The organism is Dyadobacter sp. 676, assembly GCF_040448675.1.
GTDB lineage: Bacteria > Bacteroidota > Bacteroidia > Cytophagales > Spirosomataceae > Dyadobacter.
The window spans coordinates 3,125,001-3,182,671 of the sequence record NZ_CP159289.1 but is presented as its reverse complement, the minus strand read 5'-3'; the positions used below and the strand labels follow the sequence as shown (position 1 = coordinate 3,182,671).

General features: G+C 50.2%; 49 protein-coding genes, 1 tRNA gene and 1 pseudogene (1 of these 51 only partly in view). 28 read left to right on the top strand and 23 right to left on the bottom strand.

Translation table 11 applies throughout. The annotated features are described in order from the left end of the window. Positions 1–1,162, top strand: partial view of a glycosyltransferase gene (locus ABV298_RS14310; protein WP_353722744.1) — the 3' portion only. Its footprint begins 653 nt before the window's first position; 1,162 of the gene's 1,815 nt are visible here — the last part of the coding sequence; its start codon lies off the left edge, out of view; its stop codon occupies positions 1,160–1,162. Positions 1,163–1,216: 54 nt separating this feature from the next. Here ABV298_RS14310 and ABV298_RS14305 read toward each other — a convergent pair. Further along, positions 1,217–1,555 (bottom strand): annotated as a pseudogene (locus ABV298_RS14305) (type II toxin-antitoxin system VapC family toxin); the annotation flags it as partial. 270 nt (positions 1,556–1,825) lie between these two features. On the opposite strand from ABV298_RS14305, the gene prmA reads away from it, so the two are divergent. The 5 genes from prmA (at position 1,826) to ABV298_RS14280 (ending at position 9,647) form a co-directional block, all read left to right on the top strand. After that, the gene (prmA, locus tag ABV298_RS14300) at positions 1,826–2,662 is read left to right on the top strand and encodes a 50S ribosomal protein L11 methyltransferase (protein WP_353722743.1); all 837 of its coding nucleotides are present in this window, start codon (positions 1,826–1,828) and stop codon (positions 2,660–2,662) included. A gap of 30 nt (positions 2,663–2,692) precedes the next feature. Then, positions 2,693–3,640, top strand: a complete 948-nt coding sequence (locus ABV298_RS14295; RefSeq protein ID WP_353722742.1) for a hypothetical protein — start codon at positions 2,693–2,695, stop codon at positions 3,638–3,640. A gap of 88 nt (positions 3,641–3,728) precedes the next feature. Further along, complete coding sequence (locus tag ABV298_RS14290) at positions 3,729–7,376, top strand: hypothetical protein (RefSeq protein WP_353722741.1); 3,648 nt, start codon at positions 3,729–3,731, stop codon at positions 7,374–7,376. 154 nt (positions 7,377–7,530) lie between these two features. Next, positions 7,531–8,181 (top strand): glycerol-3-phosphate 1-O-acyltransferase PlsY, encoded by a 651-nt coding sequence (gene plsY, locus ABV298_RS14285; protein WP_353722740.1) that lies wholly within the window; start codon positions 7,531–7,533, stop codon positions 8,179–8,181. A gap of 80 nt (positions 8,182–8,261) precedes the next feature. Further along, entirely contained in the window at positions 8,262–9,647 is a 1,386-nt protein-coding gene (locus tag ABV298_RS14280; RefSeq protein ID WP_353722739.1) for a dipeptidase, read from the top strand. 482 nt (positions 9,648–10,129) lie between these two features. Here the strand turns inward: ABV298_RS14280 and ABV298_RS14275 are convergent, their stop codons facing one another. Continuing rightward, positions 10,130–11,356 (bottom strand): tetratricopeptide repeat protein, encoded by a 1,227-nt coding sequence (locus ABV298_RS14275; RefSeq protein WP_353722738.1) that lies wholly within the window; start codon positions 11,354–11,356, stop codon positions 10,130–10,132. A 156-nt stretch (positions 11,357–11,512) separates the two neighbouring features. On the opposite strand from ABV298_RS14275, the gene hpt reads away from it, so the two are divergent. The 6 genes from hpt to ABV298_RS14245 all read left to right on the top strand — a co-directional run bounded on the left by hpt (position 11,513) and on the right by ABV298_RS14245 (position 15,536). Next, a complete protein-coding gene (gene hpt / locus ABV298_RS14270; RefSeq protein WP_353722737.1) occupies positions 11,513–12,040 on the top strand; it encodes a hypoxanthine phosphoribosyltransferase in 528 nt (175 codons plus the stop codon). 38 nt (positions 12,041–12,078) lie between these two features. Next, positions 12,079–13,479 (top strand): MBL fold metallo-hydrolase, encoded by a 1,401-nt coding sequence (locus tag ABV298_RS14265; RefSeq protein WP_353722736.1) that lies wholly within the window; start codon positions 12,079–12,081, stop codon positions 13,477–13,479. 86 nt (positions 13,480–13,565) lie between these two features. Then, a tRNA-Leu gene (locus ABV298_RS14260) sits at positions 13,566–13,649 on the top strand. A gap of 312 nt (positions 13,650–13,961) precedes the next feature. Continuing rightward, entirely contained in the window at positions 13,962–14,117 is a 156-nt protein-coding gene (locus ABV298_RS14255) for a hypothetical protein (RefSeq protein WP_353722735.1), read from the top strand. Between the two features lie 288 nt (positions 14,118–14,405). Then, positions 14,406–15,074, top strand: a complete 669-nt coding sequence (locus ABV298_RS14250; RefSeq protein WP_353722734.1) for a flavodoxin reductase — start codon at positions 14,406–14,408, stop codon at positions 15,072–15,074. A 93-nt stretch (positions 15,075–15,167) separates the two neighbouring features. After that, positions 15,168–15,536, top strand: a complete 369-nt coding sequence (locus ABV298_RS14245) for a BlaI/MecI/CopY family transcriptional regulator (protein WP_353722733.1) — start codon at positions 15,168–15,170, stop codon at positions 15,534–15,536. Positions 15,537–15,569: 33 nt separating this feature from the next. On the opposite strand, the gene ABV298_RS14240 is transcribed toward ABV298_RS14245, so the two are convergent. Beyond that, positions 15,570–16,115, bottom strand: coding sequence for a CopD family protein (locus ABV298_RS14240; RefSeq protein WP_353722732.1), 546 nt, complete (start codon positions 16,113–16,115; stop codon positions 15,570–15,572). 239 nt (positions 16,116–16,354) lie between these two features. Here ABV298_RS14240 and msrA point away from each other — a divergent pair, with 239 nt between their 5' ends. Together msrA and ABV298_RS14230 are read left to right on the top strand one after the other, a co-directional pair. Next, positions 16,355–16,948: a peptide-methionine (S)-S-oxide reductase MsrA gene (gene msrA / locus ABV298_RS14235; protein ID WP_353722731.1), complete on the top strand. Its 594-nt coding sequence runs from the start codon at positions 16,355–16,357 to the stop codon at positions 16,946–16,948. 141 nt (positions 16,949–17,089) lie between these two features. Continuing rightward, a complete protein-coding gene (locus tag ABV298_RS14230) occupies positions 17,090–17,620 on the top strand; it encodes a hypothetical protein (RefSeq protein ID WP_353722730.1) in 531 nt (176 codons plus the stop codon). Between the two features lie 65 nt (positions 17,621–17,685). Here the strand turns inward: ABV298_RS14230 and ABV298_RS14225 are convergent, their stop codons facing one another. The 8 genes from ABV298_RS14225 to ABV298_RS14190 all read right to left on the bottom strand — a co-directional run bounded on the left by ABV298_RS14225 (position 17,686) and on the right by ABV298_RS14190 (position 24,569). Beyond that, the gene (locus tag ABV298_RS14225) at positions 17,686–18,483 is read right to left on the bottom strand and encodes a hypothetical protein (RefSeq protein ID WP_353722729.1); all 798 of its coding nucleotides are present in this window, start codon (positions 18,481–18,483) and stop codon (positions 17,686–17,688) included. A gap of 56 nt (positions 18,484–18,539) precedes the next feature. Further along, positions 18,540–19,235, bottom strand: a complete 696-nt coding sequence (locus tag ABV298_RS14220) for a hypothetical protein (protein ID WP_353722728.1) — start codon at positions 19,233–19,235, stop codon at positions 18,540–18,542. 112 nt (positions 19,236–19,347) lie between these two features. Continuing rightward, positions 19,348–20,070: an RluA family pseudouridine synthase gene (locus ABV298_RS14215; RefSeq protein ID WP_353722727.1), complete on the bottom strand. Its 723-nt coding sequence runs from the start codon at positions 20,068–20,070 to the stop codon at positions 19,348–19,350. A gap of 98 nt (positions 20,071–20,168) precedes the next feature. Continuing rightward, positions 20,169–20,342 (bottom strand): type II toxin-antitoxin system RelE/ParE family toxin, encoded by a 174-nt coding sequence (locus ABV298_RS14210; RefSeq protein WP_353723186.1) that lies wholly within the window; start codon positions 20,340–20,342, stop codon positions 20,169–20,171. 77 nt (positions 20,343–20,419) lie between these two features. Beyond that, positions 20,420–20,617: a hypothetical protein gene (locus ABV298_RS14205; protein ID WP_353722726.1), complete on the bottom strand. Its 198-nt coding sequence runs from the start codon at positions 20,615–20,617 to the stop codon at positions 20,420–20,422. 46 nt (positions 20,618–20,663) lie between these two features. Next, entirely contained in the window at positions 20,664–21,374 is a 711-nt protein-coding gene (locus tag ABV298_RS14200; RefSeq protein ID WP_353722725.1) for an ABC transporter ATP-binding protein, read from the bottom strand. Between the two features lie 37 nt (positions 21,375–21,411). Next, positions 21,412–21,867 (bottom strand): hypothetical protein, encoded by a 456-nt coding sequence (locus ABV298_RS14195; protein WP_353722724.1) that lies wholly within the window; start codon positions 21,865–21,867, stop codon positions 21,412–21,414. Positions 21,868–21,908: 41 nt separating this feature from the next. Further along, positions 21,909–24,569: a hypothetical protein gene (locus ABV298_RS14190; protein ID WP_353722723.1), complete on the bottom strand. Its 2,661-nt coding sequence runs from the start codon at positions 24,567–24,569 to the stop codon at positions 21,909–21,911. 299 nt (positions 24,570–24,868) lie between these two features. On the opposite strand from ABV298_RS14190, the gene atpD reads away from it, so the two are divergent. The 3 genes from atpD to ABV298_RS14175 all read left to right on the top strand — a co-directional run bounded on the left by atpD (position 24,869) and on the right by ABV298_RS14175 (position 27,416). Beyond that, positions 24,869–26,383 carry a F0F1 ATP synthase subunit beta gene (gene atpD / locus ABV298_RS14185; RefSeq protein ID WP_353722722.1) on the top strand — a complete coding sequence of 505 codons (1,515 nt, stop codon included), beginning with the start codon at positions 24,869–24,871 and terminating at the stop codon, positions 26,381–26,383. 88 nt (positions 26,384–26,471) lie between these two features. Continuing rightward, entirely contained in the window at positions 26,472–26,714 is a 243-nt protein-coding gene (gene atpC / locus ABV298_RS14180; protein WP_353722721.1) for an ATP synthase F1 subunit epsilon, read from the top strand. 156 nt (positions 26,715–26,870) lie between these two features. Beyond that, complete coding sequence (locus ABV298_RS14175; protein WP_353722720.1) at positions 26,871–27,416, top strand: type II toxin-antitoxin system VapC family toxin; 546 nt, start codon at positions 26,871–26,873, stop codon at positions 27,414–27,416. Positions 27,417–27,545: 129 nt separating this feature from the next. On the opposite strand, the gene ABV298_RS14170 is transcribed toward ABV298_RS14175, so the two are convergent. The 5 genes from ABV298_RS14170 to ABV298_RS14150 all read right to left on the bottom strand — a co-directional run bounded on the left by ABV298_RS14170 (position 27,546) and on the right by ABV298_RS14150 (position 31,688). Next, positions 27,546–27,815 carry a putative toxin-antitoxin system toxin component, PIN family gene (locus ABV298_RS14170; RefSeq protein WP_353722719.1) on the bottom strand — a complete coding sequence of 90 codons (270 nt, stop codon included), beginning with the start codon at positions 27,813–27,815 and terminating at the stop codon, positions 27,546–27,548. A 279-nt stretch (positions 27,816–28,094) separates the two neighbouring features. After that, the gene (locus ABV298_RS14165) at positions 28,095–28,802 is read right to left on the bottom strand and encodes a hypothetical protein (protein WP_353722718.1); all 708 of its coding nucleotides are present in this window, start codon (positions 28,800–28,802) and stop codon (positions 28,095–28,097) included. Between the two features lie 241 nt (positions 28,803–29,043). After that, positions 29,044–29,763: an intradiol ring-cleavage dioxygenase gene (locus tag ABV298_RS14160; protein WP_353722717.1), complete on the bottom strand. Its 720-nt coding sequence runs from the start codon at positions 29,761–29,763 to the stop codon at positions 29,044–29,046. Between the two features lie 117 nt (positions 29,764–29,880). Beyond that, positions 29,881–30,573, bottom strand: coding sequence for a LytTR family DNA-binding domain-containing protein (locus tag ABV298_RS14155; protein ID WP_353722716.1), 693 nt, complete (start codon positions 30,571–30,573; stop codon positions 29,881–29,883). Then, a complete protein-coding gene (locus ABV298_RS14150; RefSeq protein WP_353722715.1) occupies positions 30,570–31,688 on the bottom strand; it encodes a sensor histidine kinase in 1,119 nt (372 codons plus the stop codon). Before ABV298_RS14150 ends, ABV298_RS14155 begins: the two co-directional genes overlap by 4 nt. 104 nt (positions 31,689–31,792) lie before the next feature. Here ABV298_RS14150 and ABV298_RS14145 point away from each other — a divergent pair, with 104 nt between their 5' ends. The 8 genes from ABV298_RS14145 to ABV298_RS14110 all read left to right on the top strand — a co-directional run bounded on the left by ABV298_RS14145 (position 31,793) and on the right by ABV298_RS14110 (position 41,995). After that, on the top strand, positions 31,793–33,127 hold the full coding sequence (locus tag ABV298_RS14145) for an amino acid permease (protein WP_353722714.1): 1,335 nt from the start codon (positions 31,793–31,795) through the stop codon (positions 33,125–33,127). Positions 33,128–33,184: 57 nt separating this feature from the next. Further along, positions 33,185–35,620, top strand: a complete 2,436-nt coding sequence (locus ABV298_RS14140) for a TonB-dependent receptor plug domain-containing protein (RefSeq protein ID WP_353722713.1) — start codon at positions 33,185–33,187, stop codon at positions 35,618–35,620. Positions 35,621–35,786: 166 nt separating this feature from the next. After that, entirely contained in the window at positions 35,787–37,535 is a 1,749-nt protein-coding gene (locus tag ABV298_RS14135) for a tetratricopeptide repeat protein (protein ID WP_353722712.1), read from the top strand. Beyond that, a complete protein-coding gene (locus ABV298_RS14130; RefSeq protein ID WP_353722711.1) occupies positions 37,525–38,385 on the top strand; it encodes a DUF4292 domain-containing protein in 861 nt (286 codons plus the stop codon). Before ABV298_RS14135 ends, ABV298_RS14130 begins: the two co-directional genes overlap by 11 nt. Before the next feature lie 66 nt (positions 38,386–38,451). Beyond that, the gene (locus ABV298_RS14125) at positions 38,452–39,789 is read left to right on the top strand and encodes a peptidoglycan DD-metalloendopeptidase family protein (protein WP_353722710.1); all 1,338 of its coding nucleotides are present in this window, start codon (positions 38,452–38,454) and stop codon (positions 39,787–39,789) included. A gap of 298 nt (positions 39,790–40,087) precedes the next feature. Then, the gene (gene panB, locus ABV298_RS14120) at positions 40,088–40,906 is read left to right on the top strand and encodes a 3-methyl-2-oxobutanoate hydroxymethyltransferase (protein WP_353722709.1); all 819 of its coding nucleotides are present in this window, start codon (positions 40,088–40,090) and stop codon (positions 40,904–40,906) included. 27 nt (positions 40,907–40,933) lie between these two features. Beyond that, the gene (locus tag ABV298_RS14115) at positions 40,934–41,665 is read left to right on the top strand and encodes an RluA family pseudouridine synthase (RefSeq protein WP_353722708.1); all 732 of its coding nucleotides are present in this window, start codon (positions 40,934–40,936) and stop codon (positions 41,663–41,665) included. Positions 41,666–41,671: 6 nt separating this feature from the next. Further along, positions 41,672–41,995 (top strand): DUF6787 family protein, encoded by a 324-nt coding sequence (locus tag ABV298_RS14110; protein ID WP_353722707.1) that lies wholly within the window; start codon positions 41,672–41,674, stop codon positions 41,993–41,995. Positions 41,996–41,998: 3 nt separating this feature from the next. On the opposite strand, the gene ABV298_RS14105 is transcribed toward ABV298_RS14110, so the two are convergent. From ABV298_RS14105 to ABV298_RS14095, 3 genes are read right to left on the bottom strand one after another with little or no spacing between them, the layout of a single operon-like run. Beyond that, on the bottom strand, positions 41,999–44,329 hold the full coding sequence (locus ABV298_RS14105; protein WP_353722706.1) for a CehA/McbA family metallohydrolase: 2,331 nt from the start codon (positions 44,327–44,329) through the stop codon (positions 41,999–42,001). Position 44,330: 1 nt separating this feature from the next. Next, a complete protein-coding gene (locus ABV298_RS14100; RefSeq protein ID WP_353722705.1) occupies positions 44,331–45,761 on the bottom strand; it encodes a DUF5723 family protein in 1,431 nt (476 codons plus the stop codon). Continuing rightward, entirely contained in the window at positions 45,758–47,677 is a 1,920-nt protein-coding gene (locus tag ABV298_RS14095; RefSeq protein ID WP_353722704.1) for an ATP-dependent DNA helicase RecQ, read from the bottom strand. Before ABV298_RS14095 ends, ABV298_RS14100 begins: the two co-directional genes overlap by 4 nt. A 148-nt stretch (positions 47,678–47,825) precedes the next feature. Between ABV298_RS14095 and ABV298_RS14090 the strand changes: the two genes are divergently transcribed. Continuing rightward, positions 47,826–49,100, top strand: coding sequence for a D-alanyl-D-alanine carboxypeptidase (locus ABV298_RS14090; protein WP_353722703.1), 1,275 nt, complete (start codon positions 47,826–47,828; stop codon positions 49,098–49,100). Here ABV298_RS14090 and ABV298_RS14085 read toward each other — a convergent pair whose 3' ends face one another. Then, complete coding sequence (locus tag ABV298_RS14085) at positions 49,101–50,795, bottom strand: hypothetical protein (RefSeq protein WP_353722702.1); 1,695 nt, start codon at positions 50,793–50,795, stop codon at positions 49,101–49,103. Between the two features lie 46 nt (positions 50,796–50,841). After that, complete coding sequence (locus ABV298_RS14080; RefSeq protein ID WP_353722701.1) at positions 50,842–51,858, bottom strand: hypothetical protein; 1,017 nt, start codon at positions 51,856–51,858, stop codon at positions 50,842–50,844. Between the two features lie 93 nt (positions 51,859–51,951). On the opposite strand from ABV298_RS14080, the gene ABV298_RS14075 reads away from it, so the two are divergent. Both ABV298_RS14075 and ABV298_RS14070 read left to right on the top strand, forming a co-directional pair. After that, positions 51,952–52,893 (top strand): GDP-L-fucose synthase, encoded by a 942-nt coding sequence (locus tag ABV298_RS14075; protein ID WP_353722700.1) that lies wholly within the window; start codon positions 51,952–51,954, stop codon positions 52,891–52,893. 185 nt (positions 52,894–53,078) lie between these two features. Beyond that, complete coding sequence (locus tag ABV298_RS14070) at positions 53,079–53,552, top strand: Lrp/AsnC family transcriptional regulator (protein WP_015813234.1); 474 nt, start codon at positions 53,079–53,081, stop codon at positions 53,550–53,552. 174 nt (positions 53,553–53,726) lie between these two features. Here ABV298_RS14070 and ABV298_RS14065 read toward each other — a convergent pair whose 3' ends face one another. Further along, entirely contained in the window at positions 53,727–55,223 is a 1,497-nt protein-coding gene (locus ABV298_RS14065) for a DUF4301 family protein (RefSeq protein ID WP_353722699.1), read from the bottom strand. 87 nt (positions 55,224–55,310) lie between these two features. Further along, positions 55,311–57,596 carry a UvrD-helicase domain-containing protein gene (locus ABV298_RS14060; protein WP_353722698.1) on the bottom strand — a complete coding sequence of 762 codons (2,286 nt, stop codon included), beginning with the start codon at positions 57,594–57,596 and terminating at the stop codon, positions 55,311–55,313. Between the last annotated feature and the right edge of the window lie 75 nt (positions 57,597–57,671).

Sequence of the window (57,671 nt, the reverse complement as noted above, 5' to 3'; positions counted from 1 at the left end):
CAAAAACTACGGGATCGTAGCCCAATGCTCGATCGAGCGGCAGGCCGCACTGAACGCACATGTGCTCACGACCGTGAGCGACGTAACCGCCCGCGAATGCGAAGTGTTTCTCGGGCGCATGCCGGACCTCGTTACGCCGAACGGCTTGAACGTCGTGCGTTTTCAGGCTGTGCACGAGTTTCAGAACCTGCATTTGAAGCATAAGGAGCGCATTCATGAGTTCGTGATGGGGCATTTCTTTCCCAGCTACTCGTTCGATCTGGACAAAACGCTCTACTTCTTTACGTCGGGCCGCTACGAATACAGCAACAAAGGCTATGATCTCACACTGGAAGCATTGGCCCGCCTGAACTGGAAAATGGTGCAGGCAAATATGGATATGACGGTGGTGATGTTTATCGTGACCAAGCAACCTTACACCTCCGTAAACCCCGACGTGCTGCAATCCCGTGCGGTACTGAACGAGTTGCAGGAGACCTGTACCGCCATTGAAAAAGAAGTGGGTGAAAAACTCTTCCTCGCCACCGCCTCGGGCGCCGATCACAAAATGCCCGATTTGAATGAATTTGTGGACGAATACTGGCGGCTACGTTTGAGAAGAACGATCCAAAGCTGGAAAACCGATAGACTTCCGGCATTTGTGACCCACGATTTGAAACAGGAGGATGGCATTACCGATTTCTGCCGGCGTGCAAACCTGGTCAACAACGAGCGCGACCGCGTCAAAATCGTTTATCACCCGGATTTCATCGCATCGACCAACCCGCTTTTTGGCCTGGATTACGGGCAATTTGTTCGTGGCTGCCATTTGGGCGTCTTCCCGAGCTACTATGAGCCCTGGGGTTACACGCCATTGGAATGCGTCGTGCGCGGCGTGCCTACCGTTACCAGCGACCTCTCCGGTTTCGGCGACTACATTATGCAAATCATGCGGGATTACGAAAACCGGGGCATTTACGTGATCAACCGCAAATCGCAAAACTTCTCGCAGGCGGCAGATCAACTAGCCGACATCCTCTTCAAATTCGTGCGCATGCAACGCCGCGACCGCATTATGCAGCGCAATCGGGTTGAGAATATCTCGGATGTTTTTGACTGGATGAATTTGCGGTCGTATTACGACACGGCGCATGATCTGGCGGCGAAGCGGCGGAAGCCGTAAAATGACGACAAGCCCGGCACCATGAAGTTGCAGGGCTTTTTTTGCGTTTAAATTTTATGCTTCGACGATTGAAATAATCTTTTCATAAATCTTGAAGTTTCTGTCTGCGGAAACGACAGGCATTTTTGGGGAATATGCGGTTGCCAGAATAAGTCTGTCGAATGGATCGCGGTGTTCTTCGTGCAGTGAAATAGTGTCGTAGGCATCGATATGTGTCACAGATACAGGAATCAATCCAAAGCCGTCTGCAAGAATGGTCTTTTCGAGCTCAATGATCGAAATGGGTAATTCGGGCAGTTTACCGATCTTTTGTTTTATAACAATTTCCAGCAGGCTTATATGCGAGACAAATATGGAATTAGTCCAGGAGTAGGTTGATAACGTTTGCCGATAGTTTCGATGGTGAAGTGAGCGTCCAGATCAGGACCTGGGTATCGAGCAAACACCGTTTTCGTAGGTTCCCTTCACTGCGGTGTGCATTCTTTTACTGGTTAGGTTTACCCAAATTTAACAATTTTATAGACAAGTAGCCAGGCTCTGGCCAGTCCTTAACCCAATTAATCCCGGTAATTTTAAATTGAATTTTAAAATACCGGGCTTAATCGTCCTGATTCCTGAAAATTTTCAACACATTCACCCTGCAATTTTTACCAATACTATTACATGAATTACATCGAACTGGATTTGAAAGTGGATTCCGAGTTTTCGGAGATATTAATGGCCGAACTTGGCGAGGCAGGCTTTGAGTCGTTTGTGGAGACCGACGAGGGCCTGCTCGCGTACATTCAGGAGAGCGATTTCAACGAGAATATAATCCATAGCCTGACCGCCAAATACCTGGATTTAACGACAATAGCCGCAACCTGGAAATCGTTAGAGAGAAGAAACTGGAACGAGGAGTGGGAAAAAAGCTACGAGCCGATCGAGGTGGGTGACCAGGTGCGCGTGCGGGCAACGTTTCATGAGCCCGATCCCTCTTTTAAATACGATTTGCTGATCCAGCCCAAAATGTCGTTTGGCACGGGACACCACGAAACCACATGGCTGGTCATGAACGAGCAACTCAACCTGCCGCATGAACGTCTTTCGGTTATGGATGTCGGTTGCGGAACGGGAATCCTCGCGATTCTGGCATTTAAATTAGGGGCTTCACACCTGTTGGGTTTCGATATCGACGAATGGGCCGTGGAAAATACACGTGAAAATTTCGCGATGAACAACCTTCCGGCCGATTCCGAGGTTTTTCAGGGCACGATCCAGGACGTACCGGAAACAAGGGTTTTCGGAGGAATTCTGGCAAACATTAACCGGAATATCCTGCTGGCGGAGATTCCGGACTATGTGAAACACCTCGAACCCGGTGGCTGGCTCGTTACCAGCGGTTTTTACGAAGCGGACCAAACGGATATCGAAAAATGTGCCGCTGAAAACGGCCTGAAAAAGCGCAGATCGAATACCCGTAACCAATGGGCAACCGTTGTTTTTGAAAAGATCAAATAGACCATAGCTGAAAGCTAACAGCTGCAAACCATGAAGATATTTCGCCTTGCCATACTGCTTTACCTGCTGACTTTTATCGTAAAAAACGCCAACGCCCAGAACGGCAAACTGGCGGATGACCCGGCGCAATTCATGACGCAACTCCGGAAAATGATGGAAGGCAGCCGGAATCCGCAATTCATCCGCCCCGCAGTTCAATTGGACAGCATCTGGATGTCGGCCATAAACCCGCAGCAGCAGGCGAAATTCATCGGAATTGTGAAAACCCAGGTGGCAAAAGGACAGAAAGCAGGCGCCCTTATGGCACTGCTGATCCGGAATACACAGGCGCTTGCCAAAAAATCGCCGGAAAAACTGGACGGCTTTCTCGATGTCGCAGCCAACGCAGGTGAAAAATACGATGCCAAAACTTTTCAAAAGGTTCTGCAAACTTCGCTGCCGATCACCGAAAGCAACAAGCTGTACGGCAGCAATTACAATTCGCTCTATTTACTGGGCGGTGATTTCACGTACCGGTTCGATGCAAAGGCCGATTCCACGGTAGTGAAAGAGACGGAGACTGCCAACGACGGCTGGAATACGCCGGTAGACTCCAGCCTTGTAATCGCTCCGACCAAGTCCGCGCCACTGCCCATAGTCGCCGGACCGGTGCTGGACCTTCAAAACGCGACTTTTGCCATGGTAGCGGGCGGCGATTCCGTGGTTTTCGGGCCGGCCAACGGCAGTGTGTCATTGCGCGACGGAATGTTCGTGGGGAAAAACGGCAAATTCACCTGGCAAACCGCCGGGGATTCGACTATTTATGCCGATCTGGACGCCTATTCTTTCAATATCAATCATCCCCGGCTGCTTGCCGAAAACAGCACGCTGCATTCGGACAACTACCTGGCGGCACCGGTGAAAGGCACGCTGGAATACCGGGGGGATCAAACGCATCAAAGGTCAGCCGGCACAATACCCGCGCTTCATTTCGAATGATATCGATGCCAAACTGAAAGAAGTCCGCAAGAATATCGATTACAAAGGCGGCTACTCGCTTATCGGCCTCGACCGTTACAGCTCGGCTTTGAACGACAAATATTCGACCATCAAGGTCAGGTATCAGGAAAAACCCGCATTCACGGTTCGCAGCAAGCGTTTTGCATTGAAAGACTCTGTTTTCACCGCCAACTTCGCCTTGTTTTCGATGCCGCTCGGCTCGGATTCGCTCGTGCACCCTGGGGTTACATTTAAATACAACGACGACGAAGGACTGGTAACACTCAGCCGGATGGACAAAACCGACTATGCACCGCTACCCTACAAAGACACCTATCATAAAATGAATATCTGGTCGCAGGCCATGCGCTGGCGCTTCCCGACCGATAAAGTGGAATTCCTGCGTATCAATGGTAAAACGGAAGTACCGGTACGCCTGGAATCGATGGATTATTTCAAAAAGGAGCGTTTCCGTGAAATTGGCAAGGAATATGGCTTCCAGCCGCTGATTATGGCCGCCAATTATGCCCAAACCACTAAAAAAACGTCGTTCCTGCCGGAGGAACTCGCCGCAAAATTCAATCAGAAGCCGATCATCATCCGCAATGCCCTGCAAAGACTGGCGCTGGAAGACTATTTTATTTACAACAAGGAAACCGACGAATACGCATTAAGCAAAAAGGGCGTCATGTACGTACTTGCGAACATGGACAAGGCCGACTACGACAATTTCCAGGTAAGCGGGCAATTCGCGGCAAACGACGAGGTCGCCAATGCGACGATCTATTTGCCCGATACAACGCTCACCGTGCTCGGCGTGTCGCGTTTCGTGGTCAGCGATTCCCTGAAAATTTATGCGGTCCCGGCCGATAAAAAGCTCGTCATCGGCAAAAACAGGAATTTTACCCTGAATGGCCAGATGGTGGCGTCGAATTACCAGTTCCGCGGTCAGAACATCAAATTCGATTACAACCAGTTCTTCGTCAACGTCGCTCCTTCCGATTCGATTACGTTTACGCCGCGTGAGAAGTTTGCCAAAGGGCAGAAAGGCGAAGTGGGCGGTCATGTGAAGTATGAAAAGGGCGGTACCTTCTACCTCAGCGACCCGAAAAACAAATCCGGTATCCAGAAAGGCATTAAAAAATCACCGCGGCTCGTCGTGCCCGACGGTATGATCGTCTATTTCGATCAACCCGAACGAGGCACGGTACTTTATCCGCGGGAGGTATTTTTCAAGATCCCGAAGATCGATATGGATGGCCTCGACCAGCGCGATGTGATCTTTGAAGGTACCTTCAATTCCAATGGCATTATTCCGCCCATCCAGACAGTCCTGAAAAGCATGCCCGACAACTCTCTCGGTTTCGACTACAAACCGCCGGTTACCGACATGAAATTATATGACGGAAAGGCATTGGCAAAATTCACCGACACGCTCACGATGGACAACAGCGGTTTGCATTCGAAGGCCATATTGAAATACCTTTCGGCATCCATGACGGCCAAAAATGTCCTGCTCACGTCCGATTCGCTCATGGCAACCGGCGATGTGGCAACCATTAAAGAGGCCACGATAGGCAAAGGTTATTTCCCCGCCGTTGCCCTGAAAGACTATGCGTTAAAATGGTATCCCAATGCAGACAGCATGTTTATCAGCACCACCGGCAAGTCCTTCACATTCCATCAGGGTACCACGAATCTGGAAGGAAGCCTGCTGCTGCGTTCGACAGGTTTGTATGGAAATGGCAAGCTGAAACGGGCCGACTCCGAGCTTACCTCTCCCGATATCAAATTCAATAAGGATGGGTTCCTTGCCAATAAATCTTCATTTGCGATCAACAGCGGTGATACGAAGTCGACCAAAAAACTGCTTACGGGCAATAATGTCAATATAGATTTCAACTTCAAAACCGGCATTGCCAGCTTCGTGACCGACGAATCCGGTTTTGGTAATGATTCTTCGGGCATGCAAATCCCGACAGCCTCCTACCAGACGCTCATCGGAAGTGCCAAATGGGATATGACGAAGAAGACGATCCTGATGAAAGGCCTGGGCGAAACATCGTCCTACACTTCCACAGACCCCGATCAGGAAGGATTGACCTTCAACGGTTCCGAAGCGATTTACGATATCGAAAAAGTGACCCTGAATATCAAGGGCGTGCCTTACATTCAGACCGCCGATGTGAAGATCATCCCCGACGGCGGCATGGTGGCTGTGGATAGCAAAGGCAAAATCGTTCCGCTGAAAAAAGCACGTATCGAAATCGATACTTTGAACGTATCGCACCACATGCGCGATGCCGATATCCGCATCGACTCACGCAACCACTTCGAGGGCTCGGCCACTTACCAATACATTACGGCCAGGAAAGATACTTTCAATATCAAAATGCAGAATTTCGAGCTTGTGGAAGTGGGGGCGGGCGAGGAAGGCAAGCGCAAATCCAAAGACAACAAGCCCGCGGCGGGCGTGAAATATTACACGACTGCCCGCGCGGATATCAAGGAAACCGAAAACCTCTTTTTGTCGCCCCGCATTCAATACAAAGGCGCGATCAACCTGGTAGCCTACGAGCCGTCGCTGAAACTGGATGGCTTTGTGAAACCGGTGATCAAGTTCCGGAAGGATTTCCAGAGCTCGTGGATTGTGTACCAGGATTCTCCGGGCGAATCGGTTTCGATTAAAATCAATAAAGACCTTAAAAACGAGCACGAGATCCCGCTCTCGGTCGGCTTACATTATAATGAGGCCAAAGGCATGTACATGAGCTTCCTCTCGCCCAAGGATTCGGATGGCGACGAGGATATTTACCTCGCACAGGGTAACCTCAGCTACGACGAAGACGCGAAAGCGTTCCGCGTAAACCCGCCGCCGGGCGCAGACAGCCTGATCGACGAGGGCAATGCATTGACTTTCGACGACAAAACCGGCCTGGCCACATTTGCCGGTCCATTCAAACTCATGCAGGCCAACTGGCTGCAAACTGTCGGCAGCGCAGAAGTGCAGGTGGATAGCTCGAAATTCCGTTTCAACACCATGCTGCTCTTCAACGCACCGGCGTTGACACCGATCGCGCCGACGCTAGCCGCCAAAATCGTTGAAACCAACCTGGCCGAGTCCAACAGCACCGCCGCGGACGACGATGCGGACCAACTGAACCGCAAACTTTCCGCACTAATCGGCCCGAAAGCGACCGATGCCTATATCAAACTGACAGCCGCAGGTTATAAACCTATTTTCGAGGCCTCCCCATTACTGGACATGCCGATGGTGTTATCCAATGTGAACCTGCATTGGTCGCCGGTGCACAATGCGTACTACTCGCAGGGGCCTATCGGCGTGTCGCATTTTGGACGGAACAATATCAATGCGCAAATGAACGGCGTGCTCGAACTACGCCGGGGCGTGGAGGGCGACGAATTTAGCCTCTACCTCGAAGCGTCGCCCGATGTGTGGTATTATTTTGATTATAAACAGGGCGAGCTTGGTGTCGTTTCTTCCCTGCTGGATTTCAATGACGAGATCGTTGCGAAGTCTAAAAATGTGAAATCCAAGGACATGACACTCGTGAGCATTGGAACTGAAGAGAAGGATATGTTTGTTAACCGGTTCGATGATTTCTATCAGCCTGCCTTGAAAAAAGCAAAGCTCGTGAAAACTGCGAAGAAGAAGGCGGCACCTTCCCAGACCGAAGAAAAGAAGAAAAAAGCGGAACCGACAGAAGGATTCTGATGCGACCGGGGGCATTCACAATAGTTTATGCCAGCTTTTGCAAAATCGTATGCAGAACCACAGTTTTCTGGGATATTTGCTTGTAAAATCCTCCAACTATCGTATTTTTGAGAAAAACTTTTTGTAATTTAAATTTATCTTTGAATAGTACAAAATGAGTGTTGCCTTATTAATAGTTGCGATTGTTGCTGCTTATTTGCTGGGTTCTATCCCAAGTTCAGTCTGGTACGGAATCGGATATTTTGGAATAGATGTCAGAAAACACGGCAGCGGTAACGCGGGCGCCACCAACACATTCCGGGTATTGGGCAAACGCGCAGGAACTGTTGTAATGCTCATCGACGTACTGAAAGGCTGGACGGCCACCTGCCTCGCTTCCATGCTTTTTTACATGAACGAAATCGGTGAAACCGAGCTCCTGATGTATAAGATCATCTTCGGTATCATTGCCATTATCGGTCACATCTTCCCCGTTTTTGTGAATTTCAAAGGAGGTAAAGGCATTGCTACGCTGCTCGGAATGGTACTTGCCATTCACCCGGAGCTTGCGTCTGTCTGCATCACGATATTTATTCTGACACTAATTGCATCGCAGTACGTGTCGCTGAGCTCAATTCTCGCGACGCTCGCGTTCCCCGTGCTTTCATGGACTGGCGCTTTCGGGCACCCCGAGCCGTTGCTCGTCGTTTTTGGCTTCGCAATGTTCATCCTGGTGGTGTTTACGCACCAGAAAAACATTGTCCGCCTGCTCAACGGCAATGAGAACCGCGTAAATATTTTCGCAAAGTCGAAAGCCCGGAGCTGAGATTCCTGATCTAACCCTGTTAATCCTAACCCCTGAGGCGCAACCTTAGGGGTTATTTTTTTAACTTGACCGCCGGTTCAGTGAAGACTAAAAACAAACATTCAATGCAAGAATATATTGATAAGAACCGCGACCGGTTTTTGAACGAGCTGCTCGACCTGCTTCGTATTCCGTCGGTAAGTGCCGATTCGAAATTCAAACCCGACATGCTGAGAGCCGCAGAATACGTCCGCGACCGTATCGCCGAAGCGGGAGCCGACCGTGCGGAAATCTATGAAACCGAAGGACATCCGGTGGTGTACGGCGAAAAGATCATCGATCCCGCATTGCCGACCGTACTCATCTACGGCCACTACGACGTCCAGCCGGCCGATCCGTACGAGCTCTGGCACTCTCCGCCGTTCGAGCCGGTGATCAAGAACGATCGCATATACGCGCGCGGGGCGTGCGACGACAAAGGGCAATTTTATATGCACATCAAAGCCCTTGAAATCATGCTCGCAACGGGCACGCTCGCATGCAATGTGAAGGTAATGATTGAGGGCGAAGAAGAAATAGGGTCGTCGAATTTGGGGACATTTGTCCGAAAATATAAGGAAATGTTACAATGCGATACAATCCTTATTTCCGACACGAGTATCATCGCGAACGATGTCCCGTCCATCGAATCCGGGCTACGTGGGCTTACATACGTCGAGGTGGAAGTGACGGGCGCCAACCGCGATCTGCATTCGGGCGTATACGGGGGTGGCGTGGCTAATCCTATCAACGTTCTCTGCGAAATGATTGCCTCTCTGAAAGATGAAAACGGCCACATAACCATTCCCGGCTTTTACGACAAAGTTCAGGAGCTAAGTGCTTCCGAACGCGCCGCATTGAACGCAGCACCATTCGATCTGGAAGAATATAAGAAGGACCTCGATATCGACGATGTAGCCGGCGAAAGAGGCTATACCACCATTGAAAGAACCTCGGTACGCCCGACTTTGGACGTAAACGGTATCTGGGGCGGCTATATAGGCGAAGGCGCCAAAACCGTGCTACCTTCCCGGGCCCATGCGAAAATCTCCATGCGCCTCGTGCCAAACCAGAACGACGACGAGATCTGTGAGCTGTTTACCAGGCATTTCGAGTCCATCGCGCCTGCTTCGGTAAAGGTGAAAGTAGTACCTCACCACGGCGGATTACCATACGTAACGCCGACAGACTCGGTGGAATACCGTGCAGCGGAACTGGCAATGGAAGAGTCGTTTGGAAAAAAACCGATACCCACGCGCGGCGGCGGCAGCATTCCCATTGTGGCACTTTTCGAGCAGGAATTAGGCTGCAAGAGCATTCTGATGGGCTTTGGCCTAGATATCGACGCCCTGCACTCCCCGAATGAGAGTTACGGGCTATTCAATTACTTCAAAGGGATCGAGACAATCCCGCTGTTTTTCAAGCATTATGCGGAATTAAAAAAATAGGATTCTTCCGGTGCGCTGCACATCTACAAATATTGCGGTGCTACGCACCTCCTACGTCACGGTGCAGTGCACCGCAATATTTGCAGAAATTGGCACCGGCCCCCTCGCAAGGTGCAGTGCACCGCAATATTTGTAGGAATTGGCACCAGAAAATCCAACGCAAGGTGCAGCGCACCGTAATATTTGTAGGAATTGGCACCGAAAATCCAACGCAAGGTGCAGCGCACCGTAATATTTGTAGGAATTGGCACCGGAAAATCCAACGCAAGGTGCAGCGCACCGTAATATTGTAGGAATTGGCACCGAAAATCCAACGCAAGGTGCAGCGCACCGTAATATTTGTAGGAATTGGCACCGAAAATCCAACGCAAGGTGCAGCGCACCGTAATATTGTAGGAATTGGCACCGAAAATCCAACGCAAGGTGCAGCGCACCGAAACATTTGTAAAATGATACCGGGCAAACGCTGATAATAGCCTCAATTACCTCCTTCTCCGCTGCTCGCGCTTCATTTTTTTCAAATTTGCGATCGCCGCCTTCGCTTCTTTGTCCTGGCTCGACTTCCTGTCGGCTCGGTCATCGGCCAGTTTGTAATAACGCAGCGCTTCGTCGTAATCCTTTTTATGTTCCGCTATTTTACCTAAGCCAAGCAGCGACGAAACATAATATCCGGCATTCAGTGAATTGGTTTGGGTCGAATATTCGATAGCCTTCTTATAATATTCACTGGCGGCGTCGTAATTGCGGTAGTAGTTCATATTGTAATACGCCAGCACATAGGCGGCATTCCTTCCGCTCACACCTTCATAGCCAGGCATTCCCTGGTTAATTTTCGCGATGATGTTCTTCGCTGCCTCCTCGGCTTCGGCCATTTTGCCTGTTACAAAGGCCGTCCGACAGAAATAACGCTCGAAATAGGGATTATTCGGGAATGTCTGCCACATGTATTTGGCCATTTCATATGCCTTGCTGTACTCGTTTTCCATGCTGTAAATCTGCAACAGGAAATACCGGGCCTCCACACGGGTGTAAAATGCATTGTTACCAACCTTTTCCAGTTGCTGCTCCCCGAGTTTTTTGTTGCCTTTCGGGAAAAGCGCCAGGATCGGTTTCAGAATCGGATATTCTTTCGGTACCCATTCAGCATAATAGTTGTACAGGCCGTCTCCGAAAAGCAATTCAGGCGAGAGGTCGCCGTTACCCTTGCATTGTTCGAAATATTTCAATGACTTTTTGCCGGCAAATGCCGCCTTCGCCCAGCTCTCGCGCTCGGCATAGAGCCTGCCTTTGAACGCGTAGGCGGCAGCAAGAAAAAATGCGGGTTCGATTTTATTTTCCTGATCGTCATACAATTTCTCGGCCAGAGTAATGGTCGAGTCCATATGCGCAAGAAATGTTTTATCGTAGGCCTCATTATCCGTATTAGGCACAATCTTCCACCATTCGGCCAAACCCATCAGAAAATGCGGCATCGGGTGTTTGGGGTACCGGTATTTCAACCAGCGGAACTCCGCGTCCGCTTCGTAAAACTGATAATTGTACAACTTGTTGATCGCCTCGGTCGATTCGATCTGCACGCCCGGGTTTTGGAGGACCATGGCGTAGTTCTTGTCAAGGTCCGCCGACGAATACAATTGGGCCTTGGTGATATGGCTTGTAATTACACTTAAGCAACAGAATATGATACTGTTAACAACCGATCTTCTCATAGCAGGGGGAAATCTGTCCTATTAACGCCGGATTTATATTTTGCGTTTGTCAGCGACCCGGTTTTTAAAAAAAGAGTTAATATTGATCCTCAGAGTATTTGACACGCTCCGCCGGGCGCCTTGTTGCCTTTGGAACCTGATCCGCACTTCAAAATTATGATTAACATTCTGGATAAAACATTTGTCCCCTTCATTTCGCGCGAAACCATCGAAAAACGCATTGGCGAGTTAGCAGCCGGTATCAACTCCGATTATGCGGGCTCCTGTCCGGTCTTCATCATTGTTCTGAATGGCGCATTTCTGTTCGCGGGCGAGCTGGTTAAAAACATTTCGCTGGCTTGCGAGATCAATTTTATCAGGCTCTCCTCCTATTCGCAAACGACTTCGACAGGCTCTGTTCGCGAAATTATCGGGATGGACGCCGATATTGTGGGGCGTGATGTGATTATTATCGAAGATATCGTCGATACCGGGCTTACAATGTCACAATTGATCACAAAGGTGAAATCGATGTCGCCCAAATCGGTTGAAATCGCTACTTTACTGCACAAACCGGAAGCTATGAAAACGCCGGTCGACATGCGCTATATCGGCTTCGAGATTCAAAACAAGTTCGTGGTCGGCTACGGTCTCGATTATGACGGTATCGGGCGCAACCTCGACGCGATTTACGTACTTGCCTGACCCTCTTTTTTCGACAACGTTCTAAATTCTATACCTTTATGCATATCCAGTTCTTTGGCGCCGCCCGCACCGTTACCGGGAGCAAACACCTGATTACCACCGAAAAAGGAACCAAAATATTACTCGACTGCGGACTCTTCCAGGGCATCCAGACCGACGAATTCAACCAGGAGTTCGGTTTCAAACCGGCCGATATCGATTATGTGATACTCTCGCACGCGCATATCGACCATTCGGGCCTGCTTCCCCGTCTCGTACGCAAGGGTTTCAACGGGCCGATATACTGTACGGCCGCCACTGCCGACCTTTGCCGGGTTATGTTGCTCGATAGCGCCCATATCCAGGAAAAAGACCTTGAACGCATCAACAAGCGCCGCAAAAAACAAGGCCGCCCGCTGCTCGAAGAACTGTACAATGCGGAAGACGCCGCACATGCATTGACGCTTTTCAAGACGGTACGTTATGGACAAACATTCTTTTTGGGCGAAAACAACGAAGTATCGGTAATCCTGACCGACGCCGCGCACTTACTGGGCAGCGCCGCCGTGCATTTGAGCATTCCCGATAGCGGCACGTTCAAGCAGGTAACCTTTACCGGTGACATCGGCCGGCCCGACGACCGTATTCTCCGCAAGCCGGAGGAATTCCCGCAGGCCGATTACATCATCTGCGAATCGACCTACGGCGACCGTCTGCATGAAAAAGAAACCGATATGCACGCGCATTTGCTGCGGATTGTACAGGAAACATGCATTCGCCGCCGCGGCAAGCTCATTATCCCGGCCTTCGCAATCGACCGCACCCAGGAACTTATTTATGCCCTCGACCAGCTTTCGAGCTCGGGCAAGCTCCCGCAAATCCCTGTATACATCGACAGCCCGCTCGCGATCCGCGCTACGGCCATTATGAAGGAGCACGACGAATGTTTCAATCCTGAAATCCTCGATTACATCGAAAGGGACGGCGACGCATTCGCATTTCCGTATCTCAATTACATTTCCGACGTACAGGACTCCATCGCCCTGAACGACCGCCATGAGCCCTGCATCATCATTTCCGCCTCCGGAATGGCCGAGGCCGGGCGCATCAAGCACCATATCAAAAACAACATCGGTGACCCGAATTCTACCATCCTGCTCGTAGGCTACGCTTCCGCGAACACACTCGCGGGCGCATTGAAACGCGGCGACAAGCAGGTAAACATTTTCGGCGAACGTTTCGACGTCAAATGTCGCGTCGAGACCATGGATTCATTCTCCGGGCACGGCGATTACAACGAAATGCTGGAATTTTTATCCTGTCAGAAGCCTGAGCGCGTGAAGGAAGTATTCCTGGTTCATGGCGAATACGAGACGCAGGTCGCCTTCAAATTGAAGCTGGAAAAGGCAGGATACCGGAAAATCCACATCCCGGCACTGTACGAGGGTGTAAAAATTTAAAGTTTTTACACTTTTTCCACGCTTCCCTGCCTGAAACGCTTGCAAAGTCCGAAACAAGATTACTATCTTTGCGCACCGAATTTCAAGCCGAAGTGGTGAAACTGGTAGACACGCACGTTTCAGGGGCGTGTGGGGGTTGCCCCATGCGGGTTCGAGTCCCGCCTTCGGCACAAAACGCTGTTTCTGTTATCAGGAACGGCGTTTTTGCTTTTCGGGACAAATAGCGGGACAAAAAAAGTCACACACGTATGGTAAAATAAACCGCTTGAAAATCCTACCTCACGTTTTAAACGCCAGATTCAGCTTTTTGGGAAGTGTTTCATTCCGTACTTGTATTCTTCTCGAAATCTCAGAATATTCGTATTCCTTTTAAACCGTAGGTTCTATGAAAAATATCGGAGTTATTGCTCTGCTATGGTGCGGATGCGGCGAAAGCCCTCCGGATGCTCCTACGGGCATAAGGACACCTTAGGCAGAGCATTTTGTCCGTCCTTTTAACCGTAGTTTTTATCTACACACCTATCACCGACGAATCCCCGGATTTGTCACGCCTGGTACGTTACGGCCAGTTAGTTCAGGATTTGCTTTCTCAAACCAGCCCCGACGAATGGATCGACGACCCTCTGGTCCATTTATAGCGGATACATAGCCTTTGAGAAGGAAGCACGGTATAACCCGAGATGTACGGAGATTTTTATTGAACTTGTCGCGATCTCATGTCAAATCCGCCGCTCCGGACCCTTTTGGTTCGTTGCCCTTGGGTTAACTTTGTGCTCGCAATTCCCCCTCTACACGTTCGCCTGCGCCGATAACTATACCCTTTATTTTAGTCCCGGCCGAAACAATGTAATTCGACAAAACCCATCCTTGACAGCCGTCTTGCGAGTGCGTATTTTGCATATAGTTTAACTTTCCAACCAACCGCCATGGCCGATCACATCGTCAAACTGCTCGCGAAGAAGCCAGTTACGCATAATGTAAATTCCTACACTGTTGAAAAACCGGCGGGTTTCACCTACACACCGGGCCAGGCAACGGATTTCTCGATCCTGAAAGACCGTTGGGCGACAGAAAAACGGCCGTTTACATTCACTTCGCTACCCACTGCCGACACGCTCGAGTTTACGATCAAGTCGTATACCGATCACGACGGCGTCACCAATGCGCTGACGAAGGTACAACCGGGCGACAGTTTCGAGATCAGCGACGCCTGGGGCGCAATCGAATACAAAGGAGAAGGGGTATTTCTGGCCGGAGGTGCGGGCATCACGCCTTTTCTGGCGATTTTCAGGGATTTGTATTCCAAAGGGCAGGTCGGAAACAACCGGCTTTTCTTCTCCAACCGCACTACTGCTGACATTATCCTGAAAGAAGAACTCCAGCAAATGCTCGGCGACCGCTTCTTCAATCTTATTTCCGGGGAAAATGCCGAAGGTTACTATCACGGCCGCATAGACAAGGTTTTCCTGCAAAAGCACATTTCGAATTTCGACCAGCCATTCTACGTCTGCGGCCCCGACGCATTTATGGAATCGATTCTGAAAGCACTCGAAGAACTCGGCGTAAAGGCCGACGCACTGGTGTTCGAGAAATAAGGGTGAAAATGCCGGGCATGCATCAGGCTTAAAGAACTTTCCCTGAAACGAAAAATAAGTCTGATAACTAAATTTTAGTTATACCTTTGGCGTATGGAACCACTCAATCGTTCAGAAGAAAATATCATGCGCATTCTGTGGGAGCTCTGCGAAGGTGTGGTGCATGACATTATCGAAAAACTCCCTGAACCGAAACCTCCTTACACGACCGTTTCGTCCATCGTGCGCCTTCTGGAAAAGAAGGGTTTTATCGATCACAAGGCGTACGGAAAAACGTATGTCTATTTCCCGGCTATCTCCCGCGAACAGTACGCCCGCCAGTCATTCTCGGATCTCATGAAGCATTATTTCCAGGGCTCTCCCCGTAACGTAGTCTCGTTTATGATGGAAGAAAATGCCATGAAACCGGAAGAAATTAATGATTTAAGGCAATTGATCGATTCCTACTACCCCAAATCATGAACCATATGACCGGAATATGCCCGCGTCGTGAACCTACGTTCCTGCTTTTTTCTCCCGCATTCTCTTCACGATCCGTACGGTGGTCATGATCACGATTGCGAAAGCCAACAATCCGAGCACGCCCCACAGCCAGTCGACCGTGTTTTTCAATACCACTAAAAAGACGATCGAGAACAGGAATATCGTCGCGATTTCGTTGAAAAGTCGCAGTTGGAACGACGAAAAACGGAATTTTCCTTCCCGTAATTCGAGCAGGATCTTCCGGGTAAATGAGTGGTAAGCGAGCAATCCGACGACGAAAACGAGTTTCAGCTTCATCCATCCCTGATCGAGCCAGGCGGGGCTCAGGTACAGCATCGCTGTTCCGCAAAGCAATGCGAGCCAGCAGGCGGGCGTCATGATCGCGTTCCAGAGCAGCTTTTCCATTTTGGTAAATTGCGCAAAAAGGATTTCACGCTCGGGACTGGGCTTGTCGTTAGCCTCGGTGTGGTACACAAACAGCCTCGGCATATAAAAAAGCCCCGCAAACCAGCTGACCACGAATATGATATGAAGCGCTTTGAAATGAAGATAGGTCATAAATTACCGGAAATTTGGTTCCGCCGGGATTTGACGCTATCCCGATCTTTCGGCGCTCAAATTTCGTAAATATTATAGGATTACGATGATAAAACTTTATTAGCCCCGTAATCGTTACCGAAAAGTCAATAACCCCCATTGCAATGATGAGAACCACCATCCCGATTTTCACGTTTATATTTTTGTGTTGCATGGCCCTGGTGTCGTGCGCGCAGTCAGACAAAAAACACAAGAGCAAAATGGACAAAGAAACTGCCTCAACCGCACTCGACGAAAGCAATGTTGATACCACGAATACTGAAATCGCAACATTTGGCACAGGGTGTTTCTGGTGTACCGAGGCCGTGATGGAATCACTCGAAGGCGTTAAAAAAGTGGTTTCCGGTTATTCGGGCGGGCATGACCCCAATCCTAATTATAAAGCCGTATGCACCGGCACCACCGGCCATGCCGAATGCGTGGAAGTGACTTACGATCCCAAAGTGATCAGCTACGCCGATCTGCTGGAAGCGTTTTTCCGCAGCCACGATCCCACCACGCTGAACCGCCAGGGAAACGACGTGGGTACACAATACCGTTCGGTCATTTTTTACCACAACGAAGAGCAGAAGCAACTGGCGGAAACGGCCAAGGCCGAACTGGACAAATCGGGCGCGTACGCGAATCCGATTGTAACCGAAATCACCCGATTCCAGAAGTTTTATCCGGCCGAAGACTACCACCAGAATTATTTTGCCAACAATCCCGAGCAGGGCTACTGCGCCTTCGTGATTGCACCAAAACTGGACAAATTCAAAAAGGTGTTTAAGGATAAGCTCCGCAAGCACATCTGAGATAGGATTAAATAAAGATGCCGGAACCACTTACAAAGCGTGATTCTCCGGTTAATAACTATAAATGGCACAAGTTTTGAAGCATTGAAATAAAGGCTTTAATTTGTGCCATTATTATTTAACAATAACTAATCTATTACGATGAAAAAGACTCTATTCATGCTGGTTGTTGCTGCTCTTTTCAGCGCAGTATCCGAAAAGGCGTTCGCCCAATTTGAAAAAGGAGATAAACTATTGAATGCAGGTATCAACCTTGGCGGTACTTACGGCGGCGGTGGCGTCGGTGTGGGTGCTTCATTCGAAGGCGGCGTGCATGACTTCATCAGCGTCGGTGGCCAGGCTGACTTCACAACCTGGAACTATGGCTGGGTTGGTTACAAATGGAGATATAACTTCTTCACTGTTGCAGCCCGCGGCTCTTACCACTACGGAAAGCACTTCCTGAAATTGGATAACCTTGATCTCTATGCAGGTCCGTCCTTAGGATACCGTGTTTCTTCATTCAGCGATCCTGATGGTTGGTCAGGTGTTTACCATGACGATTATGGAAGCGGCGTTTTCTTCGGTGTATTTGCTGGTGCACGTTATTATTTCAAGCCTAACATGGGCGTATTCGCGGAAGTTGGTTACAACGCGTCTCCATTGAAAGCAGGTATCGCATTCAAATTCTAAGAAATTCAGGTCATAAAAAAGCGGGCTCCGATTCATTTGGAGCCCGCTTTTTTATTTCCTATCTATCAGAAATTCAATGCCAATGCCAGGCTTCCCGCCCGCTGCATCGGGTTGAACGAGGGCCTGAAGCTTATCGTCAGGGGCTCGCCGCGGCGGATCAGCTCCCGCCGAATGCGGCTGGCTTTAGAGCCGTTCTTGCCGGCCTTTACGAACCCCACGGTCCCGAATGTAACCGCTCCCGCAAAGCCGCCCAGCATCATATAAGCGCCTTTGCGGGCCCGTAGCTCATCCTGATAACTTTTAAAATTGCCATTATCGTCCATCGCTCCTACCACAATGCCTGTACCTATTCCCGCTACGATGACACCTACCGAAGTTCCGACAATGCCCATAACCATCCCGGTTTTCGAACGCATCTTATAATACCTGTACATACTTCGCAGATGGTCGGGCGATGAATTTCTGACGTCCTCCGCAAATTGCACCGACGGCTTAACGGGGCCATTCGCTACTTTCCCGGCAGGTTTTGACTCCCGGGGCGTAGCGGCAGACGCCGGTTTTCCAGGAGAATAGTAGTTCTGGACTTCGAGCGTAGCCTCAAACGTTTCCTCTTCACCGTTCCCATAGCGGATCGAAGCGATATCTGCCTTTTTAATAGAAAAAAGTGGCCCTTCGGGGTCATTGATTTTCCGGTATTTCACAACCTGATCGTCCACTTCCTGGATGTGAACTTCCAGTTTGGACCCGTCGCGCATGTTGACGACATCCGCCTTGCGCGGTGTCTGTGCGTACGCTTGCGCGATGAACAGTAGCATTAACATGGCTAGCAGCTGGTTTTTCAGCTTCGGTAAAATTACTTTCATGTGGGAAGGACTTGTTGTAACTGATTAATCCTATGAAAGTAATCAAATTACCGCAATCAGAACGACAACCGGAGCCCTAACTGCGCCGACTTATTGAACGGATCGACGCGCGGCATAATACTGAATGTCGTTAGCGGCTGATTCCGGCGCTGCAGTTCGTTCTTGATCTTTTCCGCCTTCTTGCTATGGAGTTTATAGTTTTTGAAACCGATCAATCCAAAAACAACGCCCACCGCGGGCCCGGCAATCGCCAGCGAAGTGCCGATTGTTTTATTATCGGGACTATCGCCGGTGCTGGCGACGATAATGCCGGACACCAATGTTGCCACAGCGAATGAAGTAAACACGATGGCCCCTTGCTTGCCATCCATCGCGCGATTGTGATGGTATTCATATTTATCCCGTAACTGGTCTGAGTTAGCCATTACCACGCTTTTCTCGAACGGATCGGTAGGCAGATTGTTCATATCAGCATATTGACCTACGCTGTCGGGTGGAATGCGGCCCGGAGGGATAGAATCTTTGACATTGATCGTTTTGCCATTTTTTAGCAACACCCGCGCTACCTGGTCAAGGTAAATGTAGGTAGCCGCGCTGTCGGCCGTGCCGAGGTCGCGGTAATTGATTTTCTCATAGCTCATTTGCGTAATGAGCGCCTGGATGCGCGAACTGTCGCGCTTGATGATCACGTCGTTTTTCCGGCCGGTTTGCGCCGCGGCGGTAAGGCTTGCCAATGCAAACAGGAGAAGCATTGGCAAGAATGAGGTAATTCGTAATGTGTGTGCCCGCATAGTTTCAGGTGTTTTGAATGAAAAAAGATGGATAAACGTACACAACTTTTGACATTCAACAAAAACCATGCTATTACAATCCGAACTTATTGAGCTGTTTTACAAGTACTTCGAAGTCCTTGGGATACGGTGCCTCCACACGTATAGGATCTCCGTTCATCAGCCCGAACGAAAGCGACTTGGCATGCAACGCAACCCGCTGAATAAGAGGCTGTTCTTCAGTATCCTTTTTCAAATTAAACTTCCGCTTCAAGCTGGAAAGATAAATCGGCTCACCACCATACTGCGGATCGTTGACGATCGGCGCTTTCAGGCACGACAAGTGTACCCTGATCTGGTGCATCCGCCCTGTAATGGGGATACATTCCACTAAAGTATAACCACGATATACCTGCAGAGTGTTAAAGATCGTTTCTGCTTCCTTGCCATCCGCCCTGTCGATTTTGACGGCGGTCCCATTTTTGAGAGGTAAAATCGGCAGGTAAACGGAAATACCTTCCAGGTCATGGATGCCATTCACTACCGCGTGGTAACGCTTCGTAACCTCGCGATGTTCGAACTGCATGGCCAAATGGCGGTAAGCAGCGGGATTTTTCGCGAATGCCAGCGCGCCGGACGTTTCCTTATCGAGGCGGTGGGCAGCCTGTAAATCGGGATTGTATTCTTTGGCAAGTCTCAGCAGGCTCCCTCCACGGTCGGCGGTGCGCTCATCGAGCGTAGCGAGGTGTGGCGGCTTGTTCACCAGTAAAAAATCCTCGTCTTCGAATATGATAATATCTTTGAAATTGATCTTCATAAAGTTGTCATAAAAATAATCCGGATGATGCGCCTCATCGGGCCACTCATCCGGATCCTCTCGGCCACCGGCCTTTATCCGTTACAAAGATAATTATACTATTTGTTTCTGTAAATTTCTTTGCGGTTCCCTACTTTAACAACCTCTACTGTCAGCTGGCGGTCTTCAATTTCGCAGACAATACGGTATTGCCCTACCCTCAGCCGATAACTGTTTTTGTAATTTTCCAGCTCGACGCCACCTGGCCCGGGGTTCTCCGCTAAGGCGTCTATTACTTTAATCCTGAAACTTTGGGAATCTGCTGAATCTCTTTCAACGCAGCGTTTTTGATCGAGACTTTATACATCGCTCAATCCATCGACAAAAGGTCCTTTCGAGCCACCTCCCAGTCAACCGAAGCCTCATCCTTTCTTGTTTCAATGGCAATAGCGCCCTCGATGTCTTCCAGAACGTCCGCCGGACTTTTACGGTGCTTCAATAAATCCAAATCAATGACGACGGCCTTTTTGTGGCCGACTTCATCTGTCAGATAACTAACTCCTTTCATAGCACGCTCCTTTTTTAAATTTATCCAAGTTAACCAAAATCAGGCTTCAAACCAACGCACTCACCTTGGTGGGATTCGGGTTGATGGTGTCCGATTCTACAAGGCCGTCGCGCAGGCGGACAATGCGGTGCGCGTAGTGCGCGATGTCTTCTTCGTGGGTTACCATCACGATCGTATTGCCCTTGCTGTAGAGCTGATCGAAAAGGTCCATGATTTCGTACGAAGTTTTGGTATCGAGGTTACCGGTGGGCTCGTCGGCGAGGAGAATGCTGGGGTCGTTCACAAGCGCGCGGGCAATCGCAACGCGCTGGCGCTGCCCGCCCGAGAGTTCATTCGGCTTATGCCCTGCCCGGTTTTCCAGGCCTACGTTTTTGAGGGATTGCATGGCCCTCTCCGTTCTTTCGGCCTTGCTCAGCCCAGCGTAAATGAGCGGCAGGGCTACATTATCCAGCGACGACATTCTCGGAAGCAGGTTGAATGTCTGGAACACAAACCCGATTTCTTTGTTCCGGATTTCGGCTAACTCGTTCTCCGTCATGTCGGAGACGTCCTTGTTGTTCAGGATATATTTCCCGGTCGTAGGCGTATCCAGGCATCCGATAATGTTCATCAAAGTTGATTTCCCCGAGCCCGATGGCCCCATAAATGCCACGTATTCCCCTTTATTAACCGAAATTGTAACTGATTTGAGCGCCTGAATAACCTCGCTGCCCATTACATAACGTTTGGCGATCTGGCTGGTTTCTATGATTTTCATGAAGTCAATTTTTCAGTAGGAATATAGCTGTTATGAATCAGGATGCGGACGAAATTTTATGAAAAAACGCCTGTACAAAGAATGACGCCAGGATCACCGGAGGCGGAATATCCTCATTGATCACATTCCCTTCTCTCTTCCAAAACCCGGTTGGCTCAAAACGTGCTTCGGATTCGCCGTTGCCGACAACCCATTTCCCGCGCAGCCATGATTCGAACCGCCAATCGTAATGTGTTCCCTGGTAGGTGATCCGCGCCTTGCTTCGGAACAGGTTGTATTCGATACCGCCCAATACATTTTTCCCTTCGATATCGCGTATTTCGGTGTGCGATTGGAAAAATCCCTTGCTCTTGAATGTAAGCATGTAGCCATCCAGCTCGCCGCGGCCATTGTATTTCCAAAGGGTCGTTTTCAAAATCCCGGCAATGACTTTACCCCGGAAAATCCGGCATTCCGTTTCGGTGAAATTGGATTTCCAGGACAAAGCCGTCATTGGTGAAGTGTAATTTTTGAGATGACTAAAATATCAAATCATCAAAAAGCAGCTCTTTGTTTTTCGATAAGTGCCCTCAGCGGCTGATAGCGCGTCAAAAATCGCTGATAACCGGCTGGCAGTGCATATTGCCGCACCTTCTCCTCACCCTCAGCCGCCTGCCCGAGCAAGCCCTGATCGAGACTTAAAAACGCATATTGCTGCCAGAGTTCGGGCGCGTATTCATTATAACGCAATGCATCCAACACTAGCTGATAAGCCCGCTTCACCTGTTTTTGGCCCCTGTAAAATTCCGACGCTGCCGAAACAATCCGCGCATCGAACGGATTGGCGCGCACAGCCGTTTCGAAATTCCCTGCGGAGGGGGATTTTGAAACAACCGCAAACAGGGAATCGGAAACCGACTTCGGCTTCGTACCCGAGAACAGCGTCTGCTTCAACTGTTCCACTGCGGCGTTTTGCTCCTTTTCCTGAATTTTGTCGAGCAGTACCACCGCCACTTCTTTCTTACCCGACAATGCATTCGCTACCGCCACGCCGATCGTTCCTTCCACTCCTTCTACGTCCGAGAGCGCCTGGGCAGCCTTGTCGTACAACCCAAGCTGCAACAGCCAGTGTCCCAGAATTTTATGGTACAGCTGACTTCTCTCTCCTTCCTCAGACGCCCAGCCGGTGAGTATTTCCAATGCTTTCAGCTTATTGCCGCTATAAAACTCCGAATATAACGCCGCGAGCGACAGGTCCTGGGACAGCATCGGATTTTTCACCGCCAATTTCGGCAATACCGACGCCGGCAGCGTGTCGAATCGTGCCTGATTTGTGGCGTAATTGAGTAAATAGGCAAGAGAGGAAACGCTCAGGAGCGAATCGTTAGGAATGGATTCCCCCTGAAATTGTTCCCTGGAAAAACGCTGTCGCAGGTTCTGGACAGCCAGCCAGTTGGCCTGCCAGGAAAGGTAGTCCTGCTCGTCTGTGCCGGTCGCGAGTGAATCGAGCAAACCGGAATCGGTACTTTTGGCGAGGATTGCGAGCAAATTTGTGGCGGGCACCTCTGGTCGGGTCGCATTGCTCTTCGCCAGATCGAGGTAATAATAGGCCGAGTCGGCGACGTTCGTTTTGGAATAAAGCATTCCCAGGTTGTTCAGCAGCTCGCCGTTGGCCGGAAACCGCCGCAGGCCTTCCTGCAAACTGGAAACGGCGTCGAAGAAAAGGTTTTCCTGCACCAGAATGCCACTCAGGCCCGCATACGCCTGCGCGGAGGGCTTTTTTAACAGCGCCTGCCTGAAATAATATGCCGCCGCATTGCGATCGCCCTGTTTCAGAGCAAGTGAGGCCAGTGCGTAGTTGGACTTATGGTTTTGGAATTCCTGCTGCAATGCAAGTTTGTAATATTGCTCCGCCAGGGTAAATTCCTCCGTTGTTGAATGCAAATCTCCCAATCCATTGAAATAGCCCGCAATCGCCTGATTTACGGGCAGCAGCTTTTGAATGGAAAACAATACCACCACCCCGGCGAAGCCAAAAAGCCGTGTTTGCGTCAGTCCGAATCGAAGCGGTTTATACAAGACCTTGTAAACGGCCAGCTTTTGCCGGAACACTTCATAAAAATTGACCAGTATATAGAAAAGGAAAAGCACGCCCATTGCCAGCTGGCCTTGTACGGTCGCATCTTCCAGTGTTTCGAGTACCGGATCGTTGGCAGTGCCCGCAATCAGTCCTCCGAAACTGGCCGCAATGATGAATAATCCCATATACAGCCAGAAACCGGCGCTGCGAAACGGGATTACGCCCTGTGTCGAATCGGCACGCCTTCTGAAACCCCAGATGCCGAGTATTCCGGCCGCCAGCGCGAGATAAAACGGATTGATCAGAATGACATTCCAATCGATCTGACGGGTATTCTGAAGATATATCAACAACAAAAGCAACAAATACAGCACGCTGATCACGATAAACTGCACAAGTCCCGAACGACCTCTTCCAGCCTGCCCACTCGTGCTGAGCCAAACAAACCCGGCCATTATCTCTGTGGCGGAAACCAGGAGGAAAAGGATAGTAACTGTCAGCCAAAGCGGAAATGAATAAGCCGCGGCCGTCAGCGCCGGCACAGGCGAACCTGAGCCAAACGCAACCAGCACAGCCAATGCCGTCGAAATGCCGGAGATCGCCATAATGCGGGTAGCAATGCCCATATCGGGGCGGAAGGCGTGGAAATAATAGGTAATGCCTCCGTATAAAATAGCCGCAACCAAAAACAAAGTCCGGTTTTCGGCACCGAAGACGCGCAGGGTTTCCAGTCTGGCGAATGCGAGGAATATGATAAACAGAACCATTCCGGCCAGGTACCAGAACCTCGAAACCGTGCTCAGCGCCGCCAGCAGCAGCGAAAGGCCCGCTAATGCCCCTGCCCAAAACAGGTAAACGGTTATCGCATTGGTTTCCATTACCGACGACATAAAGCTCTCGGTGACCAGATGCGTGGGCGTCGAAATGCCGTATTGCCACTGTCCGAGGCGTAGTACATCCACCACGGCAGTCGTTTCCGAAAGTTCGCTGACGACATTCCACCGGACCACATTCCCCAGCGGATCAACGCATTGCCAGATCAGAAAAACAAGCCCCAAAATCAAAACCAGGAAGGCAGCAATCGCCATCCGCCGTTCGGACGGCGACCATACCTTCCAGAAAAGTAAATCGTTCATATTGTTATGTGTAGCGCAATCAGCCTTCTTTTCTGCGCGAAGATTGAGAATTTAGACGGAAATAATATCGAATATCTCCCGTTGTTTGTAATGTATTGTCCGGGAAAATGCATTAAAAAGTTCCCGCTTCATCCTTTCCAAACCCACTTTCCGGGAATATTAAACACAGTTTTCGGAAAAACGGGTGATTTTCTAAAAAATATCCAATAATTCGAGTCGTCTGCTATTGGTACTGACCAAATTATCTCATACTTTTGCGGTCTGAAAAAAACCTCATCCGAGATAATCAAAATTATATAATGGCAAACGCAGCAAACGTAGGAAAAATTACGCAGGTAATTGGCCCGGTTGTAGACGTATCATTTGAGGACAGCGGACGTATCCCTGCGATCCTTGATGCGTTGGAAGTCATCAAACCAAACGGTCAGAAAGTGATCCTTGAGTGCCAGCAGCACCTGGGCGAAGACCGTGTCCGCACTATCGCGATGGACAGTACTGAAGGTATGCAACGCGGCATGGAGGTTACTCCGCTGGGTGCGCCTATCAAAATGCCTATCGGGGAAGGTATCAAAGGACGTCTGTTCAACGTAGTAGGTGAAGCGATCGACGGTCTGACGCCGCTGGATTCTTCAACGGGTATCTCCATTCACCGCGCGGCTCCGAAATTCGAAGAGCTGGCGACCGCTACCGAGGTACTTTTCACAGGTATCAAGGTAATCGACCTTTTGGCTCCTTATGTAAAAGGGGGTAAGATCGGTTTGTTCGGTGGTGCGGGTGTAGGTAAAACCGTATTGATCCAGGAGCTGATCAACAACATCGCGAAAGCATATTCCGGTCTTTCGGTATTCGCCGGTGTGGGTGAGCGCACACGTGAAGGTAATGACCTGATGCGCGAGATGATCGAAGCGGGTATCATCAAATACGGCGAGGATTTCAAGCACAGCATGGAAGAAGGCGGCTGGGATATCTCCAAAGTTGATTACAATACACTGAAAGATTCGCAGGCGACATTCGTGTTCGGCCAGATGAACGAACCTCCTGGCGCACGTGCGCGTGTGGCATTGTCGGGTCTGACAATGGCTGAGTATTTCCGCGACGGAGATGGCGAAGGACAAGGCCGCGATATTCTTTTCTTTATCGATAACATTTTCCGTTTTACACAAGCTGGTTCGGAGGTATCCGCGCTTTTGGGACGTATGCCATCCGCGGTAGGTTACCAGCCTACGCTTGCCACCGAAATGGGTCAGATGCAGGAGCGTATCACATCTACGAAACGCGGTTCGATCACTTCCGTACAGGCGGTTTACGTACCTGCGGATGACTTGACTGACCCCGCTCCCGCAACGACGTTTGCCCACCTGGATGCTACCACGGTATTGAGCCGTAAAGTTTCCGAGAAAGGTATCTACCCTGCGGTAGACCCGCTTGACTCTACGTCGCGCATTCTGAATGCCGAAACCCTGGGTGCAGCACACTACGACTGCGCACAGCGTGTGAAAAACATTCTTCAGCGTTATAAAGAATTGCAGGACATCATCGCGATCCTCGGTATGGAAGAACTTTCAGAGGACGATAAACTGGTGGTGAGCCGTGCACGTCGCGTAGAGCGCTTCCTGTCGCAGCCGTTCTTCGTTGCCGAGCAGTTCACCGGTTTGAAAGGTGTGTTGGTGGATATCAACGACACCATCAAAGGCTTCAACCTGATCATGGACGGTGCTTACGACCACCTTCCAGAAATGGCTTTCAACCTCGTTGGAACCATCGAAGACGCTCAGGCGAAAGGAGAAAAAATGCTGGCGGAAGCAGGCAGATAAGTTATAGAGTTCATGAGTTTATGAGTCCATGAGTATAGTCTCATAAACTCTAAACTCATAGACTCATAAGCTCATAAACTTTCTAATCATGCATTTAGAAATCATTACCCCAGATAAAAAGGTATTTGCCGGCGAAGCGAATGCCGTAACATTACCGGGTACCGAAGGACAATTCCAGGTTCTGAACCGTCATGCACCGCTGGTCAGCACGCTGGGCAAAGGTGATGTGGTAGTCGATACCGGCGCTGCGAAACAAAATTACGTCATCGATGGTGGCGTTGTGGAAGTGCTGAACAACAAGGTATTGGTTCTTGCCGAAGCAGTTCTTTGAGGAATATATTTAATGCAAAAACCCGCGGAAGCTGTGAACAACGGCATCCGCGGGTTTTTATTTTCCGGTAGATAAATCAAAAGCCTCGCCGGTTCATTTTCTGGCCCCTGATTCGACCTGCTTGTTTATGTTGGAAATTTAACACTATCCATAGGCATGACAATCATTTTGAAAAAAGGCCAGGCACTCGAGGAGATCTTCCCGGCTGCAAAGTGGGCGCAACTTTTCCCAGCGTCCAGATCGGCGCCCGCCGGAAAAAGGCTCAATGCCGGCAAGTTCGTGGGTATTATCCAACAAAACTGCGATCCATTAGCCACTCAAAAACAATGCAACATGAGTGGGACTAAAATGCTGCTCGACACCGATATTGTCCTTCGCTTGTTTGAGGGAGATGCCGATCTTGGAACCGCGATTCAGGGTATAGAGCCCTATTTATCCTTTATTACCGAGCTGGAACTACTTGGCAACAAATATATTTCGCGTGAGTATCAGGAACATGCCGAAATGTTCGTCACGGAATGCTATGTAATCGACCTCAATGAAAGCATTAAGGAAATAGCCAGGTATGTCCAGTGGGAGTACAGCTTAAAACTTCCCGATGCCCTCGTCGCCTCAACTGCCATGTGCCTCGGCATACCGTTGCTTTCAGCAGAGCGAGACTTTGAGAAGGTTAAGGAACTGATTTTCGTGCTTTATCAATGACATCCAAAAATGCCTGCAAACGGACAATTGGAATGTTTTTCAAAGGATTCAAGACTCAATAGTCCGGGCTTATCGCCGGTCACGACGTAATCAGCCTGACCATCCTTGGCTAATGGCAGAATAAAATTGTCATTGGGATCGGGACTTGCCTCGACATGCGACTTTTACAACCACGGGCTTTAACCGTCGTTTTAAGGAATCGACAAACTGATCAACCTCCATGATCGTAATGTATTTCCGGAATTTGTCGCGGTAAGCAACTTCGCAAATTCCTTCCAGAAGAGTTATATCAGCTAATATCTGGATGCTTTCGTTAAGCAGAACGCGCTCCAACTTAGCCCTGTGTGTTTTTCCAATGAGGGCGCTTATATAGTCTGTTGTGTCTATGACAACCTTCACTTCTTTACGCCCCTAGCCGCCCGAACTGCCTTTATTTCCGCAAGAATTTCCTCCTCGGTTATGTCGGGATTTGTTTGAGGTAAGCGGCTCGATAGCTCCGCCCACTCGTTTCGAAAGTCAGCAAATGAGCCTTGAGGTTCTGATTTTCAGAAATTTCAGTTTTTTTAACAATTCCAGTACGAAAGCAGCCTTCTTATCAGGGATGTCAATTATTATTTCCATAGTTATGTGTATTTCATCGCTTTACGAATATAGCATGGAATATCAATATTGATTGCCCTATAAAGTCAGTCCGGTCATAACCAGTAAAATAGCCCCGTTCGACAATGCCTCGAATTCCACCACCTCTGCATTGGCTACGGCTAACCCGTCGCGCCGTTCCAGTAGCCGGTTCTGCACCTCGAATGCCCCTTCGATTACAAATATGAATGCGCTGTGATCTGTATTCCAAGTCGTGAAAATACCTTCTGCCCGGCCGTCGTACCTACCAATATACAGTTGCACGGAGCTTCCCATGTAGCCGCGGACCGGATGAAGGACATTATTCTCCCCCAAATCAAAATGAACGATGATCCCGGAAGATGATAGCGGGGTGCTTAAAAAATGACCGTCGTCGATCCTGATTTCCAAATAGTTGATCGCCTCACCGGGGTATGGATTGGTAACCGTGTAATGCTTGTCCGGCGATGCCAAAAGGAACAGCGCTTCGCCGGAATTGATAAACCTGGGTTCCCTACCCTTTTCCTCAATTTCGATTGCCCCTACCATCGGCAGCAATATAACCTGACAAAACTGCCCCACCCGCAACTCATGACTGCATTCGGGCATGAGCGTTTCGTCGTTAAGCACTTCCAGCGTCCCGAAAGGTTCCCGCCCATCAGCGCGGTACTCTTCGAAATTGAATGTCCTGAAACTCCGGAAACCATCCGCCTGGAACTGCCCGCGGAGGCCTTCCAGGTATATTTGGGCATCAGTAGTGAGTGACATGGGGCTTTATATTACTTCGGCTGTCGGCTGTCGGCTGTCGGCTGTCGGCTGTCGGCTGTCGGCTGTCGGCTGTCGGCTGTCGGCTGTCGGCTGTCGGCTGTCGGCTGTCGGCTGTCGGCTGTCGAAACGCAAGCTTGTATAGAATGTATTTCTACTCGCAATTATCAAGAATAAAGCAGAGGGCCAAAGCTCGGAGCTTATCGCAAAAAGCCGACGGCCGAAAGCCGACAGCCGAAGTACATCAAGCACTTACCACAATGGCATGCGTCAGCTCATAACCCGCCGAAACGCTGCCGGTAACGGTGGACATTTCGGTGCTTACGCCGTCGCCAAAGACATTATCGCGCGCATTGGTCGTATCCGCCTGCCCGTGGCTCGCGTACACGCCTTGCGCATATACGACCTTACTGATTTCTTCGGGAAATGCGATTTGCGTCACTAGCAACGATTTCCCGCTCGCGCTGTATATATGTACGTGAATGTGCGGCGCACGGCCTGAGTACCAGCCCGGATAAATGCTGGTAAAAGTCACGAGACCGTTGGCATCGGTTGTTTGGCGGCCACGGAGAAAATGTACGCTCGTGTAATTGGTCGATTGCATACCGGTACCGCCATATTCCGAATAGTTTCCGGCGGCATCGCAATGCCAAATATCCACCAGGGCCCCTTCCAGGCCTTCGCAGCTGTTATTTTTGTTCTGAATGGTGATTTTAATAGTCAGTTTCGTCCCGGGGCGGTCGGAGGTAATGTCATTGGAAATGAGACTGGAGGGTGATTTCGTTGGGAACGGCCCTTCGGTTTCCGAGGCGGTCAGGGTGCAACTTCCCGAGATCGAACCGGACGTGGTTTCAGTGGAGGTATCTACGGGGTCGACGGTGTCGTTCGAGCAGCTGATCACCGGGATGATCGCAGCCAGGCCCAGCGCCGAAAACCCTCTTTTTAAAAATTCTTTGCGTTCCATATTGCAGCAGTTCTGTGAGTTTAAATACATTATCGTATTCCTTTCACGCTTTGTTGCGGAACATCCGGAATGTGTCGGTCAACGACCCTGTTTTACCGGTGAATCGGCCCGGCACGTTTATGTCTGCCGATTTTTCCACTTTTCGATAAAGCCCGCATAACTGTCGCTTACCGGCAGTTCGGCGCCCGACAGAAGCCTGACCTTCCTGTTCTGAATGGATCTGACCTGCGAATCGGGTACGATGTAGCTGCGATGAATCCTGCTGAACGCATTTTCAGGCAAACTTTCAAGAATCCCTTTCAACGACATCAGCGTCATGACCGGATGCCGCGAACTCAGCAAATGGATTTTGATATAATCCTCCATTCCTTCGATGTAGGCGATATCGTTCAGCGCAATCTTAATCGCCTTGTATTCCGAACGGACTACGATGGACTCCTCGTTTTTCGTCTTTTTCAGCTCAAAACGCTCAGCAGCCTTCTGTACAGCCTTTTCAAAACGTTCAATGGTGATAGGTTTCAAAAGGTAATCCACCGCTTCGAGTTCGAACCCTTCGAAAGCAAACTTCTTATGGGCCGTCGTAAAGATGACCATCGGCTTGGTTTCCAGCCGGGCAACCAGTTCCAATCCTGACAAATCGGGCATATTAATGTCGATCAAAAGTAAATCGACTACATTGGCTTTCAGAAATTGCCCGCCTTCGACCGCATCGTCGAACGCCCCGATGAGTTCGAGCACCGGAAATGCACCGATATATTTTTCGAGAATGCCCAGTGCGAGCGGCTCGTCGTCGATGATCACACATTTCATCGCCCCGAAAGTTTTAGATTTACCGTAAAAGTTCCCCCGTCGTTGCGGATGTCGAGGTCGTACGCCCCATTGTAAAGCAAGTCCAGCCGCTTTTGGGTATTCAAAATACCCACACCGGAGCGTTCGTCGCCATTTTGTCGCTCGATGACCCGGTTTTGGCAAAAAAACCGAATATCCCCATCCACCACCTCCACCGCAATACGTATGACCGACTCGCGATGGTTGCTTACACCATATTTGAACGCATTCTCGACGAAAGTCATCAGGATCAACGGTGCAATGCGGATGCCCTCCGGCTGGCCCTTCACATTGAATTCAAGGCTGGTTTTAGCATTCAAACGTAATTTTTGCAAATCCACATAGTTTTCCAGGCAAGCAAGCTCATCTTCCAGCGGAACGTAATTTTCAGTCGCCTCCTCGGTAATGTACCGCATCATTTGCGACAGTTTGAGAATGCTCGGCGCGGTGTGGGTGCTGTTGCCGACAGCCAGCGCATAAATGTTATTGAGGGTATTAAAAAGGAAATGCGGGTTGATCTGCGCTTTGAAAAACGAGAGCTCGGCATGCGCCTTTTCGGCCTCGGACAGGATTGCCCGCCGCTCCGATTGCCGCCATTCACGTGAAATGCGGATTGCCATGGCTACCGCCCAAACGACGATAAAGAGTGTCAGACTCACAAAATCCACAGCCCGTCCGCGCTCGGGAGGTGGCATAGCATGTGGCGCATTGCCAGGAGGCGGGCCCGATGGCCTTTCGCCCGGGAAGTCGCCATGCGGCGGTCCGGGCCGTGCTTCCCTACCCTGCTGCTCCTGCCGGAACTTCGTGAATATCAGTTTCTCAAATGGCTGGGAAATATAAATCAGCGCCAACAACCCGACGAACACCGCGGTATACGCCGCATAATATTGTTTCAGGAATAATTTCGGAATGAGTACCAGCAAATTCCCATAAAACAATGCGGCATAAACGACAAAAAACAGCCAGAACCAGCCCGATTGCAGCACCGTTAGAGGAAAATCGGCGCGGGGCTCGCGCGAGACGATCGTGAGCGGCAGGCTCATGAACAGTACCCAGCCCAGCAAGTGAATGATCCAAAGGTGCTTAGCCTTAAGCATAGCGGCGCGGGAAGATTGACTGTTACATTCGTACCTGACGACGAAGATAGGAGTTACATTCAGAAAAAGTTTCCTATTTTCGAAAAGCACATTTTCACTCCCTCATGCAGCAGCCCCCTACCCGAAACGAACTTTTCAAAATCCTTGGCGTCGGATTCGGCATCGCGGTGACCGTCGGCGGCACCATTGGCACCGGTATCCTCCGTAAACCCGGCCCTATTGCCGCCCAACTGGGCGATCCCGGGCTCATCATGGCATTGTGGGTCGCGGTAAGTCTATATGCATTGCTCGGTACGCTGTGTACCATCGAGCTCGGTACGTCGGTTCCCCGTGCGGGCGCGTGGTATGTGTACGCCCAACGCGCGTTCGGCAACTACGCGGGGTTTGTGGTCGGGATCAACAGCTGGCTGGGTACCTGCTCGGCATTGGGTTTCGGCGTTTACACCATGAGCGAATACCTGGCATTGCTTGTCCCGTCGCTGGTCGGCTACGAGCCATACGTCGCAGCCGGTATGCTCCTCGCGCTCACGGTCATCCACTGGATCGGGCTGGCATTGGCAAGCAGTTTCCAGAATATTATGAGCCTGCTGAAAGGTATAGGGCTTTTTGCGTTCGTGGCGGTTTGCTACTGGTACGGCAGCGAGGTAACCATGCAGGCAACCGGGGCAACTACCAGCAAAATTGTTGAAACAGGTTCGTGGATTGCGCCCGTTATTTTTTCATTACAGGCCATATTTTATACCTACGACGGCTGGCACACTGCCGCCTATTTTTCGGAGGAAGACCGCGACCCGTCCAAAAATCTGCCCAAATCCATGATCGGCGGCGTTTTGGTGATCATTGCAATTTATCTGCTTTGTAACCTTGCCATATTGCACGTGCTGCCGATGAGCCGTCTCGCCCAGTCGAAACTGGCAGCGGCGGATGCCATTACATTGATTTTTGGCGAAGGGTCCGGCAAAATTGTGACGCTATTTCTCATGATTTCGATCCTCGGTATCGTTAACGCGCAGCTGCTGTTCAATCCCCGCGTGCTGTACTCGATGAGCCGCGACGGATTATTTCTGAAATCGGGCGTGACTGTGAATAAGGGCGGTACGCCGGCTGTGGCAATGCTCGTAACTTCCGCCGTTGCCATTACCCTGATCCTCGTAGGGAAGGATGCGACGGAAAAGCTGTCCGACATCGCGACATTCTTCTTCGTGTTGGGTTACACTTCGGGATTTGCCTCGCTGCTGGCATTACGGAAGAAAGAACCGCACCTGCCCAGGCCCTGGAAGGTTCCCGCCTACCCTTTCCTGCCTGTTTTAATGCTGATTTTGTCCATCGCATTTCTGGCGGGAACCGTCGTACAGGACTTGCCGAGCAGCCAATATGCGCTGCTGTTCCTGGTGGTAAGCTATCCTGTTTATTTGCTGGTTAGCAAGTTGAATCAATAGAAGTATCTTGCAAATTTATTTTAAGTAAATTGCATATATAATAAATCTGCCTAACATATGCCGTGGAAAAAGAACTTCGTCAACTATGCATTCATTGCCGCCATTACATTACTTATTACAGCGTTCCAATCGTCAGGAGAAGATTTTATTCAATTCATTTCCAACAAACTGCACCGGTATCGGGAGGTGCTTCCGGTTGAAAAAGCCTACCTGCACCTCGATAAACCATACTACGTCACCGGCGACACGCTCTGGTTCAAAGCATACCTCACGGAAGGCTCGTTGCACCTCGCCGACAGCGCCAGTAACCTCCTGTACGTCGATCTGATCGAGCAGCATAGCGGCCGGAATGCGGCATTGAAGCGCGTGCAAATGACAGGCGGCATCGGTCGCGGCGAATTCGTGCTCAATGATTCCCTACCCCCCGGCGCATACACGATTCGCGCCTACACCAACTGGATGCGCAACGCTTCCGAGGATTTTTTCTTCCGGAAAAATGTGTATGTGTTCAACCATGAGGAAAAGGTTGCCGCCGATACCCCGGCAGGCAAGATCGACCTGCAATTTTTCCCCGAGGGCGGGCAGCTGGTCGCCGACATCAACACACGCGTGGCGTTCAAAGCGGTGAACGAGGCCGGATTCGGGCAGGATGTGACGGGCTTCGTGCTGGCTCAAAGTGGCGATACCGTGGCGTCGTTCAGAAGCGAACACCTGGGAATGGGACGCTTCCAGTTCGAGCCGAAGACAGGGGAGTCGTACCGGGCATTTATAAAGGAAGCCGACGGAAAGGTGACGCCTTTCGCGTTTCCCAAAGTACACGACAACGGCTTTACAATGGTCGTCGACAATCTTTCGAATACTCTCAAAATGAGAGTGATATGCTATGCAAAAATTCCCGGGAAGACTGAAATCCCCGTTCATGTCGTAGGTCACGCGCGGGGCATCGTCGCATTTGTGGCTAATGGGAAAATCGGCAGCCGCGGATTGATGATGCAATTACCGACGGCCGAACTGCCCGATGGCATTACGCACCTGACGCTTTTCGACGACGGCAACCGGCCCGTTTGCCAAAGGCTTGTCTTCATTAATCATTCCAGAAGCCTGAATGTCCATATCAAACCTTCGAAACCGGAATACAAACCCCGGGAGAAAGTGGATGTGGAGGTTACCGTTACCGACTCCGCAGGCAAGCCGGTCGAGGCAAATCTGTCGTTGTCGGTTACAGACGCCGGACAAATCCTGCAACAGCCGTTCGACCAAAATATCGTTTCCTATCTGCTGCTGTCTTCCGATTTAAAAGGATTTACAGAACAACCCGCTTATTATTTCGATCCCGCAAAATCGGAGCGCAAAATCCATCTCGACTATCTGATGATGACGCACGGATGGGCCCGTTTCAAATGGGAAGAGGTACTGGGCGATTCAATTCCGCCCGCCAAACGATATGTAGAACAAGGCATTACGCTCGAAGGCGATGTAAAACGGAATAACAAGAAACTGACGGAAAAGACGGCGCTGTCGCTCTTCCTCAGCAACGACAGCCTGAGTACTTTCATGACCACTGAAACGGACGAAACCGGCCACTTTACGGTCTACAACCTGGCGTTCAGCGATTCCCTGCAGCTCCGGATTCAGGGTATGAACAAAAAAGGGAACCAAAGCCTGTCGTTTACGCTCAACCCGTTCGACGCACCGCGCGCTTCGGTTGTCAAAATCCCTTTCAAACCGGTGACCGTCGATGCCCGACAACTGGCCGATTTTCTCAAAAATGCGGCCCGGGACCAGGAGATTTCTAAAAAAATCCGTGAAAACCGGGAGCGGTTACTACGGGAAGTAACCATTAAAGCCAAAAAGGAAACCCCGCGCGATTCGCGGAAACTGTATAATTCGGCCGATGCGACACTGAAAGTAACACCTCAAATGGCCTCGGGCTACATGACCGTACTCGACATGCTGCAAGGCAGGGTCGCGGGGGTCTCGGTAATGGGTTCGGGGATGAACGCGGTGGTGTCGATACGTGGCAACAGGGGAGAACCGCTTTTCGTGCTGGACGGCATGCCGGTAGACAAGGCGCTGATCACATCGCTTAACGTTTATGATGTAGAGTCTATCGATGTTTTAAAGGGACCTTCGGCAGCGATTTACGGCAGTCGGGGAGGAAATGGGGTAATTTCCGTACTTACCAAGCGTGGAAACGAGAATTACGACTATTCGCAAGACATTGTTCCGGGCGTATTAGTGACCAAAATTGCCGGTTTCCACACCCCGCGGGAGTTTTATTCACCTAAATACACCCCAACCAGCCCGCCCGACCAGAACCCGGATTTCAGGTCGACGATTTTCTGGGCGCCACTGCTTAAAACCGGCCGTGACGGCAAGGCGAGGGTAAGCTATTACCATTCGGATGCAACGGGCCAGGCCGACATCCTCGCGGAGGTGTTAAGCCCTGCCGGACAACCCGGTTTTGGAAAATCGGTCTACCCGGTGCGATAACGCCTGCGAAGGCCGGTCTTCCGGCATAAGATTATATATATTTCGACGTTAGTATACTTATTTGCGTAGAGATTTGGGCGGAGCATACCCGTAAAATTTGGTAACTTTGTTATTTACACTGAAATGGCCGGTCATGTCCCACGATCTGATGGCGCACGATTAATATATGAGGACCGAATATTTGAAAATAACCCTTCTTATTTGCCTGGTTTCGGCCTCCTGGCTCGTAACACCGGCCGATGCGCAACGCCGTAAAGACCGTGACAAGCAAGAGGGCAAGGAGGAAGGTGTCATTACAAGGCTGGAAGGGGAGTCGATGGCCGCCGAAGGTATGAAATTCATGATGAAGGACGAGCCCGACCGTGCATTGCCGGTATTCGAAAAACTCGCCCTGCTCGATCCGCAGGATGCGGCCGCCCATTACCTCGTCGCCACGGCGCTGATCAAGCTTGAAAAATACGACGAGGCTATCAATGCTTCCCGGAAAGCGTACGACCTGAATAAAGAGAATATATTTTACGCCCAGCAACTGGCAGAGCTTTACGCCAAACGGAGAAAATACGGAGAAGCGGCCCAGATTTACGAAACCCTGGTAGCCAAAAATCCGGAAAATATCGAGTACGGCATCGAACTCGCCGCCGTTTATGTCTTCAACGACCAGTTCGACAAGGCGATCGACACCTATAACAAGCTGGAAAAATCGATGGGTGTGACCGAAGAAATCACGCACCAGAAGCAACAGTTGTACCTCCGGCAGAATAACCTCGAAAAAGCGCTGGCAGAAGGCAAAAAACTGATCGAAGCCGAGCCGGGGGAGGTCAGTTACCGGGTCGAACTGGCCGAAATGCTGATCGCCAACGACCGCATCGTGGAAGCCGTGACACCGTTGGAAGAAGCACTGAAAATCAATCCCGACGAAGCGCAGGCGCACGTGCTGCTTGCGGACATTTACCGGCGCAACGGCGATGTCCAGAAATGTAACCAGGAGCTGAAACAGGTTTTTGCGAACCCCAATCTCGACGCCGACCCTAAAATACGCGTACTTTCGGGTTATCTGACCATGCTGAAAACCGAGAATGAAGTGAACGAGGCGGTTTCGCTGGCCCGCCAGCTTTCGGAAACGCACCCGAACGAATCCAAAGCGACCGTTATTTACGCCGATCTGGTGGCCCGCCAACGCAAGTTTGCGGAAGCACGCGATTTGTATCTCAAAGCCGTAGCTTCCGACCCGAATGTTTTTCAGGTATGGACCGCCATTCTGCAGCTCGACGGCCAGCTCAATCAGCCCGACAGCATGCTGGTACATTCCGAAAAAGCGTTGGAGCTTTTCCCGAACCAGGGCATATTCTGGTACTTCAACGGAACGGCCCATTTGATGAAGAAAAATTACAGGGAAGCCACTTCGGCATTGGAAGAAAGCCTGAAAATGCTCGGCGAAAATACCCAGTTGCTGCCATTGATCCACGCTCAGCTCGGCGATGCTTTCAACGGTATCGGCGAACATGAAAAATCGGACGCGGCATACGAGCTCGCTTTGAAGGCAGACCCCAACAACGACCACGTCCTGAACAATTACAGCTATTTCCTCTCCCTGAGAAAGGAAAAACTCGACCTGGCACTCAAAATGTCGGAAAAACTGGTGCAGCAGCATCAGAACAACCCGACTTACCTCGATACCTATGCCTGGGTATTATACATTCGAAAAGACTACAAAAAAGCCAAGGAATACCTCGAAAAGGCCATGCTCGACAGCAGCAGCGTGAGTGGCACAATTGTTGAGCATTACGGGGACGTCCTGTTCAAACTCGGAGAACGGGACAACGCGGTGGCCCAGTGGAAAAAAGCCAAGAGAATGGGCGAGACCACCGAGCTTCTTGACAAAAAAATAGCAACAGGTGCATTACATGAACAGTAAAATAACGATCGGGCTGGTAGCCATGTCGCTGATATGGTTCACGGCTTGTCACAAACCACGTTCTTCCAAAAGTGTTTCACAAAATCCGGAGAAAGATACAACCCTGATTACCAATGGCTCACAGCCCAGAGATACCGTGGCGGCAGACACTGTGGCGGTAGTGCCTGAAACGGGTGAGCCGATGCCATTTGTTAAGGTCAACGAAGTGGATTTTGAATACCTGACCGCCAAATCCAAATTTTCCTTCAAAAGCGCGAAACAGGATTTTGACAATACCAATGTCAATATCCGTATGAAAAAGGACAGCATTATCTGGCTGTCCGTGACCGGCGTGGGCCTGGAAGTGGCGCGGGGCATTATTACCCGGGATTCCATCGTATTTATGGACAAAATCCACCGCGACTACTTCGTTTTCAACTATGACCAGCTGAGCAAACAGTATAATTTCGAACTCGACTTCGACCTTCTGCAATCGGTGATCGTCGGTAATATGCCTTTTGAAATGCAGGAAGGTGGCCGGTTTGTGAAGGAAAACGATTTTTATATTCTCAAACAGCTCGTTGGCCGGCTCGAAGTCGATAATTACATTGCCGAAAGAAACCAGAAACTTTCGCGGTTGAAAGCAACTGAATTGCCCACACAGAATACTTTTACCCTGGATTACGAGGATTTCAGGGAGGTAGGGGGCTTTCTCTTCCCATTTATAAGCCATATCAACCTGAATGTGCTTTCAAAAGAGCAGCAAATAAACGAAACTACGATGCGCCTCAAACACAGCAAAGTGGAATTGGTAAATCGAAGCCCCGGTTTTCCGTTCAATGTTCCGTCGAGCTACAAGCGCAAAAGGTAAAATACAGAAAGTCTGCTTAACTTTGCCCGCCGTGAGATGTATTTTTTGGCCGCAAGAATCAACATTATGCCCCTTCGTACCCCTGGTAGCCGTCGTTTTTGGTTAGTGCTTACATTCGTGCTCTGCGCATGTGCAGGTGCATCCGCACAAAAGACCCGCGAACAACTCGAACGCGAAAAGGCTGAAAACCAGAGCAAAATCAGGGAAATTCAGAGCATTTTGAAGCAGACTTCTTCCCAAAAGAATGTCAACCTCGGTCAGTTGAAAGCCCTCAACCAGCAGATCAATACCTACAAAAAGCAGATCGATCTCCTTACCGACGACCTCGAAATCCTCGACAGGGAATTGAAAGTCCTTGAAAAACGGCGTCAGTCGCTGGACAGCAGCCTTGCGGTGCTGAAAGAAGAATATGGCCACATGATTTATGAGGCCTCGAAGCGGAATGCTTATTTCAATCAGCTTGTTTTCCTGTTTTCGGCCGGGACTTTCAACCAGTTTGTATTGCGATACAAATATCTCAAACAATACACGGAGGCAAGACAGGGCCGCGCTAAGGAGATAGATGCCTTGCAAAAGCAGGTAATGGCTGAACGCCAGCGCATAACGTCCAAGAAAAACCAGCAGAAAAACGTGCTGGATACGCGCGTCACCGAAAACAACAAGCTGGAAGGCCTGAAAGTGAAGCAAAATGAGGTTATTAAGGAGCTTTCGCAGAAAGAGGTAGAACTGAGAAAGCAAATCGCCGAAAACAAGCGCGCAACCGACCTCCTCGAAGCCAGCATCAGACGTATCGCCGAACGCGAACGCCGGGAACGCCTTGAAAGGGAACGTCGCGAGCGCGAAGAGCGGGAGGCACGCCGGAAAGCCGAGCGGGAACGGATCGCAAGGGAGAATGCCGAGCGCGAAAAGAAAGGGGAGGCTGCGGTAGAAGCACCGAAGGAAGAAGAGGAACCTGTGGTTTCCAGTGGTATGAGCGAAGAGGAAACAACACTGGCGTCGTCGTTCACGGCGTCACAAAATCGCCTTCCATGGCCCGTAAAAGGATTTGTTTCCAGCCATTTCGGCCAGCGGCCGCACGCGGTTTTGAAAGGGGTAATGGTTGATAACCTCGGAATCGATATTCAGACGACCGCCGGGGAGCCGGTGAGGTCGGTTTACGACGGCACGGTGCTGGATGTTACCGAGCTGCCGGGAATGGGCAGTGTAGTGGCGATCCAGCATGGCAATTATATGACTATTTACGCCAAAATGACCGGCGTATCGGTCCGCGCGGGGCAAAAAGTAAAAGCAAGGGAGAATATCGGCCGGGTTGCGACCGACAGCGATGGTACATCCGAACTGCAATTCCAGATCTGGAAAAATACATCGCGGCTGAACCCCGAAAACTGGCTGATACACCGGTAGTGCGTCCTGGCCGCAAGTAATGCCTTGGAGAAGGGTCAAGGGTAGTCAGGAGTTGTCATTTGTGGTCAGGAATAGTCGGAGGTTGTCAGAATTGGTCATTGATGCCCCGGGGAATTTGATATATCGTATGCACGAGTTCTCCTCCCAGCAAAAACATGCCTACACTTAACTATTCCTGACCAATCACGACAATTCCTGACCACACATGACAATATCCGACTATACCTGACCATTCATGACAATAAATGACCACACCGGTCACATTAATGAATTTCGATTACCATTACCGATAACCACCATGTCTGTACATACTGCTGATATCAAGCGCATTACAACCCACGTGATTCAGGAAATGAAAAACCGCGGGGAAAAAATAACATGTCTGACCGCCTACGACTATTCGATGGCCGGAATCGTGGATGCCGCCGGTGTCGAACTGATTCTCGTGGGTGATTCCGCTTCCAATGTAATGGCGGGCCACGAAACCACATTACCCATCACGATCGATCAGATGATCTACCACGCGTCGTCGGTAGTACGGGCCGTAAAACGTGCCCTGGTAGTTGTGGATTTGCCGTTTGGGTCTTACCAGGGCAACTCGCGCGAGGCATTGAACTCCGCGATCCGGATCATGAAGGAATCCGGTGCACATGCCGTGAAGCTCGAAGGAGGACTGGAAATAAAGGATTCCATCACCCGGATTTTGAGTGCGGGCGTCCCGGTAATGGGCCATCTGGGGCTCACACCGCAGTCCATTTACAAATTCGGAACATACACTGTTCGGGCAAAGCAGGAGGCCGAAGCACAAAAACTACTCGAAGACGCCAAAATGCTGGAAGAAGTCGGCTGTTTCTCGGTAGTGCTCGAAAAAATTCCGGCTAAATTAACCAAAGAGGTTTCGGAAAGCATTCAGATACCGACGATCGGCATTGGTGCCGGGCCGCACGCCGATGGCCAGGTGCTGGTTATTCACGACCTTCTGGGCATCAATAAGGCATTTAAACCCCGGTTTTTACGCCATTACGCCGATTTGAACAGCATTATGACCGACGCTATAACCAATTACATATCCGACGTAAAAGGAAAATCATTTCCGAACGAAAAGGAATCATATTGACCTTTTAAAAAGTATTAAACTAATAATATGGCTAAAAGACCTTTTCGGGTGGTTTACGAAGATAACCACCTGATCATTGTCAACAAGGAGCCTGGCATCCTCGTTCAGGCCGACGTGACGGGCGACGCCTGCCTGGCTGACCTGGTGAAGGATTATATCAAGGAAACATACAACAAGCCCGGCGCGGTGTTTCTTGGCACAGTCCATCGTCTCGATCGCCCGGTAAGCGGGCTGGTCGTGTTTGCGCGCACGTCCAAGGCGCTGGAGCGCATGAACGAAATCTTTCGCAAGCGCGATGTTCAGAAAACATATTGGGCCGTTGTCAGAAATAAGCCCGCGGAAAAAAAGGGAAAACTCGTGCATTGGCTCACCAAAAACGAGGCACGGAACGTTACCACAGCCCACGACCACGAAGTACCCGGCTCGCAGCGCGCGGAGCTGTCGTACCGCTGGATGGGCGAGATCAACAAGTTCCATTTGCTGGAAGTGATGCCGGTTACCGGAAGGCCCCATCAAATCCGTGTGCAACTGGCATCGATGAACTGTCCCATCCGCGGGGATGTCAAATACGGGTATCCCAAGGGCAATCCCGACGGCAGCATTAATCTGCACGCCCGCAGGCTTTATTTTGAACATCCTGTTAAAAAAGAACCTGTTATATGTCGTGCCGGCGTTCCGAACGACCCTTTTTGGGAAGAATTCTTAACTTTGGATAAAGAGGTGATCAAACCGGAACACCTGAATTTCCTTCACGAATAGAAGCCGATGATCGAAAAACTGAAACAGCGCTGGAACGTCAGGAACGGGTGGGATGTACTTGTTATTCTGGTCGTTTTCGCATGCACCGGTTTTTCAGTCCTCTATGTAAAACGCTGGCTTTTTGAGCTGATCGGCCTCACGCCTGATTCGCCTGGCTGGCTACGCTGGACTGTCAATATCCTGATCATCCTGCCCCTTTACCAGGTCGTCCTCATCGCCTGGGGGTGGGTGTGGGGTAAATTCGCGTTTTTCTGGGAGTTCGAGAAACGGATGTTCAGTCGTATCGGCGGGCTGTTTCGTTCCAAAAAGGCTGAAACCACGCCCGAATAGCTGCTATTTGTTACCCCTTGCAATAAGTTGCCGGTATACATTCCGGGCCTTGTCGTAAGCCGCCGCTGCTGCGCTTTTTTCCTCTGACCGAATATTCGGCTCCTTCATTTTCCAGCATTGTTCCAGCGCCGCAAGGCACCATTCGGCGCTTTGCTTTTCCAAAACAGGCCGATCGTTCAGCTTTACAAACACCGGATTGGAATGTGAGCTGGGATAAACCCGCATAGCCAGCCAGCCCGATCTGGTGATTTTGGGCGAAAATTGCACGTCGTTGATCTTTCCGTCGGCCGGTATTTCAACCGTGTCGACGGGCACACCGTTAAATATCAGCTCTACCCGCACATTCCGCGATTTGCCGATCCGCGACCGCTCGATATCCCAATACGGCTTCTCGGTAACAGGCGTTTTTGCTATTTTCTCGCCCGTACTATCCTGCTTTTCAGGCAAATAAGCAGCCAGTTTTGCGGTTACTTTCACCGTCGCGGCCGATCTCAGCACCAGTTCGCTTTCTCCCGCACCAGCTTCTACGCCATTCACCTTAAAATCCATAATGTGCGATTTCCCATCCGAAACATAGCTCCTCCCGAGACGGAGCGCCTCGACATACCCGTCGTAATCCATTCCATTCCGGGGTTTGAAATAGCTGCGCGCCTGTCCCACGCGTGCGTCGGTAATGCACGGGAAATCCGTTTCACCGCTGAGCCGAGTTTTAAAACCGCAATTCAGCGTGTGGTAATACATATTGAGTTCCCACGGCGCTGGTGTGTCGCCTGCGCTGTAAAAGTCAACCAGGCCATCGGTTACCGTCATAACGTATTCGTTAGCACCGATTCCGTCCATTTTGGGGATAATATAATTGGGAAGTTCCTGAGTTGCCTCCATCGGTTCCAGGCCCCAGCCGGAATGCGCGTAACCGACCACGCCGCCTTGCGACCTGGCCCAGGAAAGCACGGGCGCCGTCCAGCTGGGCCATTGCTCGATGATAGTGGTACCCGGATAATCGTCTTCCTTTATCCGCAATAAAACAATATGTCCCGCGTGCGAGGAAGGAAAACCCGAAACTTCTACATCGTTACGCATTACATTTCCTTTGCGCGACAGCGGATGATCTTTTCCGGAGAAAAAAGTTTTCTGGTGATACCAGCTCGGTCCCCAGGCCAGATTGGCTGCCATATTCAGGTCTTCGCCCAATACCTGCCTGAACATATCCTTCGGGTCAACGCCCTCCGTCGGGCTGTCGTAATGGCTACAACCAGCCGCATGGATATGATGATCGGCGCTGAACCACCCCAGTTTCGACAGTTGTATCCACCTTTTCAACTGAAATGACACTTCGATAGAATCCTTGCCGGCGGGGACAGTAATTTCCTGCATTTGGGGAATGTATTCTGGTCCACGTGTGAAAGAAATCCGATATTTGCCCGGTGGTAACATCACGTGCTCGCCGCTTTTCCGGTAAATCTGGGGCTGAAAAAAGAAGTCGGGGTATTCGTCGAATGCCGCGACGCGGCGGGATGGCAAGGGATAAATGCCTTTGAACTTGCCGGAAGCGTGCTCCTGGCCATCGGTAATGAGAAAGGAGGCCATCGCAGGCGTACCGTCGTCGTCTTTCACGTCCAGTTTGACCTTTACAGCCGGTTTTGCATCGAACAGAATATGGGTAGAATTCCGAAAACCAATATCCTGCGAGCCCTGGCCGGCGTTGTAGGAGATTTCCGCCTCACGTTTACCGGCGTCCCTTGAGTAGATCTGCACCACCGCATATTCCAGTTTCAACCCCGACAAGTTCGCCTGCAATGGTCTTCCGGCATAAATCTGAATATCCAGGAAACGGTTCGCCACCTGCCCTTCGGTCAGTTCGTGTTCTTTTTTTACCCGGTGTTCGAAAGAGGGCGAGTGATATGGTTTTAATGCATTGGGACTTGTGGCTTCAAATTTCGCGGTGATGCCGGCTTCATTATGGATTTTAACCAGAAAGGCCGTCCAGCCGCCCTGCACCAGTTGCGGTTTCGCGGCCCCGCGGTCCACTTTTACCCGGCCTTCCGGATTAATATGCACCACATTAAGGCAATAGGGATCGAGAATCGACTGAATTTCAGCCACCGTCTTTTGCGACAACGGCCCGCGTCCCAGCGCTTTCAGTTTCTCCGCATCGGCTGCGGGAAATGCATTGCCCGAAAAGGAAAGCGCTTCCCGCAAACGCATGGCTTGCGCCAGTAAAGGCTGTGGCTCAACGTCCGTAGTGGTTGTGTGATTAACATGCTGATCGTGCTGCCCGAGCAGCGCTAATGGCAGAAATACTGCGAAAAGGAGTAGGGCAGACGGTCTTTTCATATCAATCCTTGTCTTTTTTACGATATGCTTTCCAGGCGGTAAAGCCGATATACATCATACTGCCGCGCGCACCGCCGCTTTTCATGAGTCCGTTTACATTGCTGAAACCTAAAAAAACAGGCCCAAAATGCCCTGCAAGTCCTATCGACGGCCGGTTATTTCCCTGAATAAACGAAATCGGGAACGAAAGGCCCGAATCCTCGTCTTCAAAGCGCGGCGTAATGATAAAAGTATTCGGCACATACATATCTAATGGCCGCCCGCTCCGGCTTTTGAAGCGGCTGGTTTGAGACAGGTTCAGGAAGAAACCATGAAAAACCTGCACATCCGCTTCCAGGTGAAGCGCCTGCGGCAGCCGGACAGTTTGGGCAAATGCGGTACCCGAATCACCGGGGAAAAGACTCATAAAACCTTCCGGCCCACGGTCGCTGATTGTTTCGAGCTCGGTTTGCCGGATCACGACGTCGTTATGCGAACCTGTTACGACCTTTGAATCGGAAGTCTTGTATTTAACGGACCCGATGTCCGTCAGCGATCCGGCAAGGCGCACGAAGTAATCGGGGCTGTCGTTATAAACCTCCTTACGGTCTTTCCATACAGCCCCCAGTTCATAGGAAAAGCCCAGATCATAAGCCCAGCCGGAGCCATATTTACCCGAATCAAACAAATTCCCGACGCTCATCCTGCGGTTTGGGGTGCTGTAACCGCTTTCGTAAACCAGTCTATCGATTTCCAACTGGCTGATTTCGGGATCGTTACCGACCGGATTAATGCTGTAACGGTCGGCATTGCCCTTCAAATAAGCCACGCGTGCGCCAAAAACCCGCTTGACGGTGGCACCGACGCGGAGCTTGTGGCCTTCGATGTCGAGCAGCTGCCCGCCCCATGAAAAACTGAGGTCGGAAAAACTCTGTTGAACCAGACTGAAATCACCCCAAGACTCATTCGACACCGGCGGCGTGCTTCCGGTATCGAGCCTTTTAATGTAGAGATTATCGATCGCAGCGGGGATATTTCTGCCCTGCACAAATCCCCTCGTGCGGAGTTGTATCGCCACACCATGGTATTTGCCCAATGCAAACGACGCCGACGGCCAGCGGATTTCCCCTGTCAGGAAAATGGGATCTTTGTAAGTCAATGAACCCATCGTACGGGAACGCCCATACAGCTCCTCCGTGGAATGTGCCGCAAGCACCGGGTAGAGAAACGAATTTTCCCCGATGAACCGGAAATAGCGGTATTTGATGCTTCCGCCGAGCGTCAGGATATTCACCTGGAATTTGTGCCTTGGCCCGCCGAGCACGGAAGGATTGTAAGTAGCGCGGTACAAGCCTCCATAGTTACTGAATTGCAATCCGGGAATCTGTTGAGCGACGACATAACGGACGGTCGTCAGCATAAATAATGCTGCGGTAAGTAATGAGGTTTTCAAAGTTGAGTTTTGTTAGTCGGGCTCAGCATTCCGTGTTCGTTGTATTGGATTGCTTCGTCCCGGATTAATGCTTGCAATGTTTTCAGAAACTCGTCGCCGGGTATGTTCTCGAACATCCGGCTGAGTTCCGCGGGCAACATCGGACCCTCACGGCTCAAAAAATCGGTAATCCGGTCGGCCAAAGTGTCGTCACGGATCGTTTCACTCTTTCGGTTCCTGATGCAGATATCGCATACACCGCATTCCTCCGCATCGAATTCATGAAAATATTCCAGCAGAAGCAGCGTCCGGCACCGTTTGGTGTGGGTGGCATAGCGGATCACCGCCTGTGCCTTTCCGAGATCCCGGTCCTTTTTCTTTTGTATTTCAAAAACGTTCAGCGGCAGTAGAGAAGAATCATAGCGCGGTGTCAGAAATGTAAGCTGTGGTTTGTCCTTTCTGGGCTCGTAATCGATAATATTTCGCTCGGAAAGGAATTTCAATTTCCTGAGAACTTCGGGCACGGTGGCGAAATGGATCTGCGCCAGCTCCGCTTCGGAAATGCGCACATATTCTGTAAAAACCTCGCCCCCGTACATTCTCAGGATTAGTTTGATAAACGAATCCAGCTCCTGATAGCGTATTTGAAAGTCGTACAATTCCCGGTTGTCGACCAGGAAATGGATTTTGGAGGCATCGTTGAAATTCTCACTCAGCTGTACAAAACCTTCCTCTTCCAGCAATTTCAGCGCATAGTGGGTTTCGTTGACTGCCAACCCGAATGTCCCCGCAAACTCCTGAATATCAAAATCGAAGCCCGATAATTCTCCCGCACCGATCGCTATTTTGTAATAATTTGCCAAAGCCTGGTAAACCCGCCTCAGCATTTCCACCGGCGGATATTTCCGTTCGATGCCGTCTATCAGCTCTTCGAGATCGATTTTGTTGAAAAGCGCTACCGCATAGGCCTTCTTCTCGTCCCTTCCCGCTCGTCCGGCTTCCTGATAATAGGCTTCCAGATTATCGGGCAAATCGAAATGGATTACCGCACGGACATCCGGCTTATCGATTCCCATTCCGAAAGCATTGGTAGCCACAACCATGCGGACGCGGTTCTGAATCCAGGCCGTTTGCCGCTCGGAGCGGTCCTTAAAAGGCAAGCCTGCATGGTAACTCGTAGCCGGGATTCCCTGCCTGTTCAGCCAGTCGGCGAGCTCTTTCGTGCGCTTGCGGGTGCTAACGTATATAATACCCGTTCCCGAAACGTTGCGCAAAATCTGCAATAATTTCCGCTCTTTACTTTCCTCGGCAAAGACGGAATAGGAGAGGTTAGCCCGGGCAAACGACTGCTTGAAAACCCGCGCATTACGCATTTCCAGCTTGTCGAGAATATCGGCCCGTACCTCCTCGGTAGCCGTGGCCGTCAGCGCCATAACCGGCACTTTGGGCAAAAGCCTGCGAAATTCGGCGATAAGCAGGTAGGAGGGCCGGAAATCGTAACCCCAGGCCGAGATGCAATGCGCCTCGTCGATGGCGAGCAGGCATACATTCATCTGCTTCGTACGTGCGATCATAATGTCCGTCCGCAGGCGCTCGGGCGACACGTAGAGGAACTTCGTATTTCCATGAATGCAATTATCGAGCGTAATATCGATCTCCGTCTTGCTCATACCCGAATGGATCGCCGCCGCAGGAATGTGCCTGCGTTTCAGCTGTTCCACCTGATCCTTCATCAGCGCAATGAGCGGCGTTACCACGATGCAAATACCCTCGGAAGCCATTACCGGCACCTGAAAACAGATGGATTTCCCACCGCCGGTCGGAAGCAAAACCAGCGTATCCATGCCATCCAGAACGGCCTTGATGGCATCCTCCTGAAATGGCCTGAAAGTGTCGTAACCCCAATATTGTTTCAGGACAGACCGGATATCAGCCATCAAAACATGCTTTTTAATTGTGGTAAATCAGATTTTACAAAGTAATTGCATTCGTGGCTTTATCGAAAGCGATAAGCCGCTCGTTTGATAAATTTGCCAATACCGCTAAAATATTATCTTTGTTTAAAGTTCATTTTAACCCCTTTCCATGCGCACGCTGCTCTTCTTCATCAGTATTGTCATATTATCGGGCTGTTCCGCCTCCCATTATCTCAAACGTGAAATCGATCGCTCGGTGGTTTTAAGTCAACAACATACCGGCGTTTCGATCGCCCGCATTGGCGAAAAGAAGCCGATCGCGTCGTATCAGGCCAACAGATATTTCGTTCCTGCGTCCAACACCAAACTGTTCAGCTTTTATGCGGGCCTTTCCGCTCTTGGCGATTCCATTCCGGGCCTGGAATACCTCGAATGGGGCGAACTGCTCATTATCCGCGGTACCGGGGACCCTTCGCTACTGCACCCCGACCTGCCGTATAGCAAGGTTTTCGACTTTCTGAAAGGCCGCAAGGACCAGATTTTTTACACCCCCTATCATTTTGAAAACAAACGTTTCGGTCCAGGATGGGCTTGGAGCGATTACAACGATTATTATCAACCGGAGGTGACCGCCATGCCGGTTTACGGCAATATTGTGCGCTTCAAAACCACGCCGGCCGGTGAATACCGGGCCAATCCCCGCTTCTGGCAAAAGTCGCTTGTGCCCGACACCACCGTTTCGGGCATCGAAAGGGAAGAACTGCAAAATGTCTTTCATTACCCTAAACTGTCAGGTAATCAAAGCATTACACGCGACATACCGGTCCATATGAGCGACCTGCTGACCCTGCAATTGTTGAACGATACGCTGAAAAAAGAAATCAAACTGATAGATATTCCCTTGGAAATAGAGCTGCAAACGGTGCACAGCATTCCGTCGGATTCACTTTACACCCGCATGATGCAGGTCAGCGATAATATGCTGGCGGAACAACTGATGCTGCTCTATGCAACCGCCAACAAACTGCCGCTCAACACCGAAAAAGCTATCTCACATGCGATCGAACACCATCTGGCCGACGTGCCGGATAAACCGGTTTGGAAAGATGGCTCGGGGCTCAGCCGCTATAACTTGTTTACGCCCAGGACGATGGTCGCATTATTGCAGAAAATTTACGCGAAAGTCCCGCAGGAAAGGCTATTCAAAATACTGCCGGCAGGAGGAAAAAGCGGTACTTTAAAAAACCTCTTCAAAGGCGAGACGCCGTTTGTTTATGCGAAAACCGGCAGTTTAAGCAATGTTTATAACCTGAGCGGCTATTTGATAACCAGAAAAGGCAAGATACTTGCTTTCAGCTTTATGAATAACAATTTTACCCAACCCACCGCCGATGTGCGCAAGGAAGTAGAACGCATTCTCACACGGATGCGCGACAAGTTCTGATCATTCCTTCTCTTCCCACGTCTTGCCGGTACAGTGAATCGTATTCCGTCCGTTTTTGCGCACGAGCAGGTAAATTTTGTAAATACCAGGTTCGACATTCGCGGTATGAAAACTTGCATTAATCCCTCTGCTGAAATACATGCCGCGCCGCAGCGTCGTTTTCAGCGGCACTGCCGCCTGGTTGGGAGGCGATGCGTAAACATGCCCGGCCGATTTAAGGATCACATAAGCGCCGTCGGAGTAATCTTTTTCGGGTTTGAAAAAATCCCGGTGAAAACCCACGACAATATGATTACCGAGCAGGCCGACCTCGTCCGGCTGATACGCGCTGCCGCAATGTACGGAATCCGCGCGCGGGTTCCAGCCTTCCGAAAGCGGATCGCCGGAGCGGTAGTATGACCGGATCTTTTCATAATGCCGCTGGTCCATCGAAAACATACGCAGGCCAAGCCAGTCGGCATTGTACCGCGCATTGAATTCCTGCGCGATGGCCGCACGACGGTTGTTAACGGCGCCGGCGAAATTGCCGTGAAGCAGCACGAGGTTTACGATAATAGCCGCGCCAAATATCCCCGGGGCGAATCGCCTCCGGACTGTCGGCCGGGCAATCGCGATAAATCCCATATAAAGGGCAATACACCACAAGGTCGAATACATCCGGTAGCGTCCCTTGAACATGCCTTCGAAAGTGTCGGTGGGGATACGTTTATATGTGAGGGCTAGGGCGGTAATGCCCGTAAAAATTGCTATTGCAAGCGCAAAAAGCGCTGTCGGGTTGTCGTAGCGGTCTTTTAACCAGGTCGAGTTCCAGAGCGGGATGTATTGTTTTCGGTATAAAACAAAAAAAGCGGCAATCATCAGCATTCCCATGGCCGCCGCCGCGTATAGGCCGGAAATTGGCGTACCGTATGCTGTTAGTGTCGCCCAGGAGCCTATGAAGCCGAAGAACCCGAAAAAGCCTTCCTTCACCTGTTTTGGATCAGAGAAATCGAGATTTTGGGTGATGGGCGTAAAATCGATGAAATAGATAACGGCGATAACGAGCGCCGTAGCGAAGGTGATCAGGAACTGCCTGCGGTAGCCTCCCAGCAAGGATATCAGGCCTATTACCGGAAAAACCATCAATCCATTGCCGTAAGTGAACGTAGCTGCGACGGCAAACAACAGCGAAATGGCGATCCGCCGGGTTTCGTAAGCCGCAAAATAGAGCGCGCAAAGCACAAAAAGGATCACTCCGAAATTGCAAAGCGAGCTCACGCCCCAGAAGATGTTCTCAAACGACTGGATATTAAACCAGAGCCACATAACCGGCACAAAATACCAGACAGAAACCCTTAAATGCCGGAATGCACGGTAAAAAACCAACGCGCAAAGCGCCCAGCAGCTATTGGCGATAATCATCGGCCACACAAGGTCGACTGTGCCGAAGGTTTTGTGTAAAAGCAGGATTACGGAGCGTGAAAAAACCAGGCGGTGCTCCGGGAAAAGGGTCGTCAGCAACTTCCACTTTGTGGCGAGGTCGGCTTTCGAAAATTCCGGAATAATGCCCAGGATCAGGATGTCGTCGAATGCTACATAGTTGACATTCAATGCAATGACCTTAAATACCCAAATATAAATCAGAACGGGTATCAGGCACAATAACCATGCAAGCCAGCCTTTTTCTCTGACAAAACGGAGGAAAAATGAAAACATGCACGCTAATTAAGCAGGTGACTCGTGATTTTCAACCATCCGCCAGCTAATTTTCGGTTTCCTCCTCTTCAGCGGATGCGCGGGGGTCTTTAGTGTAATCGTAAAGCAGCTTACCTTTTTCGTCCCATTCGCGCAGAATAAATGGCTCGAAATCATCGTCCCAGGCGGTTTTGGGATATTGGATTTCTTTCTTGCGCTGGCGGCGGAACTGGTAATATTCGACCCAACGGCCCACTTTTTTGCCGGAATCATACTTGCCGTCCACCGCGAGCTGTCCTTCCTTATAAAACTGCAGGTATTCGCCTTCCACTTCTCCGAAGGCGATCGGCACTACTTCCTTGATCTGCGTGTGCGCTGAGTCATAATAAGTTATGCGCGATTCGGCAGGGAACCCACGGTGCCACATAGCCTTGTCGATGAGGTTGTACTTGGTATCATATTTTACCCAACGGCCGTCTTTGACACCCATGTAATAATATCCTTCCTCGATCAGGTTTTCGCCACTATACTTTTTATATGATCCATGCAATGGAAGGGCCTGCGCCTTGTCTTTCACGACGGAAGAGCTCAGCTTCCGGCTTTTTTTGTCGTACCACCTCGTTTCCGTCGCGCGCACGTATGGGTCAATGGGCTTATATTCTTTCAATACGTGGAAATTCTCGACCGTGGCGCGGTCGCCGCTGCCGTACTTGACCGACATACTCTGCATCGGAATGCCCTCGTATTGCACTTTTGCAAGGCGGGCCCTTTCTTTTCGCGCCTTCCGGTCTTTCTTCTGGTTTTTGTATTCTTTTACGCGAAGCCCGAGGTCGGGGATCGTCTCGCCGAACAACGTCGAAAGGTTTGTGGATTTGCCCTTCCCGCCGGGTGCCGATGCTCCTACTACGGGATCCAGCCCCGAAACGAACGATTTCAGGTCGTTGGAACGCGTAGCCGTATCCTTTTTCACCTGCTCTTTGGGAAGCCAGGACGGGGCTGGGGTGTCCTTCCGACCTTCCTGACCCTGAGCGGAAACCGAGAGACAGATTGTAAAAAAGCCGCAAAACAGTGCTACTCTTTGCATGAATATAGGATTTTTCTTCTGGGCAAGATTGTTACTTTTGTAACGAATTGGTTTTTTCTATATTGATTTCCAATACAAATTTAAAAAAACACCGTGGAAAAAAGCGCTAAAATTTATATTGCCGGGCACCGGGGAATGGTTGGTTCCGCCATTCTAAGAAAACTGGAAAAAGAAGGATTCGACAATATCATCACCAGAACCTCGTCCGAGCTCGATCTTCGTAATCAGGCCGACGTGCGGGCATTTTTTGAAGCGGAACGCCCTGAATACATCTTTCTCGCCGCCGCCAAGGTGGGAGGCATTATGGCGAACAATATTTACCGCGCTGAATTTCTGAACGATAACTTGCTGATACAGAATAACGTCATCGACAGCGCATACCGCACGGGCGCTAAAAAGCTGATGTTCCTGGGATCCAGCTGCATTTATCCGAAACTGGCGCCGCAGCCCTTACAGGAAGATTCGCTGCTTACCGGCCTGCTCGAACCTACCAACGAACCCTACGCCATCGCGAAAATTGCAGGTATCAAGATGTGCGAAGCCTACCGAGCGCAATACGGCTGCAATTTCATTTCGGTAATGCCCACCAATTTATATGGACCGAACGACAATTACGATCTCAACAATTCGCACGTCCTGCCGGCCATGATCCGCAAGTTCCATGAGGCGAAAGAAGAAGGCAAGCCGTTTGTGGAGCTTTGGGGTACGGGTTCGCCGCTCCGCGAATTCCTTCACGCCGACGACCTGGCGGCCGCCTGCTATTTTCTGATGCAGAACTACAACGAGGCAGGCTTCCTGAACGTCGGAGTAGGTGCGGATGTGGCCATTAAGGATTTGGCCGAAATGATCCGGAAAGTGGTCGGTTATGAGGGAGAAATCAAGTGGAATACCGACAAGCCTGACGGTACACCAAGAAAACTGATGGACGTCAGCAAGCTGCATGCATTGGGCTGGAAACACACGATCGAACTGGAAGAGGGCATTACCCGGACTTACCAGGATTTCCTGGAAAAAATAGAAACTTATGCCGTGTAACCACAGCGAGGACAACAGGTTACATTTGAAATAGCCTAATATTTCAATACTAAAATCATATTTTACCTACGATAATTCTTTTTTTGGACAAATTTTCAGTATAATATTACAAGAATCTTCGGGAAACTAATTAGTTTTGCAGCGCCTCGGAATGGGGGCGTCATATAAACCTTAGTCATAGAGAAATGTCGGCCATTATTAAGTTAGATCAGATAGACCGCAAAGTACTGGAGATTTTACAAACCAACGCGAAGATAACCAACGCCCAATTATCCAAAGAAATAGGCCTTTCACCGGCCCCGACGCTGGAGCGCGTGAAAAAATTGGAACAATCGGGAATCATCAAAAGCTACCATGCGCAACTGGAACCTGAAAAAGTAGGATTGGGCGTGAGCACTTTTGTCCAGATTTCACTGGTTGGCCACCGCAAGGCGGTAACTGAGTCATTTGTAGAGAAAATTCACGCCATCCCGGAAGTCATTGAATGCCATCACATTACAGGGACAGGTGATTTCCTTTTACGTGTGATTTCCAAAGACATCAGCACCTACCAAAAGCTGATGCTCGAAAAAATCAACGAAATCGAAGAGGTTGCCAGCACCCAAACGATGGTGATCCTCTCGACATTCAAAGAAAGCAAAGTGTTACCGATACCTTGATGCTTAAGAGTTGATGAGTCGAGAGTTGACTTAAACTTTAAACTCTGAACTTTAAACTCTGAACTTTAAACTCTGAACTTTAAACTCTGAACTTTAAACTCTAGACCCATAAACTTGAATAAAAAATGGTCGGAAGCGCTTCCGACCATTTTTTATTTGGTATCGCTGCAAATGCTATTGATGCTGCTCGCGGAGCAGGTCGTTCACCGTTTTTACAGGATTGAAGGTGATCAGCGGCACTTCTACGAACAGGGTATTCCAGTCGGCCATGGAACCATTCCACAAACCGGGCAATTCCTGCGCCTTCAGCTCCTTACCGTCCTTGGATTTGCCTGTAATGAAGCCCGTCTGCGGGTCCCGGAACTTCTTCAGATCATAGAGTTCGCCCTTTCTATTCTTCACCGCACACACCAGATCGACGGGATTAAAGTGTGTCGAGTTCTTGAAAATACTGTTTTGATCCGCATTATCGACATCCACCTGAGCCGATTCTACAATTTGCAGCGATGACGATCCATCGGCATTCTCCGCCCAGAAAGGCCCGCCCCCTGGCTCACCCTGGTTTTTCACCATTCCGCACGCACGCAACGGCCGATCCAGCTTCCTGATGAAATATTCCTTCTTTTGCCCATCGCTCCATGATTCGAAACCGACTGGCGGGATCACGCAAAGTTCTTTACGGAAAAAGTTATCAAGTTCTGTAAGCAATGCGGCGTCGGGATTTCCGGCGAGTTTATCGAGGTAAGCGAAGATTTTTTTCTGGTATCTTAATACAATGCCCGCCAATGCCTTTTTATAGGTAATGGTCTCGCCCTTAATGCGGTCGGGAACAACATTATCGATGTTTTTGATAAAAATAATGTCCGCGTCCAGCTGTCCGAGATTTTCGAGCAATGCGCCGTGGCCTGCCGGGCGGAACAACAGCGAGTTGTCCTTTTCGCGGAATGGTGTATTGTCGAGGTTAACGGCGATGGTGTCGGTCGAGCTTTTTTGTTCTGAGAAAGACACGATATAGCGAACACCGTATTGCGTCTGGTAACCGGGAAGTACTTCTACCACCAGTTTTTCGAATTTATCGCGATGCTCCGGCGATACCGTAAAATGGATTTGTACATTGCTTCCCGCATTCGCATACTTCGCGCCTTCCACCAGATGCTCTTCCAGCGGCGTGCGGGAGCGGTCGGGATAATTATGGAATTTCAAAAGCCCTTTTGGCAGCTCGCCATATCCCAACCCTTTGCTGGTCAGGAAGTAGGAAGCAATCGTTTTCTCGTCAGCCGCCTCGATATCGTACCCGTCGGCGGCCAGGCATACTTTCAGATCCTCATAAAATGCGAAATCTTTCAGCCTCGTGAAAAATTCTTCAACCGACTTGTCCTTTTTATCTTCCTGCAAAAAACTGAACAGCGACTTGAACATACGGGTAGCCGCACCGGAAGCCGGTACAAATTTCAAAAGTGCAATTTCGCCGTCCGCAGCACTTTTGTCGTACTCACTGATTAGCCGGGCAATCTCATCGTCCGTCAACCTGATAATGCCGTCGCCCACCGTGGCCGCCTTCGACAGTTGCAAAAACGGAAAGCCTTTTTCAAAATAGCGGACTTGCTCTTCTATGACGCTCAGATCGCTCCCTCTTTCCTTTATTTGTTGAATATCTTTTTCAATAAACATAATGTATGGTTTTAATCAGTGAAGTTTAGGGTAAGATTTATTACAAAAAAAGCTTGGAATTAACATACTTTCACCATTCTCCTGCATTTATTTCAGTACCCGCAGTTTTGCGAAACTCAGCAGCAGCGTCTTTTCTCCTACCAGGTCAAATTTGACCGTCGCCTTTCTGTCCGTACCATTGACGTCCATCTTGGTCACCACCCCGAAACCGAATTTCAAATGCTCGACCTTGTCTCCTTCGGCGAGGTCAAACGTGTCGGTGGGTACAAAATCGGGCGACGGGACATGGCTTGTAGCAGCCGTTGCTGCCGGCCTGGCTTCTGTTTTTCTTTGAATAAGGTTGCGTGCAAAAGTCGTGACCGGCGGCGTAGTATCACGGTCCAGGGCGCTTTGCACCATTTTATTGACATTCAGATACCGCTGATCGACTTCGAGCAGGAAGCGGCTCGGCTCGCACATTTTCAGCCGGCCCCATTGATAACGGCTCTCGGCATAGGAGAACGACAATTTTTTCTCGGCGCGCGTGATCGCCACGTAGAAAAGCCTTCTTTCTTCTTCGAGGTCCTGCCGGCTTTCCAGCATCATCTGGCTTGGAAAAAGATCTTCTTCCAGTCCCACAATGAACACATTCCTGAATTCCAGGCCCTTGGCCGAGTGAATCGTCATCATCGTCACACGGTCGTGGTCGTTGTTGTCGTCGGGCTCGTCGGCATTGGTTAATAGTGAAACAGATTGAAGGAATGCGCTGAGCGTCTTGTCCTCATTCTCCTCACTGTCGACGAACTCTTTGATCCCGTTCAGCAATTCCTGCACGTTTTCGTAGCGCGAAAGGCCTTCTACGGTCTTATCTTCATACAATTCACGCAATATGCCCGACGCTTTGGCGATGTGGGAAGCAATTTCATAAGCATCCTTACCTTCTTCGACCAGGATTTTAAAACTTTTGATTAGCGTGGCGAACCCTTCGATAGGTGTGATGGAGCGTCCCGAGCCAAATTGATTGATATTAGCCACCACATCCCAGATCGCAACATTATTTTCCGAGGCAGTCACCGCGATTTTAGCTACCGTCGTATCGCCAATTCCTCTTTTGGGTAAATTAATGATCCGTTTGAAAGCTTCTTCATCCCGCTGGTTCACTGTAAACCGCAGGTAGGCCAGCAAATCCTTGATTTCTTTCCTCTGGTAAAAAGACTGGCCGCCCACTATCCGGTATTTGATCCCCAATTTTCGCAGGGCTTCCTCAAATGAGCGCGACTGTGCATTGGTCCGGTACAAAATCGCGAAATGCTCGTTCCGCAGCGATTTCTGCATTTTTTCTTCAAAAATCGCCGTCGCCACCAGCCGGCCTTCTTCATTATCGGAGCTAGCCTTGATCACGTCGATCAGTGCGCCTTCCTCGTTGGAAGTAAATGTATGTTTTTCAAGCTGCGCCTTGTTGCGCGCGATCACCGAGTTGGCGGCATTCACGATATTGCTCGTCGAGCGATAGTTCTGTTCCAGCTTGATCACCCGCACATCGGGGAAGTCCTTTTCGAAATTGAGGATATTCTCGATGTTGGCGCCGCGGAATGCGTAAATGCTCTGTGCATCGTCACCCACGACGACTATGTTGCGGTGTACGGCCGACAATTTCCTGGTAATCAGGTATTGCGAAACGTTCGTATCCTGAAACTCGTCCACCATCACATGCTGAAACTTGTGCTGGTACTTATATAACACGTCGGGGAAATCGCGGAAAAGAATATTGGTGTTGAACAGCAGGTCGTCGAAATCCATCGCATTGGCCTGGAAGCAGCGCGTTACATAAGTTTTATACAACCTGCCGATCTCCTTCATTTTCGCCGCATCGTCGTCGGCCTGGATCACTGCATTATTAATGTAGTCGTCCGCCGAAATGAGCCGGTTCTTCGCGCCCGAGATCCGGTTAAAGACCACATTGGCCTTGTAAACCTTATCGTCGAGGTTGTACTCCTTGATGATGCTTCTTAACAACGACTTCGAGTCGTCGGTATCATAGATCGAGAAATCACTGGTATAACCCAGGTAGCGGGCCTCGATACGGAGGATTTTGGCAAAAACAGAGTGGAAAGTCCCCATCCAGATATTCCGCGCCTCGGTACCTACGGCACCTTCGATCCGGCTGCGCATTTCGCCGGCGGCTTTATTGGTAAATGTGAGGGACAAAATGCGGAATGGGTCGACACCCGTCTCGATAAGCCGCGCAATGCGGTAGGTAAGTACCCTGGTTTTCCCCGAACCCGCGCCCGCAATGATCATCAAAGGGCCATTTCCGTGCAGCACAGCCTCCCGTTGGGGCTCATTCAAGGTCGATAGATAATCGTTGTGGTTCAAAGTTGTATGCTTTTCCAATTACTTATAATATATAGCAAAAGCCAAAGTTAGGAAAAACCGTTAAAAGCATTCTGTAATCTCCGGTCCTGTAAG

What these genes read in the sequence shown, in the direction of transcription:
- ABV298_RS14145 (WP_353722714.1), top strand. Translation starts at nt 31,793, where the DNA reads ATGCAGCAGCCCCCTACCCGAAACGAACTTTTCAAAATCCTTGGCGTC.
- ABV298_RS14195 (WP_353722724.1), bottom strand. Translation starts at nt 21,867, where the DNA reads ATGACGGCTTTGTCCTGGAAATCCAATTTCACCGAAACGGAATGCCGG.
- ABV298_RS14250 (WP_353722734.1), top strand. Translation starts at nt 14,406, where the DNA reads ATGGCCGATCACATCGTCAAACTGCTCGCGAAGAAGCCAGTTACGCAT.
- ABV298_RS14140 (WP_353722713.1), top strand. Translation starts at nt 33,185, where the DNA reads ATGCCGTGGAAAAAGAACTTCGTCAACTATGCATTCATTGCCGCCATT.
- ABV298_RS14205 (WP_353722726.1), bottom strand. Translation starts at nt 20,617, where the DNA reads ATGAAAGGAGTTAGTTATCTGACAGATGAAGTCGGCCACAAAAAGGCC.
- panB (WP_353722709.1), top strand. Translation starts at nt 40,088, where the DNA reads ATGTCTGTACATACTGCTGATATCAAGCGCATTACAACCCACGTGATT.
- ABV298_RS14230 (WP_353722730.1), top strand. Translation starts at nt 17,090, where the DNA reads ATGAAAAAGACTCTATTCATGCTGGTTGTTGCTGCTCTTTTCAGCGCA.
- prmA (WP_353722743.1), top strand. Translation starts at nt 1,826, where the DNA reads ATGAATTACATCGAACTGGATTTGAAAGTGGATTCCGAGTTTTCGGAG.
- ABV298_RS14155 (WP_353722716.1), bottom strand. Translation starts at nt 30,573, where the DNA reads ATGAAATGTGTGATCATCGACGACGAGCCGCTCGCACTGGGCATTCTC.
- ABV298_RS14165 (WP_353722718.1), bottom strand. Translation starts at nt 28,802, where the DNA reads ATGTCACTCACTACTGATGCCCAAATATACCTGGAAGGCCTCCGCGGG.
- ABV298_RS14220 (WP_353722728.1), bottom strand. Translation starts at nt 19,235, where the DNA reads ATGCTTCTCCTGTTTGCATTGGCAAGCCTTACCGCCGCGGCGCAAACC.
- ABV298_RS14215 (WP_353722727.1), bottom strand. Translation starts at nt 20,070, where the DNA reads ATGAAGATCAATTTCAAAGATATTATCATATTCGAAGACGAGGATTTT.
- ABV298_RS14115 (WP_353722708.1), top strand. Translation starts at nt 40,934, where the DNA reads ATGGCTAAAAGACCTTTTCGGGTGGTTTACGAAGATAACCACCTGATC.
- ABV298_RS14080 (WP_353722701.1), bottom strand. Translation starts at nt 51,858, where the DNA reads ATGCAAAGAGTAGCACTGTTTTGCGGCTTTTTTACAATCTGTCTCTCG.
- plsY (WP_353722740.1), top strand. Translation starts at nt 7,531, where the DNA reads ATGAGTGTTGCCTTATTAATAGTTGCGATTGTTGCTGCTTATTTGCTG.
- ABV298_RS14105 (WP_353722706.1), bottom strand. Translation starts at nt 44,329, where the DNA reads ATGAAAAGACCGTCTGCCCTACTCCTTTTCGCAGTATTTCTGCCATTA.
- ABV298_RS14175 (WP_353722720.1), top strand. Translation starts at nt 26,871, where the DNA reads ATGACAATCATTTTGAAAAAAGGCCAGGCACTCGAGGAGATCTTCCCG.
- ABV298_RS14160 (WP_353722717.1), bottom strand. Translation starts at nt 29,763, where the DNA reads ATGGAACGCAAAGAATTTTTAAAAAGAGGGTTTTCGGCGCTGGGCCTG.
- ABV298_RS14295 (WP_353722742.1), top strand. Translation starts at nt 2,693, where the DNA reads ATGAAGATATTTCGCCTTGCCATACTGCTTTACCTGCTGACTTTTATC.
- ABV298_RS14225 (WP_353722729.1), bottom strand. Translation starts at nt 18,483, where the DNA reads ATGAAAGTAATTTTACCGAAGCTGAAAAACCAGCTGCTAGCCATGTTA.
- hpt (WP_353722737.1), top strand. Translation starts at nt 11,513, where the DNA reads ATGATTAACATTCTGGATAAAACATTTGTCCCCTTCATTTCGCGCGAA.
- ABV298_RS14085 (WP_353722702.1), bottom strand. Translation starts at nt 50,795, where the DNA reads ATGTTTTCATTTTTCCTCCGTTTTGTCAGAGAAAAAGGCTGGCTTGCA.
- ABV298_RS14240 (WP_353722732.1), bottom strand. Translation starts at nt 16,115, where the DNA reads ATGACCTATCTTCATTTCAAAGCGCTTCATATCATATTCGTGGTCAGC.
- ABV298_RS14245 (WP_353722733.1), top strand. Translation starts at nt 15,168, where the DNA reads ATGGAACCACTCAATCGTTCAGAAGAAAATATCATGCGCATTCTGTGG.
- ABV298_RS14130 (WP_353722711.1), top strand. Translation starts at nt 37,525, where the DNA reads ATGAACAGTAAAATAACGATCGGGCTGGTAGCCATGTCGCTGATATGG.
- ABV298_RS14090 (WP_353722703.1), top strand. Translation starts at nt 47,826, where the DNA reads ATGCGCACGCTGCTCTTCTTCATCAGTATTGTCATATTATCGGGCTGT.
- atpD (WP_353722722.1), top strand. Translation starts at nt 24,869, where the DNA reads ATGGCAAACGCAGCAAACGTAGGAAAAATTACGCAGGTAATTGGCCCG.
- ABV298_RS14065 (WP_353722699.1), bottom strand. Translation starts at nt 55,223, where the DNA reads ATGTTTATTGAAAAAGATATTCAACAAATAAAGGAAAGAGGGAGCGAT.
- msrA (WP_353722731.1), top strand. Translation starts at nt 16,355, where the DNA reads ATGGACAAAGAAACTGCCTCAACCGCACTCGACGAAAGCAATGTTGAT.
- ABV298_RS14265 (WP_353722736.1), top strand. Translation starts at nt 12,079, where the DNA reads ATGCATATCCAGTTCTTTGGCGCCGCCCGCACCGTTACCGGGAGCAAA.
- ABV298_RS14275 (WP_353722738.1), bottom strand. Translation starts at nt 11,356, where the DNA reads ATGAGAAGATCGGTTGTTAACAGTATCATATTCTGTTGCTTAAGTGTA.
- ABV298_RS14070 (WP_015813234.1), top strand. Translation starts at nt 53,079, where the DNA reads ATGTCGGCCATTATTAAGTTAGATCAGATAGACCGCAAAGTACTGGAG.
- ABV298_RS14110 (WP_353722707.1), top strand. Translation starts at nt 41,672, where the DNA reads ATGATCGAAAAACTGAAACAGCGCTGGAACGTCAGGAACGGGTGGGAT.
- ABV298_RS14190 (WP_353722723.1), bottom strand. Translation starts at nt 24,569, where the DNA reads ATGAACGATTTACTTTTCTGGAAGGTATGGTCGCCGTCCGAACGGCGG.
- ABV298_RS14200 (WP_353722725.1), bottom strand. Translation starts at nt 21,374, where the DNA reads ATGAAAATCATAGAAACCAGCCAGATCGCCAAACGTTATGTAATGGGC.
- atpC (WP_353722721.1), top strand. Translation starts at nt 26,472, where the DNA reads ATGCATTTAGAAATCATTACCCCAGATAAAAAGGTATTTGCCGGCGAA.
- ABV298_RS14150 (WP_353722715.1), bottom strand. Translation starts at nt 31,688, where the DNA reads ATGCTTAAGGCTAAGCACCTTTGGATCATTCACTTGCTGGGCTGGGTA.
- ABV298_RS14095 (WP_353722704.1), bottom strand. Translation starts at nt 47,677, where the DNA reads ATGGCTGATATCCGGTCTGTCCTGAAACAATATTGGGGTTACGACACT.
- ABV298_RS14125 (WP_353722710.1), top strand. Translation starts at nt 38,452, where the DNA reads ATGCCCCTTCGTACCCCTGGTAGCCGTCGTTTTTGGTTAGTGCTTACA.
- ABV298_RS14135 (WP_353722712.1), top strand. Translation starts at nt 35,787, where the DNA reads ATGAGGACCGAATATTTGAAAATAACCCTTCTTATTTGCCTGGTTTCG.